Source organism: Staphylococcus sp. HMSC071G07 (assembly GCF_001811435.1).
GTDB lineage: Bacteria > Bacillota > Bacilli > Staphylococcales > Staphylococcaceae > Staphylococcus > Staphylococcus pettenkoferi.
On record NZ_KV804759.1, the window covers coordinates 1 to 45261 of the forward strand.

Consider the following 45261-nt stretch of genomic DNA (forward strand, 5'->3'; position numbering starts at 1 on the left):
GTTTGTATAGGGGGGCACGCTCAACTAATTTTTGAAGTGGTAATTTCTATAGAAATGGATTTAATGTCGAAAAGTGGTATAAAGCAGGGATTGAAGGAAAGGATTAAGCTGTATTTTTAAATTTATTTATATACGTTTAAAAAGCATAAATATACATAAATGCCAAACTATTAAGTCTGTTCAATTCGTTAAATCGTAACTTAACAAAGTGTTAACGAAAGAGAATTCTCATGCTCTTGTACTTCGTTTTTATATAATTATTCATTAGGTTAGATACAATATTTTATGATGAATTTGCATTTTTATTTAATATTAGTTAGTCTCATGTCTGTACATACAAAGAAATATCTGCACGAACCACGAGGGCGAGTGTAGGTTAATCTATACCACTTTCATTCAAGATTTACACAAGATAGATATGTAAGGAGTGTTTAACTTTGAAAAAAGGGAAGGTCATGGACTGGACGACCTTCATAGGTGCCGTCGTCGTACTACTTGTCGCGGTTATTCCTATGATGGTCTTTCCAAAAGCAAGTCAAGATGTCATAACTCGAATTAACGATGCGATTTCGGGTTCACTTGGGGCAGTATATTTAGCACTAGGACTGCTAATACTCGGATTTGTACTCTATATCGCATTTGGTAAATATGGAAATGTGACTTTAGGGAAAGCGACAGATCGCCCTGAATTTAATAACTTCAGTTGGGCAGCAATGCTCTTCTGTGCAGGGATTGGTTCAGACATCCTTTACTGGGGTGTTATCGAATGGGCGTTCTACTACCAAGATCCGCCAAATGGAGCGAAAGGTATGACAGATGAGGCGCTTTCTTACGCCACTACATACGGGATGTTCCACTGGGGTCCAATCGCTTGGGCTATCTATGTGTTACCAGCTTTACCGATTGGTTATCTCGTATTCGTTAAGAAGAAACCTGTTTACAAGATTAGCCAAGCTTGCCGTCCGATCTTGAAAGGTCAAACGGATAAGTTATTAGGTAAAATTGTCGACATTCTATTTATCTTCGGTTTACTCGGCGGTGCGGCAACATCACTCGCACTCGGTGTACCGATGATTTCTGCAGGTATCGAACGTCTAACAGGACTAGACGGTGAGAACATGGTTATGCGCAGTATTATCTTGCTGACCATTACTGTTATCTTTGCGATTAGTTCATATACAGGTTTGAAGAAAGGGATTCAAAAGCTGAGTGACGTCAACGTATGGCTCTCATTCTTATTACTTGCCTTCGTATTCATCATTGGACCTACTGTCTTCATGATGGAAACGACTGTGACAAGTGTTGGGGACTTACTGAAGAACTTCTTCCATATGGCAACATGGCTTGAGCCATTTGGTGGTATCGGTGGACGTAAAGAAACGAACTTCCCTCAACAATGGACTATCTTCTATTGGTCATGGTGGATCGTATATGCGCCATTTATCGGACTCTTTATCGCACGTATTTCTAAAGGTCGTACATTGAAAGAAGTCGTGCTCGGAACAATGGTCTACGGTACATTAGGTTGTATCTTATTCTTCGGTATCTTTGGTAACTATGCGGTTTATCTTCAAATTACACATGAATTCGATGTGATTAATTTCTTAAATCACCACAGTACCGAAGCGACGATCATCGAAGTGATGCATCACTTACCAATGCCAAGTATTACGATTGTCTTATTCTTAATTTCAGCGTTCTTATTCTTGGCTACAACATTCGATTCTGGTTCATACATCCTTGCTTCGGCTTCTCAAAAAGTCGTTATTGGCGAACCATTAAGAGCCAATCGTTTGTTCTGGGCATTCGCATTATGTCTATTACCGTTCTCACTTATGCTCGTAGGTGGCGAACGTGCATTAGAAGTACTGAAGACAGCATCGATTCTGGCAAGTGTGCCATTAATCGTCATCTTCCTTATCATGATGGTTTCCTTTATGCGGACGCTGGGTAATGACCGGATACGGTTGCAACAGCGTGCGGATAAGCATAAAGAGATTGAAAGACGGTCTCTACGGATTGTGCAGGTTGCTGAGGATAAGCGTGACATCCACCACAACGACAACCTGTAGTGTTGGCTTTTGACAAGCGTTTGCAATTGTTGTCAACTTTGAAAATAACTGGCTCGTTTACGGGTAGTAAACGTCGCTGCGTTATTTTCTTGTTTCCTAAAATGCGAAACGCTTTCACTGCGCCAACGGGTTAGGTGATGACAAGTGTTTGCCTTTGTCGCCCTCTTTAAAAGGTATTAGCTGGTTTACGGGTAGTAAACGTCGCTGCATACCTTTTTCGACTCCTAAAATGCGAAACGCTTTCACTGCGCCAACGGGATAAAGAAAGGCAAGCGCTAGACTTATCCACTAACAACGCACACATTTTAAAAAAGTAAAATGAAATAAAAGAGAGAAGCAGACGTGCGAATGAAGTCGTATCAACGATTTGAGACGCAGTTCTGCTTCTCTTTTACTATAAGTAACCATTACAACAGGGTTGACAGTTTAAAATTGCACATGCTAAGATAATCTTGAAAAATTCGTTAAATAAAAATTTAACAAACTTAACGGAGGTGCAGTTATGGACGTATTAAAAAACTTATCTCATCAACAATATATTGATGGTGCTTGGGTAGATAGCTCAAATCAAGCTACAAGAGACATCATCAATCCATATAACCAAGAAGTTATCTTCCAAGTTGCGGAAGGTACGGCTGAAGATACTGAACGCGCTATTCTTGCAGCACGTCGCTCATTTGAATCAGGTGAGTGGGCGAATGAAACTGCTGAGGAACGTGGTAAGAAAGTACGCGCAATTGCTGATCAAATCAAAGAACATCGTGAGGAGCTTGCACAATTAGAAACGCTAGACACTGGTAAGACATACACAGAATCACTTGCAGATATGGACGATATTCACAATGTGTTTATGTTCTACGCAGGTCTCGCTGATAAAGAAGGCGGCGAAATCATCAATTCACCTATCCAAGGTACTGAAAGTCGCGTCGTGAAAGAACCTTTAGGTGTTGTAACGCAAATCACACCTTGGAACTATCCATTATTACAAGCATCATGGAAGATTGCTCCAGCATTAGCGGCAGGTTGTTCACTCGTAATGAAACCTAGTGAAATCACACCGCTCACTACCATTCGCGTGTTTGAAATGATGGAAGAAGTGGGCTTCCCTAAAGGTGTCATCAACCTCGTATTAGGTGACGGTGCTGAAGTTGGTAATCCGATGTCATCTCATGAAGAAGTTGATCTCGTATCATTCACTGGTGGTATTGAAACTGGTAAGCACATCATGAAACAGGCGGCAGATCATGTCACTAATATTGCACTTGAGTTAGGTGGTAAGAACCCTAACATCATCTTTGACGATGCAGACTTCGACGTGGCAGTAGACCAAGCGCTTAACGGTGCTTATTTCCACGCTGGTCAAGTATGTTCAGCAGGTTCACGTATCTTAGTGCACAACGATATTAAAGATAAATTTGAAAAAGCACTTATCGACCGCGTTAAAAAAATTAAATTAGGTAATGGCTTCGACGATGAGACAGAAGTAGGTCCACTCATCTCTCAAGAACATCGTGATAAAGTTGAAGGTTACATGGAAGTTGCTAAACAAGATGGTGCGACAATCGCAGTGGGAGGTAAACGTCCTGAACGTGAAGACTTACAACAAGGTTTCTTCTTTGAACCTACAGTGATTACAGATTGCGATACGTCAATGCGCATCGTACAAGAAGAAGTCTTCGGCCCAGTCGTTACTGTCGAAGGATTCTCAGACGAAGAAGAAGCAATCAAACTTGCAAATGATTCAATTTACGGCTTAGCAGGTGCGATTTTCTCTCAAGATATTGGAAAAGCACAACGCATTGCTAGCAAATTGAAGCTCGGTACAGTTTGGATTAATGACTTCCACCCTTACTTCGCACAAGCGCCATGGGGTGGCTATAAACAATCAGGTATCGGTAGAGAGTTAGGTAAAGAAGGACTTGAAGAATACCTCAATACGAAACATATTCTTACAAACCAAGCTCCAGAAACTGTCGATTGGTTTAATAACGACTAAGCTACACTGATTTTAGTAACACAATGTGATAGCAACACAAGAAGGTTGTAACGTGTAAGATGTTCTGTTAAAGATTTCCGTCGCACGTTCAACCTTTCATTTTTAAAAATATAAACAAGTAAAGTAACGTAGAACAGCGTATTTCACTAGGAGGGTTATAGAAAGTATGGCGAATCAACACACAGACAAGCAATATGACTATATTATTATCGGTGGCGGTAGTGCCGGTTCAGTACTCGGTAACCGCTTGACTGCAGACGGTACGAAAGAAGTGCTCGTTCTTGAAGCAGGACGTAGTGACTATCCTTGGGATTTACTTATTCAAATGCCAGCAGCCTTGATGTATCCATCAGGTAATAAATTCTACGATTGGATTTACTCTACAAATAAAGAGCCACATATGAATGGCCGTAAAGTTTCTCACGCACGTGGTAAAGTGCTCGGCGGATCAAGCTCTATCAACGGTATGATTTATCAACGTGGTAACCCAATGGACTACGAAGGTTGGGGTGCGCCTAAAGGTATGGAAACTTGGGACTATGCCCACTGCTTACCTTACTTCAAACGTTTAGAGACAACATTTGGTGCAGAGAAGAATGACCCAATCCGTGGTTTACACGGTCCGATCAAGCTCAGACGTGGACCTGCGAAGAACCCGTTATTCCAAGCGTTCTTTGATGCAGCAGTTGAAGCGGGTTATAAAAAGACACCTGACGTAAATGGTTTCAGACAAGAAGGCTTTGGTCCATTCGACAGCCAAGTCCATCATGGTCGTCGTGTGTCAGCTTCAAGAGCCTATTTGAGACCTGCGATGAAACGTCCTAACTTAAATGTTGAAACACGTGCATTCGTTACACGTTTAAACTTCGAAGGTCGTCGTGTGACAGGCGTAACTTACAAGAAGAATGGTAAAGAACATACAGTGAATGCGAAAGAAGTTATCCTTTCAGGTGGTGCATTCAATACACCACAACTTCTACAATTGTCAGGTATCGGTGATTCAGAGCATCTCCGTTCAATCGGTATTGAACCCCGCATCCACCTTCCTGGTGTCGGAGAGAACTTTGAAGACCATCTTGAAGTCTACATTCAACACGCTTGTAAGAAACCTGTGTCTATGCAACCAAGCTTGAATAAACTCAAGATGCCACTCATCGGTTTACAATGGATTCTAGGCCGTAAAGGTGCAGCTGCATCGAACCACTTCGAAGGTGGCGGTTTCGTCCGTTCAAACGATGATGTCGATTATCCTAACTTGATGTTCCACTTCTTACCATTAGCGGTACGTTATGATGGTCAGAAAGCGAAGACAGAACATGGTTACCAAGTTCACGTGGGACCAATGTACTCTAATTCACGCGGTAGCTTGAAGATCAAATCTAAAGATCCATTTGAACATCCAGATTTCGTCTTCAACTACTTATCAACGAAAGAGGATGAGCGTGAATGGATCGAAGCGATTAAAGTTGCACGTAATATCCTGTCACAACCTGCACTTAAACCATTTGATGCAGGCGAAATTTCTCCAGGACCTGACGTACAAACAGATGAAGAAATTATTGAGTGGGTTAAGAACGACGGTGAAACAGCATTACACCCATCTTGTAGTGCGAAGATGGGGCCTAAAGATGACCCAATGGCTGTTGTAGATCCACTCACTATGAAAGTTTACGGTATGGAGAACTTACGTGTCGTTGACGCATCTGCTATGCCACGTACGACAAACGGTAACATCCACTCTCCAGTGTTGATGTTAGCTGAGAAAGCAGCAGATATTATTCTAGGAAAAGAACCTTTAGCACCTCAATATGTCGACTATTACAAACATGGGGTGCATGATGAAGATGCGGGCACAATTCAATAGAATAGGTCAGTTGTAAAATAACGAACAATGAATCCCTCTGACGAAGTGTTATTGAACGCTTTGTTGGAGGGATTTTTCATGTTGTAAAAGAGAGGAATGATTACTTTTTACGTAAAAACTGATACAACATGATAACTTATTCATAATTGACAGCGCTTTCATTTAAGGTTATTGTAGTTTTATACATATAGAAAGATTAAGAATTCTCAGTAAATTGATAAACAAAGGGTGGGGAACATGAAAAAATATCGTTATGTCATCATCACGATGATTGTACTCATGACTATGATTAACTACATTGACCGTGGTTCAATTTCGTATGCCCAAGCTGACATTATTAAAGAATTTGGTTTCGACAAAGTCGCATGGGGCTCAATTCTTGGTTATTTCGGTTATGGTTACATGCTCGGTTCATTATTCGGAGGTATCTTATCAGATAAGAAAGGACCTAAATTCGTTTGGATCGTCGCAGGTACGTTATGGTCTGTGTTTGAAATGGCCATGGCTTTCGCAGGTGAACTTGGACTCGCTGTCTTTGGTGGTTCAGCACTTGCAGGTTTCGGTGTCCTACGTGTCCTCTTCGGATTCTCTGAAGGACCGTTATTCTCTACGATGAACAAGACGAACGCGAACTGGGCTGCTCCGAAAGAACGTGGCTTACTTTCAGCGTTAGGTTTAATCGGGGTGCCACTAGGTGCGTTAATCACAGCGCCTATCGCGTCATTCTTATTATCTGTAACAACTTGGCGTGTACTATTCATATTAATGGGTGCACTCGGTATCGTTTGGGTAATTATTTGGAGTAAGATGTTTACGAACTATCCAGAAGATCATCCGAAAGTATCGAAAGAAGAGTTGGCGGCCATCCGTTCGACTGACGATACATTCTCAGGTGAGAAGACAGTGGAAACGGAAGATAGTTCTAATGAACGTTGGTATCACTTCTTCAAGAGTCCAACGCTTATCTTTAATACAATTGGTTACTTCGGCTTCCAATACATCAACTTCTTAGTCTTAACTTGGACGCCAAAGTACTTACAAGACGAGTACCACTTTGAAATCCATTCACTATGGTATTTAGGTATGATTCCTTGGATCGGTGCTGTCTTTACAGCTTACTTCGGTGGTCGTTTATCTGACTGGTTACGTACGAAGACAGGAAATTTATGGATTGCACGTTCAGGATTATCGATCTTTGGTATGATTCTTGCAGCTATTTGTTTCTTGATTATTCCAACGACAAATAGTGTACCGATGATTATGTTCTTAATGATGTTAGGGGTAGCATTCCTCTTCTTACCGAACGCGGTATACTGGGCTGTCGTTATCGATACTGCGCCTAAGAATGCAGGTACATACGGAGGTATTACACACTTCTTCGTTAACTCAGCGACAATTATCGCGCCAACGTTAACAGGTATTCTCGTATCATCTTATGGCTATAAATCAATGTTTATCTCAGCTGTAGTATCAGCAGTGATCGGTATTGTGGCGATGATCTTCGTTCGTCCGGGTTATAAGAAGATGAGTAAGCAAGCTTAATATCTTATTAGTAAAATGAAAGAGGTCCTTGATTGAGTCTGGAGCGGCTCAATTAAGGACCTTTTAGCGTGGGTGGAAAATAGTACTATATTGTTTTTATTTAACAACTTTCCCTTGTTTGGGAGTAGGACAGAAATCTGTGATTTCGTTGTCCTTCCTCCGCGAGGGTGACTAGAGTTCAAGAAAGCGATAGCCATCTCGAATTCAGACAGCTACCGCGCTGGGCTGCACTCAACTAACACTTTCGCTTTATTCTGCTTTTTTAGCTAAATCAGTAATGTAGCGGAAGAAGTCGTCACGATCTACATCATCGACGACGCCTACTAAGCGACCATGTGTCTCATCGATATACGTGCGACCTTGGCTTGGACCTTCTGTTACCACCGATGCTTTGACCGTATGTTTATGAGCGAGGGAAGCCTCGCCGGTATACGCAGTCGTGAGCACATCCCATAAGAAATAAGTAGAGTTAGTTTGGAAATGCGTTAACGGTGGCATCGCTGCATAGCTCACTCCTAAGAACTCAACTCCGATATATTGACGTTCACGTGCCCACATTTGACGCACTTCCCACGTTAAAGGAACTTGATTCGTGCTTTCTAATGCGACCATATCAATCTCGATTTCTGAGTTGAAGACCGTTGCGACAGCTTCGGGATCCCAGAATGCGTTCCACTCTGCAGTGCCATCATGTTCAGGTTCTTCGACGTTACCTTTGTCGAGGAAGGTGCCACCCATCCATACTAAACGTTCGATTTGTGAAGTGATGGTTGGGTCTACTGTGAGTGCTTGCGCTAAATCAGTTAATGGACCAGTAAATAGCAATGTTACTGGTTCTTCACTCTGTGTTACTTTATCGATAATATCTTGATAGGCTTCCACATGCGTTGTGATATCCTTATCGTTAGTTTCGTAATGTTCATTTAAGACGGGTAGTGCATCTACGAAGAACGCATGCATGCGCCACTCTTTTGGAAAAGGATTCTTGCATCGCGCTTTCGAAGCAGCCACTTCAATAGGTTGGTGGCCGAAGCGTTGAATAATTTTTTCTGAAGCACTGACGGCAGGTTCAATGTAACTATCCGCACCAATCGCACTAACACCAATTAAATCGATTTCTTCCATTTGAAGTAATAAAAATAAAGAAACTAAATCATCTACGCCACCATCGTGGTTAAAGTATACCGGTTTCACTTGTCGTCCTCCTCATATGTTCGGCTTACGATTTTGTTATAAAGAATGATTACGAATCCAGTCTACCATATGATCGAAGAACGGCATATCGGGTTCAATCGCTACCATGTGATCAAGTTTGGCAGGCGCAAGTAAATCAATCACATCGCCCTCATTCTGTTCAATGTAATCGAAAGTCGTATCGATGAGTACTTTGTCATCGTCTACACCATGTAAGATCAGTGTAGGCACACTCAGAGGTAGACGTGAAAGAGGTGAAGCTTGGTATAAGGCCTCATCTGACGCATCACCAAAGTATTCAAGTGCTGCATCATCACCGAGATGGTGGTCACGTGTGAATTTTACATCTGTCACTGGGCCGAGTGCCACGATGTAATCGGCATATTGCGCATTGTTAAACGCCAGTTGACCTCCAACTGAATGACCGATAACAGTGAGCTGACCTTTTGTACGGAAGTACTCAGATGACTTGAATGTTTCAAGCGCTTGTTGCACATCTGTTTCTGGCGTTGGCCAAGGGTGCTCCCCACGACGGTATTCAATATTAACGACATTGAAGCCGAAGTTAACGAGCTTTTCCACAAAGGGGTGCATCTTCTCTACACCAATACGTTGACGCCAATAGCCACCATGCACGACAGCTAACCAATTTGCATTATCATCAGTCTGATAAACTTCAATAAATTGTTCTTTATGATCTCCATATGTTAAATATTCCACTTATTCGTCACTCCTCGATTAATTCATTCTTAGTTCTCATTTTACCCTACTCCTCAGCGCAAGAAACTGTAGGCTTTTTTAACTATTTTCATAAAAAGACTATACTTATTTTATGTTTTTGTTATATTAAGGATAAGATTTACTTTTATAAAATATATAGAAAGCGAGATAAAGTTAATGAGGAAATTATTTACTTCAATCATATTATTTGTTTTGTGCATAGGCGTCATGGGCTTCTCTCAAGCGTGCGCTAAAGATGATGAGATCTCAGTTGAAGCAGTGGGAGACAATTTGATTCATCCAGCGGTCTATAATGATGCTCGACAAGTCGATGGTTCTTATGATTTTAAACCGATGTATGAACCTTTGAAGCAACGTATGTCATCAGCAGATATTTCCTTTATCAACCAAGAATCGCCAATGGGTGGAGACGATAAGCCTTTCCATGGTTTTAAGCGTTTTAACACACCAAGTGCAGTGGCAGGAGACATTATTGATACAGGATTCAACCTCGTCAATGGCTCTAACAACCACGCGCTCGACCAAGGGATGAGTGGTTTGTACAATGAGCTCAGTATTTGGGATCATTTGAAAGACCAAGCGACCTACACAGGTACATATCGCAGCCAGAAAGAACGTGACCATATTACGGTAAAGAACGTCAATGGTACGAAGGTGGCGCTCGTCAGCTATACATATGGCACGAACGGTATCCAGCCAGATCACCAATATAATATTAACCGTTTCGATAAAAAGCTCATCAAGAAAGATATTGCGCAAGCGAAGAAAGTCAGCGATGTCGTGATGGTGTCAGCCCACTGGGGTAAAGAAGGCACGCATAAGGTTACTGATAAGCAGAAAGACTACGCGCATTACATTGCCGATCAAGGTGCAGATGTCATTATCGGTACGCATCCTCACGTCATTCAACCTATGCAGTGGATGAAAGGGAAAGACGGTAATAAGACACTTGTTGCGTACTCGTTAGGTAACTTCCTTAACGGCCAAGCTACAGGCGATGAGAACAATATTCTCGGCGGTAACCTACACTTTGATTTAGATAAAAATGCGAAGACGAAAGTGAAGAATGTGAAGTGGCGTGCAGTCGTGACACATTATGAGCCTCAGAACGCGAAGACCCATAAAGGTAAAGCACACTTCAAGATGATACCGCTTGAAGATTATAAAGAGAAGCTAGCGAAGAAACATCGTCTCAATTATAAGAAAGGTAGCCATGTGAGTGTGGATAGACTTAACGATATTAATAACGACACTATTGACGAGAGATTCCGTAAGTAAGAGCATCGTGTTTGGCACATTTATCTACAATAGAATAGACAAATAATGAGTTATCATGATTTGAGTTACATGTTTTGAAGTAGTATGCGCAAGAACTTTTACTGTTTTGATGCGTATACTACTTTTTCTATTTAGATTTTAGTTAAAAGTGTAAAATTCACCCTAGATAACTTATAAAATCTCTATAAACACTGGCGCTCTAGTAGTTTAGAGGATATTTTAATTTGTAAAAGCGCTTACAATGAATACACTTTAATGCATATTTTAGTAACGTGTAAAAATTATCTATTATAATGCTGACTACAAGTGTTTAAGCGGTCTTCTACATAGTTGCGAGATATGCATTCAAAGCCATTATTTAGTATATTAATACAACAGAATGAATAACTCATCTACTGTAGGCGTTGATTTGACGATATTGCGTTTTAGAGTATAATAGCAAAGTATGCAATGCATTGTATAATCGTTAACGATTCGCAGTGCCTTGACTATCATGAATATAAAAGAAATAGGAGTTATTATGTCACAAGATAAACACAAAGGTAAGATTAATTTACCGCAACTTATATTACTCGGACTCGGTTCGTTAATTGGTTCGGGCTGGCTCTTTGGTGCCTGGGAAGCATCATCTATAGCAGGACCAGCTGCGATCCTCTCATGGATTATCGGTTTCATCGTTATCGGGACAATCGCATATAACTATATCGAGATTGGTGTCATGTTCCCACAATCCGGTGGAATGAGTAACTACGCGCAATATACGCACGGTTCGTTACTCGGCTTTATCGCTTCATGGGCGAACTGGGTGTCATTGGTTACTATCATTCCGATCGAAGCAGTATCTGCTGTTCAATACATGAGTTCTTGGCCTTGGGACTGGGCGAAGTTTATGGGTCATTTAATGCACAATGGCCAAATCAGTACCGTAGGATTAATCGCTGTTTATGCGATTATCGCGGTCTTCTCATTACTTAACTATTGGTCAGTGAAACTTTTAACATCATTTACAAGCTTAATTTCAGTATTTAAATTAGGTGTGCCATTATTAACGATTATCATGTTAATGTTATCTGGTTTCCATACAGGTAACTACGGTCACTCTATTAATCAGTTTATGCCATATGGTAGTGCGCCTATCTTTGCGGCAACCACTGCCTCAGGGATTATCTTCTCATTTAACGCTTTCCAGACGATCATTAATATGGGGTCTGAAGTGTACAAACCTGAGAAGAATATCGCACGTGGCGTAGTGATTTCACTCGTGATCAGTGCCGTACTTTACATCATCCTACAAAGTACGTTTATCACGTCTATGCCAACAAGTATGTTACATGAACATGGTTGGAGTGGTATTAACTTCAACTCACCATTCGCTGACATGGCGATCTTATTAAGCTTGAACTGGCTTGCAATTCTGCTATATATTGAAGCAGTGGTTTCGCCATTCGGTACAGGTGTATCATTCGTAGCTGTCACAGGCCGTGTGTTACAAGCGATGGAACAGAATGGTCATATTCCTAAATTCTTAGGTAAGATTAACAAGAAATACAACATTCCGCGTATTGCGATTGCTTTTAACGCGATTATCAGTATGGTGATGGTAACGTTATTCCGTGACTGGGGTACGTTAGCCAGCGTAATTTCAACAGCAACGTTAGTAGCCTATCTTACAGGTCCTACGACGGTCATCGCTTTACGTAAAATGGGTCCTAAGCTACATCGCCCATTCAGAGCAGGTATGTTGAAATTTATGGCACCATTCTCATTCGTCTTGGCTTCACTTGCTATCTATTGGGCAATGTGGCCAACGACAGCAGAAGTCATCTTTATTATCATTCTCGGTTTACCGATTTATTTCTTCTACGAGTATAAAATGAACTGGAAGAATACGACGAAACAAATCGGCGGTAGTTTATGGATTATCGTGTACTTAGTAATTCTTGCATTACTATCATTCATCGGTAGTAAAGAATTCAAAGGTATCAACTTAATCCATTATCCATATGACTTCTTAGTCATTGCGATTGTTGCGTTAATCTTCTATTACATTGGTTCATCTAGTTACTTCGAAAGTAAATATTATAAGAATGCACAAAAAATCAATAAGAAAATGCGTAAGAAATTGCGTGAAGAACGTAAACGTGAGAAAGCAGTTAAAAAAGCTGAGAAAAAAGCACAAAAAGCATAATTTAAGTGCGATGCACCCCATAGTTGGAGAGCACACTCCAGCTGTGGGGTGTTTTTGTATGTTGGGCGAGTGTAGTGAGAAAAGGGGGATATCCAACGTAAGTTCATTGTAGAAGATGTCTGGGGTAGTATCGCTTTCGTCTGAGGCAGAAAGGCGTTCGGCTTAGCTCAATTTCAATGGTGGGAACTATCGATATACAAATCACCCCTCACTACATCATATAGCGAGGGGCGTTTTGCTTCATATTAAGACAGTTAAGATATTGAAAAAACGTAACTTATTTAACGCTTTAGCTATTTTCAAGATAAGTCGTAAAGAGCTCTACATAATACTCAGTGAAGTCGAGATATTTGTCTTTACGCACACATTCGTCGATTTGATGTGGGTTCTCACCAGGACCAAACACGATGAATGGGAAGTTCTCATCTTTGTCGCGTAGTAAGTTAGACGCATCAGTAATTGCGACAGTTGGTGCTGCTTTGAAATTATCGTTGAACTTACGGTCTGCGATGGATTTACCATATTTCACGAGGTCATTGTTACCATTCGTAAGCACAGATTCCAAGTCAAGATAAAGGTCGCTTTCAAGGTCTGCACCATTTTGGTTGTGTTTATCTAATGTCTCGTTAAAGAGTTGTTTCACTTTCTCATTATTGTATTCCGGAATTGTACGGATATTGAATTCAGCTTCTGCAGAGTCAGGTACAGAGTTAACTTGTGTACCGCCTGAGATAACCGTATTACTAATCACTAATCCTTCGATAACGTCTTTGACATATTCAGGATCGATGGATTGAGGAAGTTGTGGCGCAAGTTTATCATACATACCACTTAAATCGAGCGATTGACTGCGATTACCTTTGATAATTTGATGGTAAGCGTCGTCGATATCTTTAACGAAATCAATAAGCGGTAGTATCGCATTTTTACCAATTACAGGCATAGAACTGTGTGCAGCGTGCCCTTTAGAGATAATGCGGTAGTCCATGGAACCTTTGTGGGCAATTACGAGCATGTTCTGACAAGGTTCAGCGATGACTAGGGCATCAACCTCATCCATTTCGCCAGCTTCGTACGCTTTCTGTGAACCGAGCTGTGCTTTCTCTTCACATGATGTCGCGATAAATTTAATGCGACCTTTCTTCAGTAAATCGTTCTCTTTAATCTCAATCATTGCGATGGCTAAAGCGGCGAGTCCTGATTTCATATCAGCTGCACCGCGACCATATAGCATGCCGTCATCTTCTGTAAGAGTAAAAGGATCGTACGTCCACTGTTCATGCTTACCTTCAGGAACGACGTCTATATGGCCAGAAATACCAAGTACAGGTGAGCCTTCACCAATTTCGGCAATTAAGTTTCCACGATGCTCATCTAGTTCTTGGATGCGAGAATCAATACCATGTTGTTTGAAGAGGTCCTGTAAGTATTTACATACCTCGATTTCGTTATCATTCACTGTATTCATTGCCACAATGTCTGATAAGATCTGCACCTTTTCTTCATTAGAGAAAGTGCTCATACCTATCACTCCTTTGTTAAGCTATTTCAAGTATACTAGTTGGGTAAAATTGATGTGAAACATATTGCTTGTGACAACAACTTTTATAAGAAAAATATTAATGCGTAAACAGAATAGTTAGTTGGTGATGTGGGGTTCGAGAATAGGGTGGGAAGGTTATGTGATTGCGAAAACAAGACAGAAAAATACAGCCGAGGTAGAAACATGGATGAATAAAAAACCTCGACTGCATCTTTACGATATTGAAAAAGAGTTATCAGTCACTCAGTTGAAATTACTTGTCTTGGAAGCCACCTGATACAAATGGAGCAAGAATTGATTTAATTACCGCAATAATCTTTTCGACCATATCAGTCACCTCCCTAAGAGTATTTCAACTCTGTATTAAAGGTAACACTAGATTGAAGCGGTGTGGGGAATAGTCCGTAGATGATCGCTATGAATGCATAACTGTTAAATTTTATATTTAATAAAATGCGCAAGTGTACGTTGGAGTGAAGAAGAGGGTGCGACTATGGCTATTTATGAAAAGTATTTTCAAAGTCATGTGTTATATTGATTAACAATTTTATAAACGGTATATTTAAAGTAATCGGAGGTGGCGGGAAGTTAGTTTTGAGTTTGTTTAAGAAACTTATATACAGCGTCTCATCTTAATATATAAGACACGTTAAACGTCGCAGTAGCTGGCTGAATTCGGAAAGGGTAGATTACCTTTTTCGAAATCTAGCCAGCCTTGCGGGGGAAGGACAACGAAATCAAGTAGATTTCTGTCCTTCTCTCAAAAATGAAATCGAAGAATATCTAGGGATTTAATGATAAATTAAGGGAAAAGGTGATTTTATGAAGATATTGAATATGGGGAACAAGCGTGTAGCAAGTGAATACGCTGCAATTGAAATTATCAAACAAGTAAAAGCGCATCCTCAAACGACGCTAGGGTTAGCTACAGGAGATACGATGTTAGAGGTTTATCCTGATTTAATCGAGTTGATCAACTTGAATCAAACGGATTTATCTGAGGTGCATACGTTCAACCTGGATGAGTATGTTGGTCTAGGTCAGGGAGACAAAGATAGTTACCATACGTATATGCATGAGAACTTATTTAATCACAATTCAAGCTGGGTCGCTAAGAATATCCACGTGCCGAACGGTAAAGCAGAGGATATTTCCAAGGAAATTAAAGATTACGAAGCGCAGTTAGAAGCGGAAGGCCCTGTTGATATTCAGCTACTAGGTATCGGAGAGAACGGGCATATTGGCTTCAATGAACCAGGTGCTTCATTTGAGAGTAAAACACGTGTTGTCGATTTAACAGAATCTACAATTAATGCGAATAAAGTACATTTTGAACGTACAGAGGATATGCCTACTCAAGCGATTTCAATGGGCTTAGGTTCTATTATGTCAGCGAAGCGTATTATTCTTCTAGCATTTGGTGATAAAAAAGCGAATGCGATCCAACAATTGATTGAAGGCAAAGTTTCAGAAGTGTTGCCAGCTTCAATTTTGCATCAACATGATAATGTTGAAATTCTCGTCGATGATACGATTTACCAACAATTGGATTGGAGTAAGCAATAATAAATTAAAAATCGTACCATAATTAAAAGCTCGTAGATGCTGTTTAAGCGATCTACGAGCTTTTTTATAATTTTAACATCGAAATTGGAAACTACTTTTACCTATAGTTTAATAACCTGAGGAGACTTCTTCTCCATCCTCATCGTATTCTGTGACGTAACCATCATCTGCATCAATCTTGTATGAGCCAGCGAGGTCGCCATCTTTATCTGTGAAAGAGAAGCCCCAAGTGTCGCCATGTTTCTCAGGTTCTTGGTAAGTGTATTCATCTGTATCTAGCTTATGACCTTCGTAAGATTCGACTTTATCAATGACGTTGTCGCGTGTCACTGATGTATGACTTGAACTAGAACTACTGCTGTCATCATCGTCGTCATCGTCATCTAACTTCTTATCTAGCTCTTTATCTTCGTGTTCGTCAATCGCATCGTCGTCGAAAGTGAGCTCTACAGTTGTTGACTTATCGCCACCGCTAGGGCTTGAGACGTTCTCAGTGTTAGATTTGAATACTTTACCCTCAACTTTCGTAGTCGCATATACTTCGACTTTATCGTCTGGAGAGTAAGGGCCGAATTCTTCATCTTCATATTCATCAAAGTCACTTTGCTCTTTACCATTGATGTAGAGCTTGAGTGAGTCAGAGTCGTATGAGCTTGAGTCAATTGATACTGTAAAGCGTTTTTGTTTAAAGTTCGTCTCGGCTTGTGGTTCATTAGCTGACATATCAATTGAGAGTCCGCCTTTGAATTTCTTACCATCGACGTCTTGTTGTGCTTTAAGGTCATAAATACCTAATGGGAAAGAACCTAATGTTTTAGTGTTCTCTTCTGTCAGGTTGGATTTACGCGTTTTTCCATTGTACTCATATTTCAATTCGCCTGAGTCGTCAGGATCAATCGTCACTTGTTGTTTAGGAACTTCAAATGCGTATTTTTTGAAAATGCCATACTGCTTACCATCACGTTTCACATTAAAGACGTTTTGATCGCCTGAAGAAACGCCCATTTGATGATAGTTATGCTTGGTCATCTTCTTACCAACAGTCTCTACTTCATCGGCAATGCGTGATGGACTGTCTTCTTGTTTGATATATCTGTACCAAGCTTTCGTTTCAGTCTTAGACAAGTGTTTACCGTCAGACTTTAAATGCTTAGATAAATCTCCAGTCTTACCTTTTCGAATATCATGAGCAATCGTCTCACTTTCTTTTTTAGCAGAAAGCTGTGAACTAATGATTTTATAAGCAGCGAACAAAGCAGCTAGGATTAATACGATAATAATAAGGATAATCCAGAATCGTTTGTTCGAAGATTTAGATTGCGAACGTTGTTGATTTGAGTCGTGCTGTGATCGATTACGGTCGGTTGTATCTTGGTTGTGGTTCGATTGTGTGTCTGAGTGACGCTTTGAGTTGAGAGGCTTACCACATTGAGTACAAATCTTCTGTCCCTCTTTGACTCGTGCACCACAGTTACCACAGAAATTCATAAGATACCTCCTTTAATTAGTAACCACCTGATGACTGGTCAAATATTCCATCTAGTGCGTCAGCAGCTGATCCGATTGAATCAGTAATGAAACTTTCTACAAAGATACGTAAGATAAATGCAACGATTAGGAAGTATATAAGAATCGCATAAATGACTGGCATACGTAACTGATATTGATGACTGTTCTTCGTCATTAGGTACACGGGCGTTACCATTAGCATTAATAGTGATAAGATGAGAATCGTAATTGCGACAGTAAATGCATGCATGCGTACTAACAGACATCCTATAAGGAATAAGACAACAGGAATTGTATTAATTAATACAAAGTCTGATAGGAATTTCTGTAAAGGTATATTCACGTTTATCATGCGTAATAATAAATAAGTTACAAAGAATAAGATAATCAGTCCAATGAATAAAGCGAATATGAATGAACCAATCGCTGAACTTTTCTCTGTTTGCAAGAATGTTTCAAGAAAGCCTTCTGGTATCATGATAGCTAAGAACACAGCTGTAACGATAAAGCCAGCAACTAACAATGTTACTAGTGTTTTAGCGCTAAATGATTTAGAACTAGAAATGATTTGGTCAGGTCGTGTAAATGCAGTTCTAAAGAAGTCTTTCATCTCATTAAATATATCTGTTGAGTGTTGTTTGAAATCAGGTCCTTGAGGTTGTTGATTCTGAGAAGATTGTGAATTTGTGTGGTGATTCTGAGTTGGTTGTGAGTTGTTCTGTTGGTATGAATTATTCTGATGAGGTCGCTGTTTGTATGTTGCTTGCTTATTGTCTTGAGGTTGATGATCTTGCGCTTGATGATGATTCTGTGATTCGGAACGTGCTTGATTAGAAGTTGTTCCTTCTTGATCGTAGCGATGCGTTGCGTGTTGCTCGTTGTCAGTCTTTACTAGATGCTCTTTATGTTCTTGAGATGTGTTTGAAGTTTCTGCTTGAGTATGTGCTTTGTCTTTATCAGTAGAAGAAGCGGATTTATCTGTAGACGGGTCTTTTAACTTTGTCCCACATTCGCCACAGAAGATATCTTGTTCATCTACTGGCTGTCCACAATTTGGACATTTCATGTCAATCACCCCTATTTATGTAAAATGATATTCAAAAATATGGTAACACAAAATAATAGAAAATAAGATGACTTTTCATAAAAAAGTTGGTAAAATTAAGAAATTTTTAATAAACAGAGATATCAGACAGTGTGGAATCGAATTATATCGTGTTTATAGGGGAGTTTTATGCAGAAAGAGGAAAGGGCGGTAAAATTTACCTAATCAAAAAAAGAGTCCAAATTGAAAAGTGAATTCAACTTGGACTCATAATTTATAAAACTTTCATCTACTCAACTAGAAGAGCATTTGGTCACTACCGAATGTGTCGCCTAACGCTTCTTGTGCAAGCACGTTGAGGTAGTTCCAAGGACGATCGAAGTCAGGTTGGAAGAAGAAGTCGACCATCGCAAGTTGTTCGAGTGTCCAACCTGCATTGATAGCAACAGAAAGTGTGTTGATAGATTCGACCATATCTTCTTTAGACATCAATTGACCGCCGAGAATGCGATGACTATCTTTGTCGTACATAATCTTCATGTGTACAGTCGCGTCATCTTGCATGAATTTCGGTCTGATTGGTTCTTGAACGAATGTTGCGCCTAGATTACCGTCATAACTGTCCGCTTCCGTCTCATGAAGACCTGTTTGACCGAATTTGTAATCAAAGAGACTTAAGCCGGACGTACCTGATACTTTCGGCATTTTCAATTGTTTACCGGCCATATTTTTAGCTGCTATCACACCTTGACGGCGAGAGTTAGTCGCTAGGGCAATATAGCGTTCTTCATTAGTAGGTGCGTAAGGGATAAGTGTTGCGTCACCACCTGCATATACGTCTTTGGCAGATGTTTGAAGATGTTCGTCAATATTGATTACACCTTTATCACCAAGTTCAATCTTACCATCTAACCATTCTGTCGCAGGTTTCACACCTACTGCGAAGAGCACTGTGTCCGCTTCGTATGTGTTTTTATCTGTCACTACTTGAGTAATATTACCGTCGTTATCACCCTCGATACGTTGAACGTACTCGCCACCGACAAAGTCTAGACCATGTGATTTAGCGTTATCTTCAAGAATACGCGTAAATTCTTCATCTAAATATGTCGCAAGGATACGGTCGTTAACGTCGATAACTTTCGTATCAATACCTGCTTGCGCAAAGGCTTCAGCCGCTTCGATACCAATGTAGCCACCACCAACTACAACAGCTTTCTTCGCAGCTTGCATACGGGCTTTGATTTCGCCAGCCCATTCACGACCACGCATGAAGTAAATACCTTTGTAATCGTTGATACCTTCAATTGGTGGGGCAACCGGTTCGCCACCTGGGCTTAAGAATAATTTGTCATAGCTATATTCTGTAGACTTGCCATCTTCATTGACTGAAACCGTCTTATTGTCTGTATCTAAATCAACCACATCACTATTGATGTGAACATTAACGCCTTGTTTAGCGTAGGAATCTGCCGTCGCATAGTGGAGTGAATCAAGTGATGGGGAGATATCCTCTAAGTAACTTTGAATACCGCAAGAGAGGAAAGAAGGTTTGTCGCCACGTTCGAAGAGATGAATTTCTGCTTCTTTATCTTCTTTCAATAATGTTTGAACAACTTCAAATCCTGCGTGAGAACTTCCTACTACAATATATTTCATAAAGCAACCTCCTTTAATGCTTCATCAACGTTCATAATGTCTTACATTATTTATTTAAACTATCTGATGAGCGGTCAAACACAAGAAGCGTTTCCATATGGTAAAAGTCATTAAGTGTTCACAGGAGAGAGTGGAATTGAATTACTTTAGGAGATTTTTAATAGAGTAACTTTTTTTATTAGGCCTGATGTGATGATATAAATTAATAGCATTTAAGAGGTCGTATTGTTGATAAAATTGAGTGATAAATTGTGAAGATTTAACTGGCGCCCGTAGTTTCTTTTTCAGGTAAATAGAAGGTTTTAAATGATGTCGTGATTTCTCTTTTTGATAGTCATTAAAAAGGCCTAAAGCCAAAATCATTAAAATTTCAATTTCAGGTTGAGTTAAAATAAAGATTTTGGCTTTAATGCTGTTTTGAAAAAACTGAGGAATTTCAAAAGACTGGATATGGTCAAGGATTAAGATTACGCTTATATTCTCATAGTAACGAGAAGCAAGATAACTTTTGGAAAATTTCTCAGGATTACGGAAGTCATTGTTTAAAATTTGCCTATCTATGAGATGAGATCGATTAAAGAGGAGTAAATCTCTTTCTAATAAAATTTCAATTATTGTTTGCTCACTCTTGCCTTCGCATATTACCGCTATAGGATTATTGATATCAATTTGTAATATCATAGTTGTAGTGTCTCCTCTTTCACAAGCATATCTACGTTTTTTCTAATAGCGAGATGATCGACGTAACGAGGAGAGGTCTTCAAATATCCACTCATGAATATATCGCTAATATCTGCCATATTAAGCTCAGAAGAAGAAAGCAAATTAGTATAACATTGTACATCGATACCTTGATCATTTCTAAGTAAATAAATGCTATCTTGACGACTTATTAAATCAAGAACTTCAATATAATGAGTACTAAATATTAATGTAGCTTCATTTTGGTTTGATGTAGTCAAAAAGAAATTTAACAAGTCTAAAATATAGCGTCGATCAAGGTCGCTACCAATTTCATCTACTATAAGATAGCCACCAGTTTTGAGAGCTTGGATAATATCATAAAGTAATGTAAGTAGTTTTCTTGTTCCTGATGAAATATATAAATGAAGCGTCTCTTCTGTTAAATGTAAAGGCTTTTCTCTGTTATTAAATTTAATTACGACTTCTGGATTGTTATTAAAAATCACTTTATAGTACTCAATAGAATTATCAAGGTGCTCTAGAAATTGTTGATTTGAGGTTTCGCTTAGGAACGTTATCAATTCTTTATTTGAAATAGAAGAATGATACTCTAATACATTTGGTAAAGAATTGAGATTCGTTAGTTCTGGAAGTGTTGAGTAGTGATGAGAACGATCCTTGTATATAACTTCATATATACCATCGTACAGCTCAGGTTGAAAGACGTTTCTTCTTTTTACTTTAGCGTTAAGGCGTCTTTTAAAAATATGTTCTTCAGTGATATAACAATCTTTATCCGTTTGACTAATTTGTACTTGGGCTCGGTATAAAGCATTCTCATGAGCGAGGTAAATCGTACAGGTAACGTCGTTGTCAAAATGAGTGAGAAATTGGGAAGAGGCATTCAAGCTTCCGCGATTAAGAAATAAATCAAAGCAATTTTTAATAATATTTAGTGTCGTTGTTTTCCCTGAGGCATTCATACCTATGAATGCCACTGTATTCAACGCATAAATATAGTGGTTAATACGTGTCAGTCTCTCTTCTGGAAAGTTCGGATCGAAAGGTTGACTAGCTGTAAAGTCTATATCTAATGTCTGATTCTTAAAATGATTTAAAGGGGTTACAATGAGTCGTAGTACTTTCATGGAGGTTACCTCTTTTCATTAAGTTGTATCGTGATGTAATAGTGTCAGTTAGGTATCTTTAGTTATTGAACGGTAAAAATATGAGCGATTGAAAAGGTTAAATTGAAGATTGATTTGAAATAACATGAACCTATCATAGATGTTTAGATTAAGCCGAGTGAACGAGCTAGTAATCTTGTGAAAGCGATCAGGGTGCTACATCCCGCTAATGACCACGATATGATGCTATTCCTCATCGACTTGAACTCAGCCAGCATCTTTAATTCCATTTCGTTCATTGCGATAGTGATTTTGTCTTCGATAACGGAGGGAAGTTGATTTAATTTGTCATTAACGCTACTAAGGCTATTTTCATTTAATTTTTCGTGTTGTTGAAATTCTTCTTTCGTAAGATATTGCGTCATCGTCGTCACCTTCTTGTCGTGTTCTGTCTTGATGAGAGTGGATTAAGTTTTATTATAATGTATGTCGATGAGAAAGGGAAATGCGAAGATAGATAACCGCTTCTTTTAAAAATCTGACTAAGAAGCGGCTCAGAAACACACATTTTTTAAACCACTTACCATAATAGCAATGTTAAATATAATCCTAATAATGTCACGATGAGTACCGGGATAGTAATGATGATACCTGTCTTGAAGTAGACACCCCAGCTTATCTTGATACCCTTTTTACTCAATACGTGAAGCCAAAGTAACGTCGCCAGTGAGCCTATCGGTGTGATCTTCGGACCGAGATCTGAACCGATAATATTCGCGTAGACTAAGGCAGACGGAATGGGCTCAGTGAGATGTAGTTCGTCGATTGCTAACACATTGACAAAGACAGTCGGCAAATTATTCATGATAGAGGACATGATTGCTGACAGAAAGCCCATACCCATTACACTGGCGAAAGGGCCTTGATCAGATAAGTAGTGCAGGCCGTGTGCAAGCAATTCGGTTAGCCCTGCATTTTTCACTCCAAAGACGACGAGATACATACCTAGCGAGAAGAGAACGATATTCCACGGTGCACCTTTAAGTACGTTGCGTGTGTCAACTGCTTTTGAACGTGCTGAGATGAGTAGTAAGATGAGCGCGACGATGCCTACGATAACGGACACAGGGAGTTGGATAAAAGCACTGCTTAAATAACCGATGAATAAGATGATTAACGCAATCCATGACCAACGGAATAGTTTCTGGTCTTTAATCGCTGTTCGTGGTGCAACTAAGTCTTCAGTATGGAACTGTTGTGGGATGGCTTTTCGAAAATACAACCATAAAATCACAATGCTACTTCCCAAAGCAAAGAGGTTCGGAATCATCATGTGAAGCGCATAATCAATGAAGCCGATAGAGAAATAGTCGGCAGAGATGATGTTCACTAAGTTACTGATAGTGAAGGGTAGGGAAGTTGTATCCGCGATAAAGCCACAGCCAATGATAAATGGAAAGATAACGCGCTTGTTGGCGTTTAAAGTGCGCATGATGGCTAACACAATCGGCGTCAGAATGAGTGCACCACCGTCATTAGCGAAGAAAGCACTAATTAATGCGCCAAGAATTAATATGTAAAGATACATTAAGAAACCGCGACCACGAGATGCACGGACCATGTGTCGCGCGGCCCATTCAAAGAACCCGATGTCATCGAGAATAATAGAAACGATGATGAGTGCGACAAACGTTAACGTCGGGTTCCAAACGATGCGAGCAACATCTAAGACATCGTTGAACGAGACGACACCAATGAGCAGTGCGAGTACTGCACCGATGATTGCAGGGACACTAATGTCGAGACCTTTGGGTTGCCAGATAACCAATATTAATGTGAGTACGAATAGTGCGATCGCGATCCAAACCATAGCTTTACCTCCGTAATATAGTAACGATATCACGATTTGAGGTGTTGTGCTATGTAGATGGTTGAAGTGGTTGTGAGGGTGTCACCAGGTTGGTTGTGAGTTTGAGATAGTAAAACGAGTGTTAAAAATGTCGGGTATATTTGACACTTCTACTAATGTCATATATATTTGACATAGAGAGGGAGATGAGTCATGACGAAATTAAATCAATATCGTAAAGCGCTTGGCATTTCCCAACTTGAATTGTCCAAAAGAGTAGAGGTTTCGCGCCAAACCATTAATATGATCGAGAACAATAAATATAATCCCTCGTTATCACTATGTATCAAGTTGGCGAAAGCACTGAATACAGATTTAAACACTTTATTCTGGGAGGACGATGGCGATGAATGAGAAACTACTGAAGTGGTTTATTGGTACATCTACAGAGAGAGATGAGCGAGAGCAACAAGAGATAGCTGAGAGTTTAGGTACCGGGTTAATGTATGTTTCGATAATCCTTCCTATACTACTATTAATCAATATAATCAACGATGCATTCCATCATCATTATAGTATGGGAACGTTTAGTCTCTTTGCTTTACTCATATTTATAAGTATTTATTCAATGGTGAAGATGAGAAAGTATCATTTAGATAATGACCGTGTACATAATGAACAAGAATACAAAAAGTTGTTGAAGAAGTATAGAATGCGTTGCACTCTAGCAGGTGTTTACTTTGGTGTAGTTATGGCAGCACTCAATTACTTTCTTGAACCAATGTTTCTCGATTTTTCAGATGGTTTGAGTCCACTACAAGTCTGTGTATATTTATTTAGCGGCGTATTATTTGGTTTCTTTATATACTTTTTTATGAAAAGCAAAATTCAAAAAGAATACGATGAATAATTAGAGCAATAAATCTAAGCTACAAAAATTATAGAAGCAATTAATGTTTACAAATACAAAAAGTGAGCGAACTTCAACTATGCATTTAGCCATAGTAACGAAGTCTCGCTCACTCTTTTTTATTATTTTCTTGGAATGCCTATCACATGCCCGAATTGTGGTGGCATTTCTCTTTGTTCTTGCGCTTGATAATAACTTTCGAATTTCTCGATTACTTCTTGTGGGAAGTTCATACTTTTACGCTCATAGTTGCTTACCGCCATCATCATCACTTCGTACGTAGCTGCACGCTCATCTTTCTCATTGTACATCGTCAAGAAGAGGTGGATACGCTTGTGATCGTAGTCATAAATGTAAGGATCGATGTAGAAGCGTTCGTTCACTTGGAGCTCTTGTAAAAATGACAAGTGAGATTCTAATGAGAACACTGTGCATTCGTTATTCTGACGATATTCAATCGTGAATCCCATATTTTCGAACAGTTCTACGACAGAATCGCTAAAGATTGCGTAATACGTTGCGTCGTGTAAGTGATTGTTGTGGTCTATCCATTCAGGCTTGACCACGTTTTGTGAAATATATTCTAAATCCATTCCCATTCCCCCGGTTAAAAATATGTAATAACTTCTCCATTCTATCAGTTCGATGACTGCAAGGTCTAAGCATCTGTTTTTAAGTCATTATGTGCATAAGAGTTAAAATGTTCCTATTGCATTCGTGATTATATTCAGATAATATAGTTTTGTAAGCGCTTACTTTTTATAATTTTATCTATAATCAAAGGTTATTTATTGCTAGAACTAACAAACCTGTTGTAAGGTGTACGGTATAAACTTTTATCATTACTATGCTTTAAGGGACTAAAAGCATCGTCGTTAGCGAATAACTCGATGAGACACCAGTGCTCGTCACACGCTAACGAAATTTGATTACATACGAAGGGGATTTTTATGAAACGAATACTATTGATAGGTAGTGCATTTATCGGATTGATCGTCGGAGCAGGATTCGCTTCCGGTCAAGAGATTCTGCAATATTTCACTAGCTTTGGGATGGTAGGAACTTTCGCTGCACTCATCTCCACAGTGCTCTTTGCGTACGTGGGTATGATGATGATGTGGCTCGGTTCGAAATTTAAAGCGACAGGTCACAACGATGTCGTACATAAGATTACAGGTTCCGGTTGGTTCGGAAATACGTTGTCATGGCTCATCGACGTGATTCTCATCTTGACGCTACTCTGTTTCGGTATCGTTATGTTAGCAGGTGGCGGTTCTAACCTTGAGCAACAATTTGGTTGGCCGACATGGGCTGGTACGACGCTCATGGCGATTATCACGTTCTTAGCTGGTATGTTGCGTATTGACGCTGTAGTTAAAATTATTGGTAATGTCACACCATTACTTATTATCTTTATTCTTATTATCGCGATCTTCTGTATCTTTACGTTGGATGGCTCTCTCGGTCATCTCAACCATTTAGCAGAAGGACATAAACCAGCGATTAATAACTGGGTTGTGTCTGGTATTAACTATGTATCACTGAACGTGGGTCTCGGTGCATCGATGACGTTCGTTATGGGTGGTAATGAGAAGAATAGTAAGATTGCGGCTATCGGTGGTTTGCTTGGTGGCTTTGTGCTTGGATTAATGATTATTGTGAGTCACCTTGCGATTTTCTCTAAAATTGATGTTGTAGGTCACTTGCCGTTGCCTATGCTTGGATTGGTGAATGAGATTTCTCCTATTCTTGGCTTTATTATGGCGATTGTGGTGTACTTGATGATCTTTAATACGTGTCTGGGTATGTTCTATTCTTTAGCGACGCGTTTTTCTGATGCGGGTACGTCGAAGTTTAAGGTGATCTTTACGGTGACGTTGATTATTGGTTATATTGTAAGCTTTGTTGGCTTTACTGATTTGATGGCGATTCTGTATCCGATCATTGGTTACTTTGGTGTGCTGATGATTCTGGTATTGATTTATGCGCCGATTAAGATGAAGATGAATAAGAAGCGGGGCGAGACTGAGGCGCCTGCTGATTAGTATATTGTTTGGGGCAAGGTTGAAGGTGTATGCTTTTGGCCTTGTCTTTTTTTGTGGGGTGAAATGATTAAAATGTCTTCTTCTAATTTGCATTTGAGGGAATGTAGTGTGTTGTACTAATTTGTATTTGTAGGAATAGGGTGTGTTGTACTAATTTGCAATACTGCGTATTGGGTGGGAGAAACGGCTCGCGTTCTTAGGGGGTCACGCTCAACTAAGTAATGATGCTTGGTGCGTATCATTACTGGATTTTCGCTGTGCCCTTGATCCCTCAAGAGTCTCGCCTACTCCCACCTTTTACTTGTGTTGCATGTAATTTGAACAGGTTTCTACTAATTGTAAGTCATCTCAATCACCACCCCCTCTCTCTTTGTTTGTGTTTGGTTTAATAAGGTGTTTCTAGGAAGAGAGTGTGGCGACATAAGATTTTGAAACAAAGTTATAATATTCATCTTCCAATATCAATCTTATTAACGCAAAGAAGCTACGTTTTAGCGCGCTCCTAAAACGTAGCTTGTTTCTTCTATTAATATTTGCGTAAGAAGGGTGCTTCTCTATCGAACAGGTCTTTGACAACTTGATCTTGGACTTGTCCTAATAAGCGTTCAATGACTTGTGTTTTACGGGCAAGAATACGGATGTTGAAGCCGTGGGTTGGGAGCTGTGATATGGCGAAGCGACAGTCTAAATCTTGCGCTGCAGATTTCATGATGTCGTAGAGACGGTCAATCATCTTCTGCGTGACGTCTGGATGGATAAAGTAACATGAGCCGAGATGTGTGTAGTCTTCCATATAGCCAATACCGCCCACCGCATCTTTCGCAGGGTTCAAGCGTAAGTTATCGAAGACGACGAGCTCGTTATCGACGTAAATTTCATTAATTAGGTGCAGCTGTTCGTAGCTGAAATCGGAATCTTCGCTAGAGTAGCCAGGCGTCAGAATATCGGTGTAGAATATACTGCTTGTTGGGCTCAGGTTAAAATGATTGTGTTGGAAAAGTTCGCATGTTCGTAAGCGATAATCGGATCACCGACGTATTCTAGATAGGCGTGCTCTCCGATATTAAAAGTCTGGTATTGTTCGACATGGTCTTCCAGTGTCTTATAAATCTTTGTCGCACCTTGAGATGTTAGCGTGACTGCTGCGTTCGCTTCAACATCGAAATTCATGCGGTAGCGGTCGCCATCTAAGTAACCACCACCGACATTAACGATGTAAAAGGTCGGAATCGTAGACCCATTGAGGTAAATGGGACGCATGACCTTTAGGGCTTTTTCAAAAAAGATGTCACGTGCGACTGACTTTCTACCATTATGAAAGACCGTTAAATCTAGCTCTCCTGTCCACTTAGGTTGTTGCGTCGTCATTACTCTAATCCTTTGAGAAAGACATCGCGTTCGATCCAGTTGATGACATCGTCGAGACCTTCGTCTGTTTTGAGGTTAGTGAAAGCAAATGGGCGTTCGCCACGGAATGTGCGTGTATCGGCTTCCATTTGTTCGAGTGAAGCACCTACGTGAGGGGCTAAGTCGGTCTTGTTGATGACGAAGAAGTCGGATTTGATCATACCTTGTCCACCTTTACGTGGGATCTTCTCACCTTGAGCAACGTCGATGATATAGATTGAGAAGTCAACCAGTTCAGGACTGAATGTCGCAGCAAGGTTGTCACCGCCTGATTCGATAAAGATGAGTTCGATGTCGTCGTTACGCTCTTTTAGCTCATCGATAGCAGCGAAGTTCATTGAAGCATCTTCACGAATCGCTGTATGAGGGCAGCCGCCTGTTTCGACACCAATGATGCGGTCTTCAGGTAGCACACCTGTATCGACGAGAATCTTTTCGTCTTCTTTCGTGTAAATATCGTTAGTGATAACGCCGATGCTCATATCTTTGGCAAGGCGTTTGACAATTTTTTCTACGAGTTGGGTTTTACCCGCACCTACAGGACCTCCGATACCAATTTTAACTGTATCTGTCACAGTCAATTCCTCCTTTGAAATAGCTATTTAGACTTATGAGATAAAAATACGGACGTTGACATGTTCGTGCTCCATCTGGTTGAGTTCAAGACCTGGAGCGGTAATGCCAAGTTCGGATTCGTCAATGTCGAATATATGTTGTCGCACGGCGGTAATCGTCGGATACATACGATGAACGATACGCTGACCTGCTGTCTGACCGAGCGGAATTGCACGCACTGCGTTCTGTGTGAGACTCGACACGTTCTGATAAAGGTAATAGTCGATGATGGATGGTAGATCGACGCCTAAATAGTGACCGAGCATCGTAAAGCAAATCGCAGGGTGCAACTTGGCTTTCTTGTCTAACATTTGTTGATGATACCAAGCAATCCACTCACTGTCGTAAAGTTCCATAGCCAATTTGACCATGCGCGTGCCCATCTGTTTCGTACCTTGACGCGTCTCTTTCGGTAAACTTTGAACGAAGATGAGACGATCTAAGTGCAGAATCTTGTCCGTATCTTCGTTATTGAGCGCTTCATAAACGAGACGCATCGTTAAGCCGTCGGAATATGTCAGTTGTTCATTGAGAAAGAGCTGAAGCCACTCATGGAAAGTGACTTCGTCATGAACGACGCCGCGTTGAATGTACGTTTCGAGCCCCAATGAATGACTGAAAGCGCCAGTTGGAAATTGGGAATCACAGAATTGAAAGAGCCGTAAAGCTTGATGATCAATCATGAGAGTGTCCTATATGGCGGAATGCTTGATTGACTTTACGTGCTTCATGACTGTATGGAATGCCTAAGTCTTTCAATAAATCTTCGACGAGATAGTCATATTGTACGAGCATCTCTGTTTCTGTGAATTGCGCTGGCATATGACGGTTACCGAGTTGGTGGGCGATGTCACCCATTTCTTTCAGTGATCGTGGCTTGGTGACGAGTAAATCCTCAGAATTGACGTCGACGATAATCATGTTGTCGTCATCTTTGTATAAGATGTCTCCGTATTGTAAGTCGATTGGATTTTTTAAACGGATGCCGATTTCGTTACCGTGATCCGTCGTTACGCGTTGAATGCGTTTAACTAAATCAGAGTTTTCTAAGTAGACCTTTTCCGTATGAATGTTCTTCTCATCAGGACTTAAGTGCGCGATGTTGCCTTGAATTTCTTCAACTATCATCTTGGTGTTAGCTCCTTTCAATTAGAATAAGAAATAGCGTTGTGCGAGCGGTAAAGTTTGTGCGGGTTCGCTCGTAATCTTTTCACCATCTACAAAGACTTCGTAAGTTTGTGGATCGACATCTAATTTCGGTGTCTCACTATTGTTCTTCATATCTTGTTTCGTTAAGTTACGAATGCCATGCACTGGGCGCACTTTACTGCGTAAGCCGAGTACTTGCGCGATATCATGTTCAAATGCAGTCGTTGATACGAATGTCATTGAGGTACCATTAATGTTAGAACCATATTGGCCATACATACGACGGTATTTCATCGGTTCGGAAGTAGGAATAGAGCCGTTCGCATCGCCGTTAACTGCAGAGTTGATTAAACCGCCTTTAACGATGAGTTCAGGTTTCACTCCGAAGAATGCCGGATCCCAGATAACCAAGTCAGCAAGCTTACCGCCTTCGATGGAACCGACATAGTCTGAAATACCATGTGTGATGGCAGGGTTAATCGTATATTTCGCGATATAGCGTTTGATACGGTTGTTGTCGTTGTATTCGCCATCACCTTCAAGGCTGCCTCGTTGTTCTTTCATACGATGCGCAACTTGCCAAGTTCTCGTGATGACTTCGCCGACACGTCCCATCGCTTGAGAGTCAGAGCTAATCATACTGAAGATACCCATGTCTTGTAAGACGTCCTCTGCAGCGATTGTCTCTTTACGGATACGAGAGTCTGCGAAAGCTACGTCCTCTGGAATTGAGGCATTTAAGTGATGGGTGATCATAACCATGTCGAGATGTTCGTCAATCGTGTTGTGTGTGTAAGGTAGGGTAGGATTCGTAGATGATGGGAGCACATGTGAATAGGATGCAGATTTGATTAAGTCAGGAGCATGACCGCCACCTGCACCTTCCGTATGGTACATGTGTAGTACGCGACCTTTGACTGCTTTCATCGTATCTTCCATAAAGCCCGCTTCATTCAACGTATCTGCGTGTAGCGCGATTTGGACATCATAGTCGTCCGCTACAGAGAGTGCGTGATCGAGCGCAGAAGGTGTCGCACCCCAGTCTTCGTGTACTTTCAGACCGATTGCACCAGCGTGAATTTGTTCGATGAGCGCAGTATGGTTTGCGGCTTGTCCTTTACCAGTGAAGCCCACGTTCAATGGCAGTTCTTCTGCAGCTTGAAGCATGCGATGGATATGCCATGGACCTGGCGTTACGGTTGTCGCTTTCGCACCTTCTGATGCACCTGTACCGCCACCGATATGTGTAGTTATACCGCTTTCGAGTGCGACCTCGGCTTGTTCTGGATTGATAAAATGCACGTGCGTATCGATACCGCCAGCTGTCACAATTTTACCTTCGCCAGCAATGATGTCTGTCGTTGAACCGATAATAATGTCCACGTTGTCCATGATGTCTGGGTTACCCGCTTTACCGATTTTCATAATGTAGCCATTCTTCACACCGATATCTGCTTTAACAATCTTGTCGTAATCAAGGATTAAGGCGTTAGTAATGACGAGATCTGCGACATTTTTATCATCACGTGTCACATTCGGATTCATCGCCATACCGTCACGGATAGATTTACCGCCACCGAATGTTGCTTCGTCACCGTAAGTCGCGTAGTCCTTTTCGACATGCGCAAATAAGTTTGTGTCACCTAAACGTACAGAATCGCCCGTCGTCGGACCATAGAGACTCGTATATTGTGATTGCGTCATTTTGAAACTCATTGGTCATACCCACTTTCTTTATTAGCATTCTCAGAACCTTCGTCTTCAGCAGCGATAATCTTAGAATCATCGCTCGTATCATCTTCGCCAGGTTTCACGACACGTGATTCATCAACTGTATCGTTAACTTCACCATGGAAGCCGAAGATACGACGATTACCGCCATATTCAACGAGTTGAATGTCCTTTTCATCGCCAGGTTCGAAACGGACAGCTGCACCTGCTGGAATGTCGAGGTGTTTGCCATACGCTTTCTCACGTTCGAAGTCTAAAGCGGGATTCGCTTCATAGAAATGATAGTGCGAACCCACTTGGACTGGACGATCTCCTGTATTCTTCACTGTTAATCGCGTTTCATGATGCTCTTGATTGACCGTAATTTCGGTATTTTTAACTTTAATTTCACCAGGTTTCATCATACGACCTCCTCAGACGATAGGGTGGTGGACAGTGATGAGTTTCGTACCGTCAGGAAATGTCGCTTCGACTTCCATCTCAGTTAACATATCTGCAACACCTTCCATCACGTCGTCCTCATTTAAGATTTGTTTACCATAGCTCATCAATTCAGCTACTGATTTACCATCTCGAGCCCCTTCGAGGAGTTCGTAGCTGATGATTGCCATTGCTTCAGGATAGTTCAGTTTCAGCCCACGTTGTTGACGTCTGCGAGCTACATCTGCAGCGACCACCAACATGAGTTTATCTTGTTCACGTTGAGTAAAATGCACAGCGTTCCCTACTTTCTGTAAAAATATTGTGTGTAAAACTATTTAATACTGTCTATTTATAATGTTATTCCTAATTATGTGCTACTACAAGAAAAAAGCTAACAATAAATAATCACTACTAATATTAATAGTGTAATTATGAAAAATGTATTACTTTATATTTGTAGAATTATATAATAGTATTGATTTGTATAACCAAATTGAGAAGGTGAGGACTTGAATTACATACGCATTATTCTGCGCAATATTTCGCAAGTATTATTGATTAACAACGCGTGGACCGGTTTGTTGATTCTCATCGGTTTATGGATTGGTAGCATTGAAGTCGGTATCATGACTTTAATCGCGAGTATCGTCGCTTTGTTGTTAGCGCCTTGGACAAACTATTCTGATGCGGAGATTAAAGAGGGGCTCGCAGGTTTTAACCCAGTACTAACTGCGATTGCGCTGACGCTCTTCCTCTCTAATGAATGGTATAGCTATGTCGTAGTACTTGTGGCGATTGTCATTACTTTACCCATCGGCTCAGCATTCAGAGAGTTCTTCAAGCCATTTAACGTTCCGATGTTGACAATGCCGTACGTCTTCATCAGTTGGATTATCTTGTTGATGTCTTTCCAATTTGAATTCATCAATGCGAACGTCAACATTTTACCGGATAAAGTGCATGAGATTGAATACTCACACCATCCGATACAGATAATTACGGCGTTCTTTACGGGATTTAGTGAAATCTTCCTGCTGAAAAGTCTCCTCGCAGGGATTCTGATACTCATCGGAATCTTCGTTGCCTCACGTAAAGCAGGACTCTATGCCATATTCGCTAACCTCATTGGTTTAGGTGTAGTGATGTTGATGGGTGCCAATCATGACGAGGTCAACGAAGGTCTCTTTGGCTATAACGTTATCTTGACGACACTCGCACTCGGCGTGGCCTTTAACACACGTCTACATCGCATCGTAAGTATCGTGCTCGGTATCTTGTTGACGATTGTGCTACATGCTGGGCTTACGACCTTACTCACGCCATTCGGAATCCCCGTGTTTACCTTGCCATTTATCGTAGCGACGTGGATCATGTTGTTTGCAGGTTCAAGTATGAAAGTGCAGGATGATTAATTGTTTGAAAAAGAGTGAGGGAGAGCGGGGGGGTAAGCGAATCATCGTTTTACCTTTGTGAATGATGTGTCTGAACGAATAACTGTGCGGGGACTGCGTAAATAATACGATGAGGGTCTCCGCCAATGAATGACAACTTGATATAAGAAGCATGGATAATTTGATTGAAAGAAGGAATGGAACCATGAAGAAAGTAATCGCAATGGTTGCTTCATGTACATTACTCCTTGCAGGATGTGGTTCTGCAAGTCAGAAAGATCAAGCGCAGACATTGAATGTGGAGATTCCACTGAAAACGACGTCAATTGCGCCTTATGATACTGATGTGCCTGTGAAGATTGGTGCAGTAGAAGCGCTTTTTAAAGCTCAGTCCAACGGCAAAGTGAAGAAAGAATTAGTGAAATCTTATCATCAACCATCAAATAAAGAATTGGACTTGACGCTGAAAGACGACATTCATTTTCAAAATGGGAAAAAGCTGACAGGGCAAAAAGTAAAAGAGAGTCTGGAAGAAAGCTTGGATAACAGTGGTCTCGTTAAAGGGTCGTTACCTATCAAGTCAATTGAAGCAAGTGGGCAAGAGGTAAAGATACATACCTCTAAAGCTTATCCAGAACTCGTGTCAGAGCTAGCTAGTCCGTTCGCAGGTATTTATGATACGCAAGCGAAAGGGAACGTGAAGAAACAACCTGTAGGTACAGGGCCTTACCAAATCAAGCACTACCGTCAATCACAATCGATTGAAGCGGATCGTTACGAACACTACTGGAAAGGTAAGCCGAAGATGCAACATCTGAAAGTGTCTTACCAAGAAGATGGCGATAAACGTACGAGTGACTTGAAAGCAGGTCGCGCAGACGTCATTACAGATGTGCCAGTTGAGAAGATGGATAGCTTGAAGAAAGACGATAAGACGAAAGTATCCAATGTATCAGGTTTCAGAACGAGCCTGTTACTCTACAATCATACAAGTGATAAAGTGAATAAAGATGTGCGAGAAGCCTTGGATCGTGTCATTGATAGAGATAGTATCACGAAACATATCTACAAAGGCTACGCACACCCAGCGACAGGGCCGTTTAATGACAAATTAGATTATATTAAAGATCAAGAACCAACTGCTCAAGATATTCAAAAAGCGAAGCAGTTGTTGAAAGACAAGGGCTACGATCAACATCATCCGTTGAAATTGAAGATGGTGAGCTATGATGGACGTCCAGAACTGCCTAAGATTGCGCAAGTGATTGAATCAGATGCGAAGAAAGCGAATATCGATTTAGATATTCGTAATGTAGACGATATTGAAGGTTACTTGAAGAATAAGAAACAATGGGATGTGTCGATGTATAGCTTTGGTACCTTACCACGTGGCGACACAGGTTATTTCTTCAACCAAGCGTATATGCCAGAGGGTGCGATTAACAAAGGTGATTATCACAATCAACATGTCGTAGATCTGATTCATCAGTTGAACACGACCGTCAATACGCAAGACCGCCATCAACTGACCGATCAAATTCTGAAGGCGTCAGACAAAGATCAAGCGAATAGTTACATCGCTTACAATGACACGCTCATAGCGATGAACCATAAAGTGCATCACCTTCAAGCCTCTCCAGAAGATATTTACTTGGTAGATTACAAGGTGGATAAAGGCTCATGATTGTAAAAAGCATACTTTCTAGAATAGGACAAATGATCATCGTATTATTTGTCCTTTCTACTGTGACGTTTATCTTGATGAAACTCGCGCCTGGAGATCCTGTAGACAAGATACTTCATCTCGATGAAGCCAATGTCTCTCATCAACAGGTCGAACAAACACGTGAAAGTTTAGGCTTGAATGCTTCCTTTCTATCGCAATACATTCATTGGTTAGGCCAAGTGATACATCTCGACTTCGGACAAAGTTATCAAACTGGAGAGCCAGTGACGCAAGAATTGCTGTATTATACGCCACCTACGCTGATCATAGCTGGCGCGACAATTGGAGTGGTCTTTCTCGTGACGGTCCCACTTGGGATACTCGCAGCGAAATACTATCAACGTGCTTTGGACCGAGTGATTCGTATCGTCACTTCCTTTGTGGTCAGCATTCCTTCGTTCTTTATCGGCATTATATTAATTTACTGTCTGAGCGAGCAACTTCATTGGTTACCGTCATCAGGCATTGATTCGCCTTTAAGCTATGTGATGCCCGTGGTCGCATTAAGTCTGGGTATGAGTGCTTACTATGTGCGGCTCATGCGTTCACGTCTCGTTGAGGGCTATCATTCACGTGAAGTGCAAGCGTCTCGCAATCGTGGACTTTCGGAGCGCTTTATTTTACGTAAAGACATGTTGCGTCCTGCGCTGATTCCCATCGTGACGATGCTAGGTATGTCGGTGGGCAGCTTAATAGGTGGAACCGTAGTCATTGAGAATTTATTCGGTATTCCAGGCATTGGCCACTTTCTCGTCGATAGTATTCGTGCACGTGATTATCCGGTCGTTCAAGGTGCTGTGCTGATGATTGGTTGTTTCGTCGTGATCGCGAATACGGTGAGTGACGTGATTCTGATGTGGCTCGATCCAGAGCGAAGAGTTCAGAAACGTGTAGATCAGTCTGGTAAAAAGGACACGCCTAAAGGAGGAGGCATATTATGAAAAAGATAATCAAAGGCTCGAATTTGCTTATCCTTCTTTGTGTGGTTTACATGGTCATTGTCGTGGCGAGTCAATTATTCGTAAGCGCACATCAAGCGTTCGACGTCCACTTAGGTGAGACGTTACGTGCGCCCTCTGGTGCACATTGGTTAGGCACTGACGATTATGGACGCGATCTCTTTGCCCGCATTGTTATTGGTGCACGTTACACCCTTGTCGTAACACTGTTAACACTCGTTGTGACAGCATTGGTCGGTATTCCATTAGGATTAGTAGCTGGCTATTATGGAGGATGGCTGAAGTCTGCGATGATGCGTTTAGTGGATATCGGGTTAAGCATCCCTGAATTTGTCTTAATGATTGCGCTCGCTAGCTTTTTCAAACCGAGTATCTGGACTTTAGTCATTGCGATTGTTCTGATTAAATGGATGACCTATACGCGGCTCACTTGCGCCTTAGTGAGTAGCGAAGTGAAGCAACCGTATGTTCAGATGGCGCGATACTTTCATGTCCCCAATCTTGTCATTATGTGGAAACACTGCATGCGCCGTGCTTGGCCTTCGCTCATTGTGATTATGACGGTCGATTTCGGTAAGATTATTTTGTATATTTCATCACTCTCATTCCTCGGTTTAGGCGCACAACCCCCATCTCCAGAGTGGGGTGCGATGCTGAATGCAGGTCGAAGTTATATGACGAGTCATCCGATTCTGATGCTTGCGCCGGCTGCGATGATTTCCTTGACGATTCTGCTCTTCAACTTAGCAGGAGATGCGTTACGAGATCGACTGTTAGACAAAGGAAGTGAAGCTCATGACTGAAGAAATATTAAGTGTGGAGCATCTTAACGTGGCAACTGAGACAGGTGAACCTCTCGTTCAAGATGTGTCGTTGACATTATTGCGTGGTCATCTACATATGTTGATTGGCGAAAGTGGCTCCGGTAAAAGTTTAACGGCGAAAGCGTTGATTGGGGCGCTTCCGAATGATTTACACAGTTCTATGGAAGCTTTGTGTTATCAAGGTAAACAGCTGAAGTCTACTACAGCACTTTTAGGACGTAAGATAGGTTACATTGATCAAGATTATACGCATAGTTTCAATAATCATACGCGATTAGATAAACAACTCGCTGAGATTTATCGCTATCATTTCCAAGTATCACGTCAGCAAGCACAACGCCGTGTGACGCAAGCGTTGAAGCGGGTGAATCTTGAATATACAATCGCACACGCCTATCGCTTTGAACTATCGGGCGGACAACTCGCACGCATACAAATTGCAAGCGTCTTAATGTTGAATCCTGAAGTGATTATTGCAGATGAACCACTTGCCTCATTAGATGTGCTGACAGGGAAAGCGATTATGGAACTGTTGACGCACTTGACTGCGACTCACGGCCAAACACTGTTACTCATTACGCATGACCTATCTCAAGCCCAACAACACAGTGATGTGATTGACGTGATGAAAGCAGGACAACACGTTGATCATTTAACCGCAGAAGATGTGGGGCAACAACGGATGACAGACTATACACGTCAACTCTTCGCAGCACGTAAACGACTTACGAAGGAGCAAAGCTAATGATACAACTAGAACATGTGCACTTTAACTATGGTAAGCGCGAAATCTTACATGATATCAATTTAACGCTTGAGAAAGGTCGTATCGTCGGTGTAGTAGGTGAAAGTGGTTCTGGAAAGACGACGTTGAGCCAAGTTATTCTGGGTGCTCAGAAACCGACGAAAGGTCAGGTTCACCGCTCGAATCAGCGTATCTTGCCGATCTTTCAACATGCGAGCCAAAGTTTCAATCCCGATATGACGATTGGCGCTTCGATGAGCGAAGCCTTGAAGTATTATAACAAGACGCAATCTGCAGAGGTGCAACAACGACTCGAACAGTTAATGGTGTCATTGAAGTTACCTCAAGAGCTGTTGCGACAACGACCGGGTCAAGTCAGTGGGGGCCAACTTCAACGGCTCAACATTATCCGCACTTTGATATTTCAGCCGGAACTCCTCATTTGTGATGAGATCACCGCCAACTTAGATGTGATTGCCGAACAACATGTGATAGACATACTGACCGCATACCATCGAGAGACCCATCAGAGCATGTTAGTGATTTCGCACGATCTAGCGTTCTTACAACAATTTGTTGATGAGTTTGTGGTGTTAAAAGACGGACGTATTGTCGATTACTTTGAATGCTCAGATTTGTTTGATGAACAACGTGCAACTTATACCAAGGAATTAGTTGCAGTTTACGAAGAATAGCTTTATCAGAGATGAGTAAAAATATTGAAAACGCTTATCAATTAACTTGAATAATATTTTATGCGATGTATAATTGAAAATAACTTAACGTAATTGAGAAAAAAGGAGCATTTTAATATGAAAAAGTTACTCATTCCGTTGATTGTTCTCGTACTTGTACTCGCAGCATGTGGAAATGGCTCAGACGATAACGGAGATAAGAATGATAAGAAGACGTACAAGCAGGACGATGGCAAGAAAGTGAAAGTGCCGAAACATCCTAAGGGTGTTGTGGTACTTGGAACAACTTACGCAGGTGGCTTGAAACAGCTCGACACAAACATCGTGGGTGTAGCGAACATCGTGGATGACAGTAAAGTCCTCAAGAAGAAATTTAAAGGCGTGAAGAAAGTCGATCCAGAGAAAGTGGAAAGCGTTGCGAAATTGAAACCAGATCTTATCGTTACATACAATACGGATAAGAACTTGAAGAAATTGAATAAGATTGCGCCAACAGTGGCTTACGATTATCAGAAACATGATTATAAGGATCAACATAAAGAGTTAGGTAAGCTTGTGGGCAAAGAAGATAAGGCTCAGAAATGGATTGATGATTGGGATAAGAAAACGAAGAATGATAGTAAAGAAATCAAGGATAAGCTAGGTCAGGATACGACGGTTTCTATTATCAAGGACTTTGATAAGAAGGTTTATGCGTTAGGTAAGACGTATGGTCATGGTAGTGAGGTCGTGTATGATTCGTTTGGTATGAAGATGCCGGATAAGGTTGAGAAGGCGACGAAGAAGAATGACTTGGCTGAGATTTCGAATGAGGAGATTCCTGAGATGGCTGGGGATTATGTGATTACTCCGGTTGCGAAGGGCAGTAAGTTGTCGTTTGAGGATAAGGATTATTGGAAGAATACGGATGCTGTGAAGAATGGGCATACGATTAAGGTTGATGAGGGTATTTATTGGTTGAATGACCCTTATTCTATGGATTATGAGCGTAAGGATTTGAAGGAGCAGTTGTTGGATAAGTAAGCTACCTTGTTTGTGTAAGGTAAAATGATGAGAATTCATCACTGTTTCTTCTATTTAGGAATGTCATACTAATTTTTGTTTCTCTTGCGAGAAAACTGAAAGGGTTATGCTGGTTTTCGGTTGAATGGTTTTCTCTTACGAGAAAAGAACTGAAAACCTTTGGTAGTTCGTGGAAATTGAATAGTTTGTAATAAATGGGAGATGATACTTTAAGTCATGCTTGCCCAGGGGCTGCGCCTCAACTAATTTTCGCTTTTGATGCAAGCGAAAATGGATTTTCGGCTGCAGCTTGATCCCTCGGGCGTCAGACTTAGTATCATCTCTTTTAGTGTGCGGTGAATTAATTTTGTGTCTAGGAACGGTTTTCAGTTCTGTAATAGTGTAAGGATAAAGTAATTCTTTAACGAAATGTTTCTCAGCTTTCAGTTTCTCGAAATGATCATTCTTCAATATCATCCTATTGCTGTAAAAAATATATTATCCAACTATCCCATCCTCACCTTCATATCCATAATATTTATTTGGTGGGTGGGAAGGAAGATAGTATTTATTACTGTTTATTCTAAACAAGGGTGTCGTACTAATTTGTGTTTCTCAAAGTAAGTATTTGTGAATTTTTAAATCGTTAGTGCACAAGAATATAACATTCTATGCACTCTACTAATCCACTTCTTCATACTCACTCAATTCTTACCATTCTCTTTTTTTATTGGGGTGTATGGTAGGAAGGGAGGGAAAGTACTTATTGGAGGGGACAGTGTGAATAGAGGGTTTCTGGGAATTAGAGTTCGAAGGTATTTGGATTACTAAGTTCTGAGTGGAAAATTTCTAAATATCTTATTATGTTGTGATGAATGTGCTGCACACAATTAAAGCACCGGACGCTAGTATGCGCCTGGTGCTTATTTTTAGTCTTTGATGTGTTTTTTAGAATGTTGAAGTCCGTAGATAAAGTAGATTGCGAGTCCGAAGATGAACCAAGCGAGTGTGTAGAGTTTCGCTTTGCTATCGAGTCCCCAGAATACAATTGCTGTACTGAGGAATCCTAGGATTGGCAATACTGGGAAGAATGGCATCTTGAAGCCAGGTTCTGGTAAGTCTTTACCTGCTCTGCGACGTAATGCGAAGATACCGACTGATACGAACATAAATGCGACGAGTGTTCCTGCTGAAATGAGTTGTGCTAGGAATTCGAATGGTGTCACTGCACCAAGGATGACTGCGACGATTGTGAGTACAATCAATGAATTGTTTGGTAGGTGTTTTTTGTTCAATTTACCTAACCATGATGGTAGTAGGCCGTCACGTCCGAATGAGTAGACGAGTCGTGAACCTGCGAGCATCATACCGATGAGTGCTGTGAACATACCGATGACTGAAATACCTTGAACGATAGCGGCTACGACTCCGAATCCGCTTTGGCGTAGTGCCCAGCCTACAGGTTCAGCTGTCGTACCGTATGCGGAGTATTTGAACATTCCGATGAGTACGAGTGAAACGGCAACGAAGAGTGTTGCTGCGATGATGAGTGAACCCATGATTCCGCGTGGCATCGTCTTCTGAGGATTGATGGCTTCGGCTGAGTTGGCTGCGATTGAGTCGAAGCCAATGTAAGCTAGGAAGATCATTGAGACCCCTGCGTAGATACCTTGCCAGCCACCGAATGCGCCATTTGCAGTTTCTTTGTATTCAGGGATGAATGGCACGTAGTTCTCTGGATGTACCACTGTAAGTCCGACTACGATGAAGAGCAAGACGGCAAAGACTTTTAATACTACAAGGATATTCTCTACTCGTGCAGCTTCTGATACGCCAAACGAGAGTAGTAATGCAGTTAAAATGATAACGATAGCAGCAATGATATCGATGATGCCGCCTGATGCACCTAATGTATGAGTTAAAGCATCGGGTAACTGGATACCTAGTGGCGAGATGAGGCCGCGAAGGTTGGCTGAGAAACCTGAGGCAACGAATGCGACGGCGATAATATATTCGGCTAATAGTGCCCAACCTGCAATCCAACCGAAGATTTCGCCAAAGACGACGTTAATCCAAGAATAGGCTGAGCCAGCGTAAGGCATAGTGGATGACATTTCTGCGTAAGCAAAGGATACGAGTGCAGCAACGACGGCAGCGAGGATAAATGAGATGACTACGGCTGGTCCTGTATGTTGTGCAGCAACGATACCAGGTAGAGTGAAGATAGCCGTAGAAACAATTGTCCCGACTCCGAGTGCAATCACATCTCTAACACGGAGCGTGCGTTCGAGATGCGAATCTTTATCTTGATAGACTGATGGATCTTCTTTCTTGAAGATCTTTTGAGTAAAACCTCCCATGAGTAACCTCCTGATTGATATTAAAATGTATTACTCCGTTCATGACAGAGCGATAAGATAATTTATATCATAGCACAATTCTCGGAAAATAGTTAGATAATTCTCAATGTTGTGAAATAAATTTTGTGACAAATTTTACTTTAAGAGAGAATAGTATTGAAAAATGCATGTAAGTTAGATTCTCATCGCAATTTGAAGAAGTGATGAACAGATTTTACCATTTTACGAAAAAATAAACTACACCTAATGAACAACTATTGATATAATTTGGTAAAGCAATATAAAAGGGTGATTAATATGATAGAAATGGATGGCATCGTAGCGAAAATGAAAAATCAGAAGATTAACTATGATAAAGTCCTACGAAAAATGATAAATGACTGGGAACGCAATGGGGAGCGTCCAAGCATCCTACTACATAGCTGCTGTGCGCCGTGTAGTACCTATACACTAGAGTTTCTCACACAATATGCGGATGTAGCGATTTACTTTGCCAATCCAAACATTCATCCTAAAAATGAGTATTTGAGACGTGCAAAAGTTCAAGAACAGTTCGTTCACGACTTCAACGAACGTACTGGCGCAAATGTGAAATATATTGAGGCGCCATACAAACCACATGAATTTATGAAGATGGCGAAAGACAAAGGGTTAACAGAAGAACCAGAAGGCGGCCGTCGCTGTACAGCTTGCTTCGAAATGCGTCTAGAATTCGTAGCTGAAGCGGCTGTGGAATACGGCTATGATTACTTCGGTAGTGCACTGACACTTTCACCGAAGAAGAACGCACAACTCATCAACGAAATCGGCATGGATGTACAGAAGATTTACGATGTGAACTATCTACCAGGTGACTTTAAGAAGAATAAAGGGTACGAACGTTCAATCCAAATGTGTAACGACTATAATATCTTTAGACAGTGCTATTGCGGATGTGTCTTCGCAGCCATGGACCAAGGTATTGACTTTAAACAAATCAATAAAGATGCGAAAGCGTTCTTAGAGCAGTTCTAATCAGATAGAGATGCGCACCTCGACAGTGACGTTGAGGTGCGTATTATTTGTGGATAAAAGTTATAAAATATATTAATTTATGACGAGATTAGGGGCTGAGTTTACATGAACTTTAGCCAAGTACTACAATAAGCCCTTAGAGATAAATTGAAGATTTGAGATGTAAAATAGTAGAGATTTCACCTTAATAGAATAGATTATAATCTATCTAATAATATATTGGATGTAGGTAGACTCCGATGCACGAGTATGAACTAGTTAGAAAGAAACTCTTTCCATCCTAGAAACACTATAATTAAAACAAAATAAAAAAGAAGAAGTAGTGTGATGTGGAGTAGTCGAATACGTAAATGAAGAAGATCAATATTTCTTAGTACTCATGCAACACGAGTAAAAGGTAGGAGAAGGCGAGACTCTTGAGGGATTAAAGGGCACAGCGAAAATCCATTATTTCGAGCTAACTCAGCGAGAAATAATTAGTTGAGCGTGCCCCCCTAAGAAAGGGAGCCGTCTCTCCTACCCAATACACAGTATTGCATCCTCGAAATACTATAATTAAACACAAAAATAAAGAAAGTAATGTGTGTGTATGAGTAGTAATTATAGTCTAATTAAGCATTAGGTCGAAGTTTATAAAATATAGAAATACATGCAATACAAGTAAAGGGTTGGCGCGACTCCTGCAGGAATAGCATGCGTCTTGAGACTACAGGCTCAAGCCATGCCTGCGGAAAGCGTCGCCACCCCCAATACGCAGTATTGCAAATTAATATATAATATTACATTCCATCGAATGCAAATTAGGACAACACCCTACATTCCATAGAGCACAAAGCAATACATTTTATCCAAACACAAAACGGGTATAGAATACTACTCATCACACAGAAAAAAAGAAAGGTGACAAGAATGATCAAAGCAATCGCCACAGACAAAGACGGCACACTATTCAAATCAGACAACACCATGGACGAAGACTACTTCGACCGCATCTACCAACAACTCACAGACCACAACATCAAATTCATCGTCGCAAGCGGCAACCAACTCGCCCAACTCCAGTCATTCTTTCCAAACAAGAAAGACGACATCTCCTACGTCGCTGAGAACGGAGCCATCACAGTCGACAACGGAGAAATCATGACTGCACATTATTTCCCGGAAAATACCGTGACATCACTACTCGAAATGATCACAGAAGACTTCGGCATCAAAGATGTCGTACTCAGCGCACTTAACTGCGCCTACATACTTGACGATCGAGCGGATGATTTCTACGATTACGTCGATCAATACTACTACTACAAAGAACGCGTGAGTGACTTACAAGACGTCGAAGATACGAAGATTGTCAAAATCGCGTTACGTGTCAAAGATGCTTCAATGGTAGATAAAATTGTTGAAATTATTGAAGACGACTACGACGAGGTGCGCGCAGTTACGAGTGGGAATGATAGTATCGATTTAATCTTAACTGAAGTGAATAAAGGTCATGCTTTAGAGGAGTTACTTGAAAAGTGGGGCATTCAAGCAGATGAACTCATGACTTTCGGAGATGCGGACAATGATTTGGAAATGTTAAAGATGACACCACACAGTTATGCGATGGCAGAATGCAGCGATAACGTAGCGCAAGCAGCTCAACATCGCGCACCATCTAATGATGATTCTGGTGTCTTTCAAGTAATTGAGGATTATTTAGAACAACAGAAATAACACATAAATAAAGCTTTCGCTCAGCCTTGAATCAAGGGAGCGAAAGCTTCTTTTCTTGTCATCTTATTTAACGATAAGAACTGGAATGTTCGCACTGTTTGCGATTTTATGAGTAACGTTACCTAAGACATTTTTAATATCAGGTTTCGCACGTTTATTACTCATCACTACGATATCATAGTTCTCTTGTTCAATTTCTGTAAGAAGACAGTTTTTAATATTTCCTGTACTAAAACGCACACGAACTTTTAATCCTAAATCTTCTAATTTTTGAACGAAAGGTGTGAGTTCTTCACCTTTTTCTTCAGCAAGTGATTCGAAGTGTTTATTTTCATAACGCACTGAAGCTTGTAAGTCTGACTCCGGTATCACGTTAAAGATAGTTACGCGCGCTTCATCATTGTGCGCAGTAAGGTTTTCTAATTCTTTCGGCACATTATTGAATGAGTTATCAAAGTCATATGCGAGTAAGATATTGTTATACATAGACGATTACCCCTTTCACTATATATATACCCCAAATTTTAATAATTAAATAATTGATTAGTAGCTCATACGTCTGTTTGCTCTCATAGGGATTAAGGTCTGGGTAAAATGTATTTATATGTCTGCGATTAATTTGCAATACTGCGTATTGGGCAATTGGCTTAGCGTTCTTAGGGGGGGAGAAGCACAGAAATCTATGATTTCGT

At 40.8% G+C, this 45261-nt stretch carries 38 protein-coding genes and 1 pseudogene; 19 read left to right on the top strand and 20 right to left on the bottom strand.

Going from position 1 to position 45261, the window contains the following annotated elements:
* Window positions 1–437 precede the first annotated feature (437 nt).
* From HMPREF2802_RS03190 to HMPREF2802_RS03205, 4 genes are all read left to right on the top strand, one after another.
* The gene (locus HMPREF2802_RS03190; protein ID WP_049409436.1) at window positions 438–2072 is read left to right on the top strand and encodes a BCCT family transporter; all 1635 of its coding nucleotides are present in this window, start codon (window positions 438–440) and stop codon (window positions 2070–2072) included.
* A 502-nt stretch (window positions 2073–2574) separates the two neighbouring features.
* Window positions 2575–4068, top strand: coding sequence for a betaine-aldehyde dehydrogenase (betB, locus tag HMPREF2802_RS03195; RefSeq protein ID WP_002471432.1), 1494 nt, complete (start codon window positions 2575–2577; stop codon window positions 4066–4068).
* Window positions 4069–4234: 166 nt separating this feature from the next.
* Window positions 4235–5932 (top strand): choline dehydrogenase, encoded by a 1698-nt coding sequence (betA, locus tag HMPREF2802_RS03200; protein ID WP_049407307.1) that lies wholly within the window; start codon window positions 4235–4237, stop codon window positions 5930–5932.
* Window positions 5933–6169: 237 nt separating this feature from the next.
* Window positions 6170–7474: an MFS transporter gene (locus tag HMPREF2802_RS03205; RefSeq protein ID WP_070502729.1), complete on the top strand. Its 1305-nt coding sequence runs from the start codon at window positions 6170–6172 to the stop codon at window positions 7472–7474.
* A 249-nt stretch (window positions 7475–7723) separates the two neighbouring features.
* Here HMPREF2802_RS03205 and HMPREF2802_RS03210 read toward each other — a convergent pair whose 3' ends face one another.
* Window positions 7724–8668 carry a nucleoside hydrolase gene (locus HMPREF2802_RS03210; RefSeq protein WP_070502730.1) on the bottom strand — a complete coding sequence of 315 codons (945 nt, stop codon included), beginning with the start codon at window positions 8666–8668 and terminating at the stop codon, window positions 7724–7726.
* 36 nt (window positions 8669–8704) lie between these two features.
* A complete protein-coding gene (locus HMPREF2802_RS03215; RefSeq protein ID WP_070502731.1) occupies window positions 8705–9388 on the bottom strand; it encodes an alpha/beta hydrolase in 684 nt (227 codons plus the stop codon).
* A gap of 177 nt (window positions 9389–9565) precedes the next feature.
* Between HMPREF2802_RS03215 and HMPREF2802_RS03220 the strand changes: the two genes are divergently transcribed.
* Together HMPREF2802_RS03220 and HMPREF2802_RS03225 are read left to right on the top strand one after the other, a co-directional pair.
* The gene (locus HMPREF2802_RS03220) at window positions 9566–10687 is read left to right on the top strand and encodes a CapA family protein (RefSeq protein ID WP_102696146.1); all 1122 of its coding nucleotides are present in this window, start codon (window positions 9566–9568) and stop codon (window positions 10685–10687) included.
* Between the two features lie 520 nt (window positions 10688–11207).
* A complete protein-coding gene (locus HMPREF2802_RS03225; RefSeq protein WP_070502733.1) occupies window positions 11208–12875 on the top strand; it encodes an APC family permease in 1668 nt (555 codons plus the stop codon).
* A 289-nt stretch (window positions 12876–13164) separates the two neighbouring features.
* On the opposite strand, the gene HMPREF2802_RS03230 is transcribed toward HMPREF2802_RS03225, so the two are convergent.
* Complete coding sequence (locus tag HMPREF2802_RS03230) at window positions 13165–14397, bottom strand: ArgE/DapE family deacylase (RefSeq protein ID WP_070502734.1); 1233 nt, start codon at window positions 14395–14397, stop codon at window positions 13165–13167.
* Window positions 14398–15240: 843 nt separating this feature from the next.
* Between HMPREF2802_RS03230 and nagB the strand changes: the two genes are divergently transcribed.
* Window positions 15241–15984 (top strand): glucosamine-6-phosphate deaminase, encoded by a 744-nt coding sequence (gene nagB, locus HMPREF2802_RS03235; RefSeq protein ID WP_070502735.1) that lies wholly within the window; start codon window positions 15241–15243, stop codon window positions 15982–15984.
* 108 nt (window positions 15985–16092) lie between these two features.
* On the opposite strand, the gene HMPREF2802_RS03240 is transcribed toward nagB, so the two are convergent.
* The 7 genes from HMPREF2802_RS03240 to HMPREF2802_RS03270 form a co-directional block, all read right to left on the bottom strand.
* A complete protein-coding gene (locus HMPREF2802_RS03240; RefSeq protein WP_070502736.1) occupies window positions 16093–17472 on the bottom strand; it encodes a TcaA 3rd/4th domain-containing protein in 1380 nt (459 codons plus the stop codon).
* A 16-nt stretch (window positions 17473–17488) separates the two neighbouring features.
* Window positions 17489–18559: a zinc ribbon domain-containing protein gene (locus HMPREF2802_RS03245; RefSeq protein ID WP_070502737.1), complete on the bottom strand. Its 1071-nt coding sequence runs from the start codon at window positions 18557–18559 to the stop codon at window positions 17489–17491.
* 276 nt (window positions 18560–18835) lie between these two features.
* Window positions 18836–20197 carry an FAD-dependent oxidoreductase gene (locus HMPREF2802_RS03250; protein ID WP_070502738.1) on the bottom strand — a complete coding sequence of 454 codons (1362 nt, stop codon included), beginning with the start codon at window positions 20195–20197 and terminating at the stop codon, window positions 18836–18838.
* Between the two features lie 141 nt (window positions 20198–20338).
* Complete coding sequence (locus HMPREF2802_RS03255; RefSeq protein ID WP_070502739.1) at window positions 20339–20878, bottom strand: hypothetical protein; 540 nt, start codon at window positions 20876–20878, stop codon at window positions 20339–20341.
* Window positions 20875–22029 carry an AAA family ATPase gene (locus HMPREF2802_RS03260; RefSeq protein ID WP_070502740.1) on the bottom strand — a complete coding sequence of 385 codons (1155 nt, stop codon included), beginning with the start codon at window positions 22027–22029 and terminating at the stop codon, window positions 20875–20877. The genes HMPREF2802_RS03255 and HMPREF2802_RS03260 overlap by 4 nt, the downstream gene beginning before the upstream one ends.
* Before the next feature lie 143 nt (window positions 22030–22172).
* The gene (locus HMPREF2802_RS03265; RefSeq protein ID WP_070502741.1) at window positions 22173–22433 is read right to left on the bottom strand and encodes a hypothetical protein; all 261 of its coding nucleotides are present in this window, start codon (window positions 22431–22433) and stop codon (window positions 22173–22175) included.
* Between the two features lie 155 nt (window positions 22434–22588).
* Window positions 22589–23878, bottom strand: a complete 1290-nt coding sequence (locus HMPREF2802_RS03270; protein ID WP_070502742.1) for an arsenic transporter — start codon at window positions 23876–23878, stop codon at window positions 22589–22591.
* 192 nt (window positions 23879–24070) lie between these two features.
* Here HMPREF2802_RS03270 and HMPREF2802_RS03275 point away from each other — a divergent pair, with 192 nt between their 5' ends.
* Both HMPREF2802_RS03275 and HMPREF2802_RS03280 read left to right on the top strand, forming a co-directional pair.
* Window positions 24071–24271, top strand: coding sequence for a helix-turn-helix transcriptional regulator (locus HMPREF2802_RS03275; RefSeq protein ID WP_002471721.1), 201 nt, complete (start codon window positions 24071–24073; stop codon window positions 24269–24271).
* Window positions 24264–24767: a DUF3278 domain-containing protein gene (locus tag HMPREF2802_RS03280; protein WP_002471725.1), complete on the top strand. Its 504-nt coding sequence runs from the start codon at window positions 24264–24266 to the stop codon at window positions 24765–24767. The genes HMPREF2802_RS03275 and HMPREF2802_RS03280 overlap by 8 nt, the downstream gene beginning before the upstream one ends.
* A gap of 122 nt (window positions 24768–24889) precedes the next feature.
* Here HMPREF2802_RS03280 and HMPREF2802_RS03285 read toward each other — a convergent pair whose 3' ends face one another.
* A complete protein-coding gene (locus tag HMPREF2802_RS03285) occupies window positions 24890–25360 on the bottom strand; it encodes a thioesterase family protein (RefSeq protein WP_002471726.1) in 471 nt (156 codons plus the stop codon).
* 357 nt (window positions 25361–25717) lie between these two features.
* Here HMPREF2802_RS03285 and HMPREF2802_RS03290 point away from each other — a divergent pair, with 357 nt between their 5' ends.
* Window positions 25718–26812 carry a YkvI family membrane protein gene (locus tag HMPREF2802_RS03290; protein ID WP_070502743.1) on the top strand — a complete coding sequence of 365 codons (1095 nt, stop codon included), beginning with the start codon at window positions 25718–25720 and terminating at the stop codon, window positions 26810–26812.
* Window positions 26813–27338: 526 nt separating this feature from the next.
* Here HMPREF2802_RS03290 and HMPREF2802_RS03295 read toward each other — a convergent pair.
* From HMPREF2802_RS03295 to HMPREF2802_RS03325, 7 genes and pseudogenes are all read right to left on the bottom strand, one after another.
* Window positions 27339–28180: pseudogene (locus HMPREF2802_RS03295) on the bottom strand (urease accessory protein UreD).
* Window positions 28180–28794 (bottom strand): urease accessory protein UreG, encoded by a 615-nt coding sequence (gene ureG / locus HMPREF2802_RS03300; protein ID WP_049407269.1) that lies wholly within the window; start codon window positions 28792–28794, stop codon window positions 28180–28182. Before ureG ends, HMPREF2802_RS03295 begins: the two are co-directional and overlap by 1 nt.
* A gap of 33 nt (window positions 28795–28827) precedes the next feature.
* Complete coding sequence (locus tag HMPREF2802_RS03305; protein WP_070502744.1) at window positions 28828–29517, bottom strand: urease accessory protein UreF; 690 nt, start codon at window positions 29515–29517, stop codon at window positions 28828–28830.
* Window positions 29510–29962 (bottom strand): urease accessory protein UreE, encoded by a 453-nt coding sequence (gene ureE / locus HMPREF2802_RS03310; RefSeq protein ID WP_070502745.1) that lies wholly within the window; start codon window positions 29960–29962, stop codon window positions 29510–29512. Before ureE ends, HMPREF2802_RS03305 begins: the two co-directional genes overlap by 8 nt.
* A 21-nt stretch (window positions 29963–29983) precedes the next feature.
* The gene (gene ureC, locus HMPREF2802_RS03315; protein WP_049407264.1) at window positions 29984–31699 is read right to left on the bottom strand and encodes an urease subunit alpha; all 1716 of its coding nucleotides are present in this window, start codon (window positions 31697–31699) and stop codon (window positions 29984–29986) included.
* On the bottom strand, window positions 31696–32115 hold the full coding sequence (locus HMPREF2802_RS03320) for an urease subunit beta (RefSeq protein WP_049407262.1): 420 nt from the start codon (window positions 32113–32115) through the stop codon (window positions 31696–31698). Before HMPREF2802_RS03320 ends, ureC begins: the two co-directional genes overlap by 4 nt.
* Before the next feature lie 12 nt (window positions 32116–32127).
* Entirely contained in the window at window positions 32128–32430 is a 303-nt protein-coding gene (locus HMPREF2802_RS03325) for an urease subunit gamma (protein ID WP_002471596.1), read from the bottom strand.
* A gap of 216 nt (window positions 32431–32646) precedes the next feature.
* Here HMPREF2802_RS03325 and yut point away from each other — a divergent pair, with 216 nt between their 5' ends.
* The 7 genes from yut (at window position 32647) to HMPREF2802_RS03360 (ending at window position 39500) form a co-directional block, all read left to right on the top strand.
* Entirely contained in the window at window positions 32647–33549 is a 903-nt protein-coding gene (gene yut / locus HMPREF2802_RS03330) for an urea transporter (RefSeq protein WP_070502746.1), read from the top strand.
* A 184-nt stretch (window positions 33550–33733) separates the two neighbouring features.
* Window positions 33734–35212, top strand: coding sequence for a nickel ABC transporter substrate-binding protein (gene nikA / locus HMPREF2802_RS03335; protein WP_070502747.1), 1479 nt, complete (start codon window positions 33734–33736; stop codon window positions 35210–35212).
* Complete coding sequence (gene nikB, locus HMPREF2802_RS03340; protein WP_070502748.1) at window positions 35209–36195, top strand: nickel ABC transporter permease; 987 nt, start codon at window positions 35209–35211, stop codon at window positions 36193–36195. The genes nikA and nikB overlap by 4 nt, the downstream gene beginning before the upstream one ends.
* Window positions 36192–37016, top strand: a complete 825-nt coding sequence (gene nikC / locus HMPREF2802_RS03345; protein WP_070502749.1) for a nickel transporter permease — start codon at window positions 36192–36194, stop codon at window positions 37014–37016. Before nikB ends, nikC begins: the two co-directional genes overlap by 4 nt.
* Window positions 37009–37782, top strand: coding sequence for an ATP-binding cassette domain-containing protein (locus HMPREF2802_RS03350; protein ID WP_070502750.1), 774 nt, complete (start codon window positions 37009–37011; stop codon window positions 37780–37782). The genes nikC and HMPREF2802_RS03350 overlap by 8 nt, the downstream gene beginning before the upstream one ends.
* Window positions 37782–38477 (top strand): ATP-binding cassette domain-containing protein, encoded by a 696-nt coding sequence (locus HMPREF2802_RS03355; protein ID WP_070502751.1) that lies wholly within the window; start codon window positions 37782–37784, stop codon window positions 38475–38477. The genes HMPREF2802_RS03350 and HMPREF2802_RS03355 overlap by 1 nt, the downstream gene beginning before the upstream one ends.
* 117 nt (window positions 38478–38594) lie before the next feature.
* Window positions 38595–39500: an ABC transporter substrate-binding protein gene (locus tag HMPREF2802_RS03360; RefSeq protein ID WP_070502752.1), complete on the top strand. Its 906-nt coding sequence runs from the start codon at window positions 38595–38597 to the stop codon at window positions 39498–39500.
* A gap of 908 nt (window positions 39501–40408) precedes the next feature.
* Here the strand turns inward: HMPREF2802_RS03360 and HMPREF2802_RS03365 are convergent.
* A complete protein-coding gene (locus tag HMPREF2802_RS03365) occupies window positions 40409–41839 on the bottom strand; it encodes an APC family permease (RefSeq protein WP_049407251.1) in 1431 nt (476 codons plus the stop codon).
* Between the two features lie 297 nt (window positions 41840–42136).
* On the opposite strand from HMPREF2802_RS03365, the gene HMPREF2802_RS03370 reads away from it, so the two are divergent.
* Window positions 42137–42853, top strand: coding sequence for an epoxyqueuosine reductase QueH (locus tag HMPREF2802_RS03370; protein WP_049407248.1), 717 nt, complete (start codon window positions 42137–42139; stop codon window positions 42851–42853).
* A gap of 909 nt (window positions 42854–43762) precedes the next feature.
* Entirely contained in the window at window positions 43763–44569 is an 807-nt protein-coding gene (locus HMPREF2802_RS03375) for a Cof-type HAD-IIB family hydrolase (protein ID WP_002471409.1), read from the top strand.
* Window positions 44570–44632: 63 nt separating this feature from the next.
* Here HMPREF2802_RS03375 and HMPREF2802_RS03380 read toward each other — a convergent pair whose 3' ends face one another.
* Window positions 44633–45055, bottom strand: a complete 423-nt coding sequence (locus HMPREF2802_RS03380) for a universal stress protein (protein ID WP_002471426.1) — start codon at window positions 45053–45055, stop codon at window positions 44633–44635.
* Window positions 45056–45261 lie beyond the last annotated feature (206 nt).

Bases quoted from the DNA above. Each gene is read 5' to 3' on its own strand.
- HMPREF2802_RS03255 (WP_070502739.1), bottom strand. From the start codon at position 20,878: ATGATATTACAAATTGATATCAATAATCCTATAGCGGTAATATGCGAA.
- HMPREF2802_RS03375 (WP_002471409.1), top strand. From the start codon at position 43,763: ATGATCAAAGCAATCGCCACAGACAAAGACGGCACACTATTCAAATCA.
- HMPREF2802_RS03280 (WP_002471725.1), top strand. From the start codon at position 24,264: ATGAATGAGAAACTACTGAAGTGGTTTATTGGTACATCTACAGAGAGA.
- HMPREF2802_RS03365 (WP_049407251.1), bottom strand. From the start codon at position 41,839: ATGGGAGGTTTTACTCAAAAGATCTTCAAGAAAGAAGATCCATCAGTC.
- nikA (WP_070502747.1), top strand. From the start codon at position 33,734: ATGAAGAAAGTAATCGCAATGGTTGCTTCATGTACATTACTCCTTGCA.
- HMPREF2802_RS03205 (WP_070502729.1), top strand. From the start codon at position 6,170: ATGAAAAAATATCGTTATGTCATCATCACGATGATTGTACTCATGACT.
- ureC (WP_049407264.1), bottom strand. From the start codon at position 31,699: ATGAGTTTCAAAATGACGCAATCACAATATACGAGTCTCTATGGTCCG.
- HMPREF2802_RS03305 (WP_070502744.1), bottom strand. From the start codon at position 29,517: ATGATTGATCATCAAGCTTTACGGCTCTTTCAATTCTGTGATTCCCAA.
- HMPREF2802_RS03355 (WP_070502751.1), top strand. From the start codon at position 37,782: ATGATACAACTAGAACATGTGCACTTTAACTATGGTAAGCGCGAAATC.
- nikC (WP_070502749.1), top strand. From the start codon at position 36,192: ATGAAAAAGATAATCAAAGGCTCGAATTTGCTTATCCTTCTTTGTGTG.
- HMPREF2802_RS03380 (WP_002471426.1), bottom strand. From the start codon at position 45,055: ATGTATAACAATATCTTACTCGCATATGACTTTGATAACTCATTCAAT.
- HMPREF2802_RS03370 (WP_049407248.1), top strand. From the start codon at position 42,137: ATGATAGAAATGGATGGCATCGTAGCGAAAATGAAAAATCAGAAGATT.
- HMPREF2802_RS03225 (WP_070502733.1), top strand. From the start codon at position 11,208: ATGTCACAAGATAAACACAAAGGTAAGATTAATTTACCGCAACTTATA.
- HMPREF2802_RS03360 (WP_070502752.1), top strand. From the start codon at position 38,595: ATGAAAAAGTTACTCATTCCGTTGATTGTTCTCGTACTTGTACTCGCA.
- betB (WP_002471432.1), top strand. From the start codon at position 2,575: ATGGACGTATTAAAAAACTTATCTCATCAACAATATATTGATGGTGCT.
- nagB (WP_070502735.1), top strand. From the start codon at position 15,241: ATGAAGATATTGAATATGGGGAACAAGCGTGTAGCAAGTGAATACGCT.
- ureE (WP_070502745.1), bottom strand. From the start codon at position 29,962: ATGATAGTTGAAGAAATTCAAGGCAACATCGCGCACTTAAGTCCTGAT.
- HMPREF2802_RS03260 (WP_070502740.1), bottom strand. From the start codon at position 22,029: ATGAAAGTACTACGACTCATTGTAACCCCTTTAAATCATTTTAAGAAT.
- betA (WP_049407307.1), top strand. From the start codon at position 4,235: ATGGCGAATCAACACACAGACAAGCAATATGACTATATTATTATCGGT.
- HMPREF2802_RS03350 (WP_070502750.1), top strand. From the start codon at position 37,009: ATGACTGAAGAAATATTAAGTGTGGAGCATCTTAACGTGGCAACTGAG.
- HMPREF2802_RS03290 (WP_070502743.1), top strand. From the start codon at position 25,718: ATGAAACGAATACTATTGATAGGTAGTGCATTTATCGGATTGATCGTC.
- HMPREF2802_RS03320 (WP_049407262.1), bottom strand. From the start codon at position 32,115: ATGAAACCTGGTGAAATTAAAGTTAAAAATACCGAAATTACGGTCAAT.
- HMPREF2802_RS03245 (WP_070502737.1), bottom strand. From the start codon at position 18,559: ATGAAATGTCCAAATTGTGGACAGCCAGTAGATGAACAAGATATCTTC.
- HMPREF2802_RS03265 (WP_070502741.1), bottom strand. From the start codon at position 22,433: ATGACGCAATATCTTACGAAAGAAGAATTTCAACAACACGAAAAATTA.
- HMPREF2802_RS03240 (WP_070502736.1), bottom strand. From the start codon at position 17,472: ATGAATTTCTGTGGTAACTGTGGTGCACGAGTCAAAGAGGGACAGAAG.
- HMPREF2802_RS03285 (WP_002471726.1), bottom strand. From the start codon at position 25,360: ATGGATTTAGAATATATTTCACAAAACGTGGTCAAGCCTGAATGGATA.
- nikB (WP_070502748.1), top strand. From the start codon at position 35,209: ATGATTGTAAAAAGCATACTTTCTAGAATAGGACAAATGATCATCGTA.
- HMPREF2802_RS03275 (WP_002471721.1), top strand. From the start codon at position 24,071: ATGACGAAATTAAATCAATATCGTAAAGCGCTTGGCATTTCCCAACTT.
- HMPREF2802_RS03270 (WP_070502742.1), bottom strand. From the start codon at position 23,878: ATGGTTTGGATCGCGATCGCACTATTCGTACTCACATTAATATTGGTT.
- HMPREF2802_RS03250 (WP_070502738.1), bottom strand. From the start codon at position 20,197: ATGAAATATATTGTAGTAGGAAGTTCTCACGCAGGATTTGAAGTTGTT.
- HMPREF2802_RS03230 (WP_070502734.1), bottom strand. From the start codon at position 14,397: ATGAGCACTTTCTCTAATGAAGAAAAGGTGCAGATCTTATCAGACATT.
- HMPREF2802_RS03220 (WP_102696146.1), top strand. From the start codon at position 9,566: ATGAGGAAATTATTTACTTCAATCATATTATTTGTTTTGTGCATAGGC.